This is a genomic window from Candidatus Palauibacter scopulicola (assembly GCF_947581915.1).
GTDB classification, from domain to species: Bacteria; Gemmatimonadota; Gemmatimonadetes; order Palauibacterales; family Palauibacteraceae; genus Palauibacter; species Palauibacter scopulicola.
This window is the reverse complement of sequence record NZ_CANPWG010000023.1, coordinates 1-53602: the sequence shown is the minus strand read 5'-3', so window position 1 is coordinate 53602 and position 53602 is coordinate 1. Positions and strand designations below refer to the sequence as shown.

43 protein-coding genes are annotated in these 53602 nt (G+C 69.0%); 22 read left to right on the top strand and 21 right to left on the bottom strand.

Annotated features, from left to right (window positions below):
• Positions 1 to 778: cation:dicarboxylase symporter family transporter (locus tag RN743_RS05125; protein WP_310777048.1), on the bottom strand; the 778-nt coding region annotated here is incomplete at its 3' end.
• A gap of 272 nt (positions 779 to 1050) precedes the next feature.
• Here RN743_RS05125 and RN743_RS05120 point away from each other — a divergent pair.
• Both RN743_RS05120 and RN743_RS05115 read left to right on the top strand, forming a co-directional pair.
• Positions 1051 to 1899, top strand: coding sequence for a DNA methyltransferase (locus tag RN743_RS05120; protein ID WP_310777045.1), 849 nt, complete (start codon positions 1051 to 1053; stop codon positions 1897 to 1899).
• A 118-nt stretch (positions 1900 to 2017) separates the two neighbouring features.
• Entirely contained in the window at positions 2018 to 2179 is a 162-nt protein-coding gene (locus tag RN743_RS05115) for a hypothetical protein (RefSeq protein ID WP_310777042.1), read from the top strand.
• Positions 2180 to 2197: 18 nt separating this feature from the next.
• On the opposite strand, the gene RN743_RS05110 is transcribed toward RN743_RS05115, so the two are convergent.
• From RN743_RS05110 to RN743_RS05085, 6 genes are all read right to left on the bottom strand, one after another.
• The gene (locus RN743_RS05110) at positions 2198 to 2560 is read right to left on the bottom strand and encodes a cupin domain-containing protein (RefSeq protein WP_310777039.1); all 363 of its coding nucleotides are present in this window, start codon (positions 2558 to 2560) and stop codon (positions 2198 to 2200) included.
• Between the two features lie 35 nt (positions 2561 to 2595).
• A complete protein-coding gene (locus RN743_RS05105; protein ID WP_310777035.1) occupies positions 2596 to 4638 on the bottom strand; it encodes a hypothetical protein in 2043 nt (680 codons plus the stop codon).
• A 33-nt stretch (positions 4639 to 4671) separates the two neighbouring features.
• Entirely contained in the window at positions 4672 to 5226 is a 555-nt protein-coding gene (locus RN743_RS05100; protein WP_310777032.1) for a DUF305 domain-containing protein, read from the bottom strand.
• Between the two features lie 324 nt (positions 5227 to 5550).
• Positions 5551 to 6756 (bottom strand): hypothetical protein, encoded by a 1206-nt coding sequence (locus RN743_RS05095; protein ID WP_310777030.1) that lies wholly within the window; start codon positions 6754 to 6756, stop codon positions 5551 to 5553.
• A 107-nt stretch (positions 6757 to 6863) separates the two neighbouring features.
• Positions 6864 to 8720, bottom strand: coding sequence for a Xaa-Pro dipeptidyl-peptidase (locus tag RN743_RS05090; protein WP_310777027.1), 1857 nt, complete (start codon positions 8718 to 8720; stop codon positions 6864 to 6866).
• Positions 8721 to 8789: 69 nt separating this feature from the next.
• Complete coding sequence (locus RN743_RS05085; protein WP_310777023.1) at positions 8790 to 10505, bottom strand: amidohydrolase family protein; 1716 nt, start codon at positions 10503 to 10505, stop codon at positions 8790 to 8792.
• Between the two features lie 39 nt (positions 10506 to 10544).
• Here RN743_RS05085 and rph point away from each other — a divergent pair, with 39 nt between their 5' ends.
• Positions 10545 to 11252: a ribonuclease PH gene (gene rph / locus RN743_RS05080; protein ID WP_310777020.1), complete on the top strand. Its 708-nt coding sequence runs from the start codon at positions 10545 to 10547 to the stop codon at positions 11250 to 11252.
• A gap of 40 nt (positions 11253 to 11292) precedes the next feature.
• Here the strand turns inward: rph and RN743_RS05075 are convergent, their stop codons facing one another.
• Genes RN743_RS05075 through RN743_RS05060 form a run of 4 tightly spaced genes read right to left on the bottom strand, consistent with a single transcriptional unit; the run spans position 11293 to position 17330 of the window.
• Positions 11293 to 11952 (bottom strand): peptidylprolyl isomerase, encoded by a 660-nt coding sequence (locus RN743_RS05075; protein WP_310777017.1) that lies wholly within the window; start codon positions 11950 to 11952, stop codon positions 11293 to 11295.
• 50 nt (positions 11953 to 12002) lie between these two features.
• Complete coding sequence (locus tag RN743_RS05070) at positions 12003 to 13925, bottom strand: S9 family peptidase (RefSeq protein ID WP_310777015.1); 1923 nt, start codon at positions 13923 to 13925, stop codon at positions 12003 to 12005.
• Between the two features lie 49 nt (positions 13926 to 13974).
• A complete protein-coding gene (locus RN743_RS05065; protein WP_310777012.1) occupies positions 13975 to 15828 on the bottom strand; it encodes a DUF885 domain-containing protein in 1854 nt (617 codons plus the stop codon).
• Positions 15825 to 17330: a serine hydrolase domain-containing protein gene (locus RN743_RS05060; protein WP_310777009.1), complete on the bottom strand. Its 1506-nt coding sequence runs from the start codon at positions 17328 to 17330 to the stop codon at positions 15825 to 15827. The genes RN743_RS05065 and RN743_RS05060 overlap by 4 nt, the downstream gene beginning before the upstream one ends.
• Positions 17331 to 17448: 118 nt before the next feature.
• Here RN743_RS05060 and RN743_RS05055 point away from each other — a divergent pair, with 118 nt between their 5' ends.
• The 4 genes from RN743_RS05055 (at position 17449) to RN743_RS05040 (ending at position 21900) form a co-directional block, all read left to right on the top strand.
• Positions 17449 to 18669 carry a hypothetical protein gene (locus tag RN743_RS05055; protein WP_310777006.1) on the top strand — a complete coding sequence of 407 codons (1221 nt, stop codon included), beginning with the start codon at positions 17449 to 17451 and terminating at the stop codon, positions 18667 to 18669.
• On the top strand, positions 18648 to 20240 hold the full coding sequence (locus RN743_RS05050; RefSeq protein ID WP_310777003.1) for a hypothetical protein: 1593 nt from the start codon (positions 18648 to 18650) through the stop codon (positions 20238 to 20240). The genes RN743_RS05055 and RN743_RS05050 overlap by 22 nt, the downstream gene beginning before the upstream one ends.
• Positions 20241 to 20281: 41 nt before the next feature.
• Positions 20282 to 20953: a hypothetical protein gene (locus RN743_RS05045; RefSeq protein ID WP_310777000.1), complete on the top strand. Its 672-nt coding sequence runs from the start codon at positions 20282 to 20284 to the stop codon at positions 20951 to 20953.
• A gap of 104 nt (positions 20954 to 21057) precedes the next feature.
• The gene (locus tag RN743_RS05040; protein WP_310776998.1) at positions 21058 to 21900 is read left to right on the top strand and encodes a zinc metalloprotease HtpX; all 843 of its coding nucleotides are present in this window, start codon (positions 21058 to 21060) and stop codon (positions 21898 to 21900) included.
• A gap of 157 nt (positions 21901 to 22057) precedes the next feature.
• Here the strand turns inward: RN743_RS05040 and RN743_RS05035 are convergent, their stop codons facing one another.
• The 6 genes from RN743_RS05035 to RN743_RS05010 all read right to left on the bottom strand — a co-directional run bounded on the left by RN743_RS05035 (position 22058) and on the right by RN743_RS05010 (position 29572).
• Positions 22058 to 23017 carry a DUF4268 domain-containing protein gene (locus RN743_RS05035; protein ID WP_310776996.1) on the bottom strand — a complete coding sequence of 320 codons (960 nt, stop codon included), beginning with the start codon at positions 23015 to 23017 and terminating at the stop codon, positions 22058 to 22060.
• Positions 23018 to 23056: 39 nt separating this feature from the next.
• Positions 23057 to 23986 carry a site-specific DNA-methyltransferase gene (locus RN743_RS05030; RefSeq protein ID WP_310776992.1) on the bottom strand — a complete coding sequence of 310 codons (930 nt, stop codon included), beginning with the start codon at positions 23984 to 23986 and terminating at the stop codon, positions 23057 to 23059.
• Between the two features lie 88 nt (positions 23987 to 24074).
• A complete protein-coding gene (locus RN743_RS05025) occupies positions 24075 to 25958 on the bottom strand; it encodes a carboxypeptidase regulatory-like domain-containing protein (protein WP_310776989.1) in 1884 nt (627 codons plus the stop codon).
• Positions 25959 to 26004: 46 nt separating this feature from the next.
• On the bottom strand, positions 26005 to 26589 hold the full coding sequence (locus RN743_RS05020) for an 8-oxo-dGTP diphosphatase (RefSeq protein WP_310776987.1): 585 nt from the start codon (positions 26587 to 26589) through the stop codon (positions 26005 to 26007).
• Entirely contained in the window at positions 26586 to 28403 is a 1818-nt protein-coding gene (locus RN743_RS05015) for an amidohydrolase (RefSeq protein WP_310776984.1), read from the bottom strand. Before RN743_RS05015 ends, RN743_RS05020 begins: the two co-directional genes overlap by 4 nt.
• An 8-nt stretch (positions 28404 to 28411) precedes the next feature.
• Positions 28412 to 29572, bottom strand: coding sequence for an MFS transporter (locus RN743_RS05010; protein ID WP_310776982.1), 1161 nt, complete (start codon positions 29570 to 29572; stop codon positions 28412 to 28414).
• 275 nt (positions 29573 to 29847) lie between these two features.
• Between RN743_RS05010 and RN743_RS15985 the strand changes: the two genes are divergently transcribed.
• From RN743_RS15985 to RN743_RS04995, 4 genes are all read left to right on the top strand, one after another.
• Positions 29848 to 30183 carry a killer suppression protein gene (locus tag RN743_RS15985; RefSeq protein WP_343218988.1) on the top strand — a complete coding sequence of 112 codons (336 nt, stop codon included), beginning with the start codon at positions 29848 to 29850 and terminating at the stop codon, positions 30181 to 30183.
• Positions 30176 to 31291: a helix-turn-helix domain-containing protein gene (locus tag RN743_RS05005; protein ID WP_310776979.1), complete on the top strand. Its 1116-nt coding sequence runs from the start codon at positions 30176 to 30178 to the stop codon at positions 31289 to 31291. Before RN743_RS15985 ends, RN743_RS05005 begins: the two co-directional genes overlap by 8 nt.
• Positions 31288 to 32733 (top strand): amidohydrolase family protein, encoded by a 1446-nt coding sequence (locus tag RN743_RS05000; protein WP_310776976.1) that lies wholly within the window; start codon positions 31288 to 31290, stop codon positions 32731 to 32733. The genes RN743_RS05005 and RN743_RS05000 overlap by 4 nt, the downstream gene beginning before the upstream one ends.
• Before the next feature lie 111 nt (positions 32734 to 32844).
• Positions 32845 to 34002 carry a sulfite oxidase gene (locus RN743_RS04995; protein ID WP_310776972.1) on the top strand — a complete coding sequence of 386 codons (1158 nt, stop codon included), beginning with the start codon at positions 32845 to 32847 and terminating at the stop codon, positions 34000 to 34002.
• A 102-nt stretch (positions 34003 to 34104) separates the two neighbouring features.
• On the opposite strand, the gene RN743_RS04990 is transcribed toward RN743_RS04995, so the two are convergent.
• Complete coding sequence (locus RN743_RS04990; protein ID WP_343218989.1) at positions 34105 to 34476, bottom strand: DUF2784 domain-containing protein; 372 nt, start codon at positions 34474 to 34476, stop codon at positions 34105 to 34107.
• Between the two features lie 42 nt (positions 34477 to 34518).
• A complete protein-coding gene (locus RN743_RS04985; protein ID WP_310776966.1) occupies positions 34519 to 35733 on the bottom strand; it encodes a sulfite oxidase in 1215 nt (404 codons plus the stop codon).
• Between the two features lie 60 nt (positions 35734 to 35793).
• On the opposite strand from RN743_RS04985, the gene RN743_RS04980 reads away from it, so the two are divergent.
• Both RN743_RS04980 and RN743_RS04975 read left to right on the top strand, forming a co-directional pair.
• Positions 35794 to 37431 carry an amidase family protein gene (locus RN743_RS04980; RefSeq protein WP_310776964.1) on the top strand — a complete coding sequence of 546 codons (1638 nt, stop codon included), beginning with the start codon at positions 35794 to 35796 and terminating at the stop codon, positions 37429 to 37431.
• Positions 37432 to 37468: 37 nt separating this feature from the next.
• Entirely contained in the window at positions 37469 to 40678 is a 3210-nt protein-coding gene (locus RN743_RS04975; protein ID WP_310776960.1) for a TonB-dependent receptor, read from the top strand.
• 43 nt (positions 40679 to 40721) lie between these two features.
• On the opposite strand, the gene RN743_RS04970 is transcribed toward RN743_RS04975, so the two are convergent.
• A complete protein-coding gene (locus tag RN743_RS04970) occupies positions 40722 to 41708 on the bottom strand; it encodes an N-acetylmuramoyl-L-alanine amidase-like domain-containing protein (protein ID WP_310776957.1) in 987 nt (328 codons plus the stop codon).
• A 133-nt stretch (positions 41709 to 41841) separates the two neighbouring features.
• On the opposite strand from RN743_RS04970, the gene RN743_RS04965 reads away from it, so the two are divergent.
• The 9 genes from RN743_RS04965 to RN743_RS04925 all read left to right on the top strand — a co-directional run bounded on the left by RN743_RS04965 (position 41842) and on the right by RN743_RS04925 (position 52141).
• Positions 41842 to 44679: an insulinase family protein gene (locus RN743_RS04965; RefSeq protein ID WP_310776954.1), complete on the top strand. Its 2838-nt coding sequence runs from the start codon at positions 41842 to 41844 to the stop codon at positions 44677 to 44679.
• 31 nt (positions 44680 to 44710) lie between these two features.
• Positions 44711 to 46624, top strand: a complete 1914-nt coding sequence (nagB, locus tag RN743_RS04960; RefSeq protein ID WP_310776951.1) for a glucosamine-6-phosphate deaminase — start codon at positions 44711 to 44713, stop codon at positions 46622 to 46624.
• A gap of 44 nt (positions 46625 to 46668) precedes the next feature.
• The gene (locus RN743_RS04955; RefSeq protein WP_310776949.1) at positions 46669 to 47373 is read left to right on the top strand and encodes a TIGR02206 family membrane protein; all 705 of its coding nucleotides are present in this window, start codon (positions 46669 to 46671) and stop codon (positions 47371 to 47373) included.
• Between the two features lie 78 nt (positions 47374 to 47451).
• The gene (locus tag RN743_RS04950; RefSeq protein ID WP_310776947.1) at positions 47452 to 47616 is read left to right on the top strand and encodes a hypothetical protein; all 165 of its coding nucleotides are present in this window, start codon (positions 47452 to 47454) and stop codon (positions 47614 to 47616) included.
• Positions 47613 to 48461, top strand: a complete 849-nt coding sequence (gene lysX / locus RN743_RS04945) for a lysine biosynthesis protein LysX (RefSeq protein WP_310776945.1) — start codon at positions 47613 to 47615, stop codon at positions 48459 to 48461. Before RN743_RS04950 ends, lysX begins: the two co-directional genes overlap by 4 nt.
• Positions 48458 to 49480, top strand: coding sequence for an N-acetyl-gamma-glutamyl-phosphate reductase (gene argC, locus RN743_RS04940; protein ID WP_310776943.1), 1023 nt, complete (start codon positions 48458 to 48460; stop codon positions 49478 to 49480). Before lysX ends, argC begins: the two co-directional genes overlap by 4 nt.
• Positions 49481 to 49502: 22 nt before the next feature.
• The gene (locus RN743_RS04935; RefSeq protein ID WP_310776941.1) at positions 49503 to 50162 is read left to right on the top strand and encodes a class II glutamine amidotransferase; all 660 of its coding nucleotides are present in this window, start codon (positions 49503 to 49505) and stop codon (positions 50160 to 50162) included.
• Between the two features lie 3 nt (positions 50163 to 50165).
• Positions 50166 to 50990, top strand: a complete 825-nt coding sequence (locus RN743_RS04930) for a [LysW]-aminoadipate kinase (protein ID WP_310776938.1) — start codon at positions 50166 to 50168, stop codon at positions 50988 to 50990.
• On the top strand, positions 50987 to 52141 hold the full coding sequence (locus RN743_RS04925) for an acetylornithine/succinylornithine family transaminase (RefSeq protein ID WP_310776935.1): 1155 nt from the start codon (positions 50987 to 50989) through the stop codon (positions 52139 to 52141). Before RN743_RS04930 ends, RN743_RS04925 begins: the two co-directional genes overlap by 4 nt.
• 18 nt (positions 52142 to 52159) lie before the next feature.
• On the opposite strand, the gene RN743_RS04920 is transcribed toward RN743_RS04925, so the two are convergent.
• Positions 52160 to 53602, bottom strand: a 1443-nt coding sequence (locus RN743_RS04920) for a GH116 family glycosyl hydrolase (protein ID WP_310776931.1), incomplete at its 5' end; no start/stop codon positions are given.

The following is a 53602-nucleotide window of genomic DNA, read 5'->3' as shown; positions in this document are numbered from 1 at the left end:
CGCGCAGGTTCGCGAAGTGTACCAGCGGCTTGATGCGGCCCAGCACGATGAGCAGAAGCGGCATCGTGATGAAGAGGTGGATCGTGAGCCCCGACCCGATCGTGGCGAAGTACTTCGCGAGCGCGGCGAAGCGTTCAAAGCCGGTCTCCCCCACCATCTTCGTGATCAGCGCGAAGACGCCGATGGGGAGGAACTTTATGATCCCCGACGTGAGCGCCATCATCGCCTGGAAGAAGGCGTTGAAGATGTCGGTGACGACCACGCGGGGCTTCTCCGGCAGTCCCGTGATCGCCGCGCCGAAGACGATGCAGAAGAAGATGATCGCCAGCATGTCGCCGGCCGAAGCGGCGGCGAAGAAGTTGTTCGGGACGATGTCGAGGATGAGATCGACGGCAGAGTCCGGCGTGCTGAGTTCGGGCACCTCCTGCTGCGCCGCCGCGCCCATGTCGGCGTTCACGCCCGGCCGGATGAGGTTCACCATCAGCAGGCCGGTCAGCGCCGCCAGCATGCTCGACAGCACGTAGTAGCCCATCGTCTTACCGAACAGGCGGCCGATCGCCCTTCCCCCGCCCACCGACGCAACCCCGGACACGATCGACGTGAGCACGAGCGGCACGATGATCATCCGGAGCAGCTTCATGAACAGCTCGCCGATCCACCCGATGTTCTCGGCCGCCGGCGCCCCGAAGGCCCAGCCGGTGAGCAGACCCAGGCCCATGGCGGCCAGCACCTGCCAGTGAAGGCGTCGGTACCAGGGGAGAGTGGGATCGTATTCCATTGGCGTCTCCGGTGCGGCGCCGTGTCGAGGCGCGTATCCAACGTTGTCAGCGACGCGACCAGAGGCGGTCAGGCCGCGATTCGAGCGAACGATCCAACGGGGGTTGATCGTGGTATCCAGACGGCGAGCCGGCAATGGGCGTCACTCCGCTCGCCGCGCTGAGCCGGCGCCCCGGCACGCTCGGTGACTCGCAGAATTCTGCGACACTGCACTAGCTTCGGGAGCCCTGACCCTCGCCGCCGCGTGCGGGCTTCACCGCCCCGGGAGATGTGATGCCCAGGATCATCCTTGCGGACAACCTCGACGCGCTCCGGGGCCTGCCGGATGGACGGGCGGACCTCATCTACATCGACCCGCCCTTCAACACCGGCCGCACGCAGCGGAGCACCCGGATCCGCACCCGACGCTCGTCACCGGGCGAAGAAGGCGACCGGACGGGATTTCAGGGCGAGCGCTACGAGACGACTGTCCTCGGCAGCCGGCGGTTCGCGGACCGGTTCGACGACTACCTCGCGTTTCTCGGCCCCCGACTCGTCGAGGCGTACCGCGTTCTCGCGCCGCACGGGTCGTTCTATCTGCACGTCGACTACCGGGAGGTACACCATTGCCGGCTCTTCCTGGACGACCTGTTCGGCCCGGAGAATCTCCTGAACGAGATCATCTGGGCGTACGACTACGGCGCGCGCCCGAAAACGCGCTGGCCGGCGAAGCACGACAACATCCTGTTCTACGTGAAGGACCCGTCGAACTACGTCTTCAACGTGGACGAGATCGAGCGCATCCCGTACATGGCCCCAGGGCTCGTCGGGCCTGAGAAGGCCGCGCGCGGCAAGCTGCCCACGGACACCTGGTGGCACACGATCGTCCCCACGAGCAGTGCCGAGCGGACGGGCTACCCCACCCAGAAGCCGCTCGGCATCCTCCGCCGCATCATCACGGCCTCCTCGAACCCCGGCGACCTCGTGCTCGACTTTTTCGCCGGAAGCGGCACGACCGGCATGGCCGCCCACGAACTGGCCCGCGACTTCATCCTCGTCGACGACAGCCCCGAAGCGCTCGAAGTGATGGCGAAACGATTCCGCGACGTACCGGACGTGCGCTGGGAGGGGGTTGGTCCGTAGCAGTCCGCGACGACAGACTGCGCCCGGGACATCTTACAAAATCCATGCCTTCAAGTACATATTGTCTCCGTGGACTGGGTAGCGCTTGGCGCGGCTTGCCGATGGAAGGAAGATCCTGATGGCATTGAACGTGAACGAGGTCATCGAGGGACTCGACACGCAGCGGCGGCGACGGGTGGAGGAGCGCGCCGCTGAACTCATCGCGGAGGAGATGACGTTGCGCGAGCTGCGCGAGGATGGACCGCCTGTCGAGTTGTCCGGCATCGCCGATCCGGAATAGACGACGCCTGCCCCCGGCCTAGGGGTCGCGGTGGGCGGTGTCGGGGGAGAAGGCGGGGAGGCAGACGGCGATGTACTCGGCTCCCTCGGGGCCCGGCGTGCTGTAGCGGACCCATTCGCCGGGGCGGGTGACGACGGCCTGGCCGGCATTCACGTCGATGACACCGCTCTCGTGCTCCACGCGCAGTGATCCGCTCAGCACGACGGTGATCTCCTCGAATTCGGGACGTTGACCCGGTTCGACCCAGCCGGGCGGCGCCACCATGCGCGCCACGCTGACGCCCTCGTGTCCCGTCCGGACGCGGCCGGCGTACTCCTCGATCCGCTTGGGTTGGTTCCCGGCCGCCTCGATGACGGCCGGGGCTTCGATCAGGGTGGGCATGTCCCGGACGGCGCCGGGCGTCCTCCCTGCGTTTCCTACATGCCTGCTTCGGCGAGGGACCGGACGGCATCGGCCAGCATGCGGACCTTCGCGGCGTCTCCCGCCCCCGCGGTGCCACGGGATACGGCGTCGGCCAGCGAGCGGAGCGCGTCGGCGCGGGCGGATCCCGTCATCTCCTCGGCCTCGGCCAGTCCGGCGCGGAGACGGTCGACCCTGGCGGCGGCGAGCCCGCCGTGCCGCTCCAACTGGTCCAGGTAGGCCCTCGCCAGCGCGAACGTCGCGGGCCACTCGAAGATGGGCTGACCCTGCGAGTTCAGGTGCGTCAACTGCACGGAGTTGGCGGCGTCGATCTCGTTCTGCGTGAGCGCCTCGCTCGGGACCAGCTCGAGGATGTCGAGACCGCGCTTGATTTCGGAGTTGACGATGACGCCGTTGTACCAGTAGACGGACCAGCTGCCGCCCATCTCCATCACGTTGCCATCGATCGGGCCGCGGTCGAAGTAGGCGATCTCGACCGGGTTCGTCGGATCGGTCCAGTCGATGAGCGAGATCCCGCCCTGGTACCAGCCTTGGATCATGATGTCGCGGCCGGGGATCGGGATCAGCGATCCGTTGTGGGCCACGCAGTTCTCCTCCGGCGTCTGCGGCGCAGGGAGCTTGAAGTAGCTCTGGAACTCCATCTCCGTGCCCTCGATGGTGAAGATCGCGTTCGCGCCCCACTCCATCGGGTCGGATGCGCGGCACTTCGGCTGGCCGCCGCCGCCCCACTCGTCCGTGAACAGGATGGCGGTGCCGTCGTTGTTGAAGGTGGCGGAGTGCCAGTAGGAGAAGTTGGAGTCGGACACGGCGGAGAGCCGCCTCGGGTTCTCCGGGTCGCTGATGTCGAGGAGCATGCCGTACCCCTCGCACGCCCCGCCGGCCAGACCGATGGCCGGATACACCGTGATGTCGTGGCACTGCGTCGGTCCGGGCTCCGGGCCATCGCCCTCCCCGCCCTGCTGTCCCATCATCTGCGCGATGATCGTGGGCAGCGCTTCGCGCAGCGACGCGCTGTCGGCTGCGGTGGGCGGACCCTCGCCGCCGCGCTGGGCCACGATCTGCCCAAGCATCCCCTGGGCGGCCGGTTCGGGCAGCACCATCTCCTGCCCCTGCACCTCGATGATGAAGGCGCCGCGCGCCCGGGCCTCCTCGAGCGCCGCGAGGTCGTCTGGGGCCGGGCCGTGCGTCGGCGGCGCGACCAGGTCCTCGAAGATGCGAGGTGAACTCACGATCTCGGCGCTCGCCGGATCCGCCAGCGGCACGCGGATGACCTCGATGCGGAAGAGGGCGGTGTTCGGATCCTCGGTCGGTGGCGCGCCCGAGCAGCCGGCGAGTTCCTCCGCCGGACGCACCGGGGCGGAGCCGGACACGTAGACGTAGACGTTGTCGTCGTCCCCGGGGTGTTCCAGCAGCGTGTGCGTGTGGGAGCCGCGGCAGGTCTGGACGTTCGCGACGTATTCCGGCGCCGTGATGTCGGAGATGTCGAAGATGCGGATGCCGCGGAACCGATCGTGGCTCACAGCCTCCTGGACACCCTCGTCACTGCAGTCGAGCCTTGCGCTGAAGTCCTCGCCGGACACGAAGAGCAGGTTCTCGTACACCGAGACATCGCTCTGCGAGGCGGGGCAGACGTACGTCATGACGGAGACCGGGTTGGCCGGATCGGAGATGTCCCAGATCTGTATGCCGTCGTAGTTGCCTTGGATCGCGTAGGAGCCGGTGAAGGCGAGGTCCGAGTTCGAAGGGCCCACGAACGGGTCCGGCGGGGGTGTCGTCGACACGAGGCTCAGGTTCCAGATCGCCTCGCCCGCATCGAACATGCCCGGCGCGAGCCCGACGCGCGGGTCCGGCGTCGGCGGATTGACCTGCAGGCCCGTGGGCGCGGCGGCCGGGGCGGCGGGTGCGGCGGCCATGCCGGTCGGCGCCGACCGGTAGGAGGAGCAGGCGGTTAACCCCGCGAGAGCGATCGCGCCGGCGAGCAGCGTCGCGAGGCGCGGGGCAGATCGAGTGTCGTCGCGTTCCTTCGTCACAGCGGACATGTCGGATCCTTCGATTGGGGTAAACTGCATGAATCAGCCGCCCGGCTCCGGCGCGGCGAGCGCCTCGAGCATCAGCTCCATGCGGGCGATTTCCGTGGCCTGATCGACGTGGATGTCGGAGGCCAGTTTGAAGATGAAGTCATCCTGCGCCGCGCCATCGGTGGCGAACAACTCCCGAACCATCGTGACGGCGCCCTTGTGGTGCTGGATCATGTACCGGAGGAAAAGGCGGTCGAAGTCGGGGCCGCGCGCGGCCTCGAGTTCCGCGAGTTGCTCGCGGGTCAGCATCCCGGCCATGAGCATGGCCCCGTCCCCGTGGCCCCGCATGTCGCCGGTGTCCGGCACGGGCAGCCCGCGCTCCGAGAGCCAGCGGCTCATTACGGCGATCTCATCGGTCTGCGCGTTGATGATCCTCCCGCACAGCGTCCGGATCGAGGGACTCGCGCCGGCACCCGGAGCGAAGCCCGCCATGACCAGTGCCTGCGCGTGATGCGGGATCATGTGCGTCATGAAGCGGATGTCCGCCTCGTGCGCGCCCTCAAGGGCAGCTTCCGCGCGCGCCCGGTAGATCGCCTCGAGTTCGGCCACGCGCGCGGCATCCGGACGGACCGCGTCCGGGCGGGGCGGCGACTCGGATGGACGGCCGCCGGACCCCGCGCTGGCACACGCCTGCACGACCGCGAGCAAACCGAAGAGTGCAACGCGCCTGGCGCGCGTGACGTGCCTTGTATGGTGGGTCCTCATGCTTCGCCGCGTGGTGACATCCGTTACCGAGGAGCTGTCCTGCATGAAATCTGCCGAACAGGCATACCGAATCAGGCGTACGAATACAATCCCGAACGGTTTCGCGGCGGATCGCGACGGGACCGGGGGTTCGCGCCCGGACGGTGGCGCGTAACGGGAGGCGGGCTGCTACGGGCTCGCGTCGTAGCGGTAGAGTCCGACCTCCTCCTCGTCGAGGGCGTCGCGCTGGAGGAGCACGAAGCGGTCGGCGTCGACGGCCAGCACGCTCGCTTCCGCGGGAAGATCCAGCCATCCCCGCGGCTGTCCGTCGGGGCCGAGGACGAGCCAGCGGCGGGTCTCCTCGCCGGGGCGGGTCACAAGCCCGATCCAGACCATCTCGTCGGGACCCAGCACGGCCGAGTGGAAGGCGGGGTGCGTCTCCCGGTACGGTGCGTTCTCGACGAAATCCATGAACCAGTCGGGGGCGTCCGGACCCCTGCGCGCGAGCCGCTCCGCTTTCCACGTCCCGATTTCTTCGGCCGTAACGGCCCACCCGCCAGCCGAGCCACGGATCCGACGCGTCAGACTCCCGTCCGCCGCGTGCACGGAGAGGCTCAGCTCGTCGGTGTCGCCGATCAGGGCCCGATCCCTGAATCCGCGGGCGACGATGTCCCGCCCGAAGGCGGGTTCGGTGCGGGTGAACCCGCCACCGGGAATGCCGCCGTAGCTCCACTCCGTGGCGGGCAACACGCCCAGCGTGTCCGGGTCGGTCTCGATATCGGTGAACGCAAGCAGGGGGGTCGTGTCCCGCTTCGTCCCCTCCGGGAGGAAGTACCGCTGTTCTCCCAGGATCGCGAGCACGTGCCCCGTGGCATCTCTCGCGAGCGGCTTCAGGCTCACGATGGCACTCTGGGCGGAGAGGGGCGACGACGTGAGGAACTCCCCGCTCTCCGAGAACTCGTTGAGGCGGGCCAGTCTGGCGTCGTAGGCGAGGAACCCCCCGCCCGTCCCGAGGAGGGTCGTGATCTCGCTGAACTCGCCCGGTCCCTCGCCCTGCCCCCCGACCCGGGCCGTGAGCGAACCGTCGGCGGAGAAGAGCAGCACCTCGCCCGAACCGGTGTTGGCGAGCGCGAGGCCGTCGTTTCCGAGCAGAAGGGCATCGCCGACCCAGAACAACTCGATCCCGAGATCGCGGGTGGAGAAGACGAGGTTCGACTCCAGGACGGGTACCGAGAGCTCCTCCACGCGGCCCAGGGCGATGTTCGTGATGCCCGCTGAATCGGAGACCAGGACCGCGTTCGGGGGTTGATCCTCCGGCTCGGGGTGAGCGCCGCCGCAGGCGATGGCCGCGCAACTGAGGACTCCGGCGGTAAGGAAGCTTCCGCGAGCGCGCATGGTTCCCGTCCCGGCTGAAACATCGGTGATGTGGACCGCTGTCCGCGGCATGGCGACCTCGTTCCGTAAGAGGCGCCATGTCGACCGAGGGTTGCATCCGCCGGGCGCTACTCGGAGGCGGGGACGCCCAGGGCGCGGCGCAGAGCCTCGACGCCTCCGACGACGGGCAGCGCGAGGCGGGTCTCTCCCAAGTCGACGGTGAGGGTCGTGCCGGGGTCGGGGTGCAGGGTGAAGAACTTGTCGCTGGAGAAGATCATCAGACCGATGCGGGCACCGGCCGGAATGATCTGGTCGTCCGGCTGGAGCGCGAACTCGAGGTCGACGAACTCCCCCGGCGTGAGCGGTGCGCCGGCCCGGGGCGACGCGATGTCCTCGGCGCCTGCGTTGGCGGGGTCGGCCCATCCCTTCGTGATGATGTTGTCGTTGATCTCTCCGCCCTCGGTCCACGGCAGCGACACCAGCCACACGGACAGGTTGGCCGCGGGCGCGTCGGCCGACACCCGCACGCGGACGGTCGCCACGCCCGACAGGTGGACGTCCTCGCGGAGTTCCGGCGTCGCGTACAGCAAGCGGTGGTTCGACCACTCCGCCGCGGCAAGTTGGTCACCGGTGAACGTGAAGTTGTCGACGATCGCACCGGTCCCGGCGCCCGCCTCGTCGAGGGAAAGCGTGCCGGTCCAGTGTCCGTCGCCACTTGGACGGAGCGTCACGGCGTCGGCCTCGGGGTGCGGATAGCTCGGGTAGGGCGTGGGCTCGGAGCGGTCGTCTCCTTCCCGCACGATCCACGCCGCCGGGTCTTCCTCCACGCCGTTCTCGACGCCGACCACGTAGCGGGTGAACCACCGGTTCATGAGTTCGAGCGGGGGAGCCCCGCCGTGCCCGCCCTGGTGGTAGTAGATCTGCAGCGGCACACCGCGCTCCCCGAGCGCCATCGCAATGCGGTGGCTGTGCTCGGGCATGACGTTCCAGTCGTTGAAGGCGTGGCTCATGAGCGTGGCCGCCCGCACGCCGTCAACGTGGTTCAGGTAGTCGCGGCCCGCCCAGAAGTCGTTGTAGTCGCCCGTGACGCGGTCCAGCCGCGCCGTCATCTCGTCGCGCACGTTCGCGAGGCAGTAGTCGCGGACCTCCGGGAAGCCGCTGAAGATGAAGTCGAACAGGACGTCGACGTCCTCCCCGGGATAGCCGCCCGGTGACCGCACCAGTCCGTTGGAGCGGTAGTAGTGGTAGTAGGAGGTGTTCGGCGCGATGGGGATGATCGCCTCGAGCCCCTCCACGCCCGTCGTGGCGGCGGCCAGGGGGAGCGTGCCGTTGTAGGAGGTGCCCGTCATCCCGACGCGGCCCGTCGCCCAGTAGGCTTCGACTTCCTCGGCTCCGTCCACGCTCGCGAAGCCCCGCGCCCGGCCGTTGAGCCAGTCGATCACGGCCTTCGGCGCCAGCGACTCGTTCGCGCCGCCGACAGTCGGGCAGCCCTGCGACTGGCCCGTCCCGGGCGACTGCGAGTGGACCACCGCGAACCCCCGCGGCACCCAGGTCGCGACGTGCGAGTTCGAGATCCTCGGCTGGCTCGGGATGTGCTGGATCGTGGCCGGGAACGGATCGCGCGCCGGGGCTTCGCCGCCGACCTCCTGGCGGAGGTCCCAGAAGTGGGCGAAGTCGATGCCGGCGACGCCCGAGTAGTAGGGGCTCGTCTCGTAGATGACCGGCACCCTGAGCCCCTCGCCGTCGGTCTGCCCCGGACGCGTCACATCCAGGTGCACCCGGTCCGGCCGGCCGTCGCCGTCGGAGTCGAACCCGGTCTCGACCCACAGTTCATGGCGGATCCAGGCGGACGAATCCGCGAAGGCCGGGACGATCTGCGCCTGCCCGTCCTCGATCACGAGCCCGGCCTGCGCGGCGACCGCCGCCGGAAGCAGGACGAACATGAGGAGGGCCGCGGCGGGCGTGGCGAAGCGCACTGAAATCATGGGTCGGTTTCCGATCTGTCGGTTGGTGGCGGTCGGTCAGCTGGTGCCAGCCGCCGGTGTCTGGCCGAGTCAGGGGCGCCGCAGGGGGCGGCCGGCGAGTTCGCCGGTCACCTCGTCGTCGCGGATCGCGAAGCGGCCGTTCACGAGCACGTGCACGACGCCCTCGGACAACTGGTGCGGGTCGTCGTACGTCGCCCGGTCCGTGAAGCGGTCGAGGTCGATCACCGCGATGTCCGCGACCAGACCTTCGCGGATGTAGCCGCGATCGTCCAGCCGCAGGAAGTCCGCGGCGAGGCCCGACATGCTCCGGATCGCAAACGGGAGCCCGATCGCGCCGTCCCGGTCCACGAAATCCCTGATTTTCTTCGGGAAACCCCCGTACACGCGTGGATGCACGATCTCGGCCCCCGGCGCGGGCGTCGCGCCGTCCGTGCACGTCATCATCCACGGCATCGTCGCGAGGTAGCGCGTGTTCTCGACGTCGTAGAGGTCGCGGTTCATCACCCACGGGTTCGACCCGGACATGATCTCGCGCACGGCCTCGGGGACGGGCAGCCCTCGTTCGGCCGCCACATCGGCCAGCGTCTTGCCGTTGAACTCGGGCCTCGCATCGGCGAACACGATCTGTTCCGGTCCGCCGCGGATCTCGAGCATCTCCATCGTCTGTACGTCGAGGACCCGTGCCGTGTCGGGATGCTGGAAGCGGCGCACCATCTGCTCCGGACCGCCCGCCTGCGCCCAGCGCGGGATCGTATAGGCGCGCAGGCTCGACATCGTGGACGTGTATACGTGCTGCGCGCCCGCCACCTCGAGTCCCTCCGCGCGCGCCGAATCGATGATCGCCGCGCCTTCCGAGGCCCGGCCGTACAACGCCGCCCCCTGCGCGTTGAAGTGGCTGAAGATGGTGCGGAGGCCGGACTCGGCGCCGATGTGGATCGCCTCGCGAATCGAATCGTGGTAGCCGATCCCCTGGTACGCCGCGCCGAGATCCCGGTCGTGCGTGTCGTAGATCGGGGCGTGCCCACCGCCGATCGGGTACTCGGCCGCGACCCGTCCGAGTTCGATCACCTCGTCGGCCTCCGCGTAGTAGCCGGGCGTATAGAAGAGTCCGGAGGAGAGTCCGAAGGCGCCGTCCTCCATGCCCTGGCGGACGAGCGCCTTCATCTCGTCGAGTTCTCCCGCGCTGGGGTCGCGGTCGTCCATGCCGATGACGGCCCCGCGGACGGATCCGTGTCCGATGTAGGAGATGATGTTCTTTCCGACGCCGGACGCTTCCAGGTCCGCGAAGAGCCCGGCGAGGTCCGTGCTGCTCGAGCCGTCGACCCCGATGACGCCGGTCGTGATCCCCTGGGTGAGGAATTCGGTAGCGGGGAGCCCGTACGCTTCGCCGATGGTGATGACCGTGATGTGGCTGTGCATGTCGATGAAGCCGGGCGTGAGCAGCAGGCCGTCGAGCGGGATCGTGTCCCGCAACGCGATCTCCGCGGCCGAGGCATCGCCGACGAAGGCGATCCGGTCGCCCTCCACCGCCACATCGGCCATGAACGACGGTTCGCCGGTCCCGTCGAGAATGGTCGCCCCGGTGAACAGCACGCTCGTCGGCGGGATCTCCGCTTCCGCTTCCGGCGCATCGTCGGGCGCGCAGGCCAAGGTCGCGCCCGCGAGTGCGAGACACGTGATCACGGGGCGGGCGGGCACCCGGCGACGCGCCGCCGAGCGGAGCGCGGGGATCCGCCATCGCAGCGGGATCGCGGCCGGCATACTCTCAACGCGTTCGCCGTTCATCGGTTCTCCCCTTTTCGACCCTTCGACCGAGGCTGCCCCATGCCGGCACGTCCACACGGGCGGGCGCTGGACGCCCTCCGACCCACGACCCTGGAGACGGGAACCGCCCCCTTCGCCGAGGGATCGTGCACCATCACGATGGGGATGACGCGCGTGCTTTGCACGGCCTCCGTCGACGAGAAGGTCCCGCCGTGGCGCGAGGGCCGGGGCGGCTGGGTCACGGGCGAGTACGCCATGCTGCCCCGCGCCACGTCGGAACGAACCCGCCGCGAGCGGCGCGGCGCGAGAGGCCGCACGCAGGAGATCCAGCGCCTCATCGGCCGCTCGCTGCGGGCGGCTGTCGACCTCGCGGCGCTCGGCGAGCGGACCGTGACCGTGGACTGCGACGTCCTCGTCGCCGACGGCGGCACCCGCACCGCCTCGATCACGGGCGCGTGCGTGGCCCTCGAGATGGCCTTCCAACGGCTGGTCTCCGACGGGGCGCTCGAAGCCAGCCCGCTCCGCCAATGGGTCGCCGCGATCAGCGCCGGTATGGTGGACGGCGAGGCGAGACTCGACCTGGAGTACGTGGAGGACGCCGCCGCCGACGTCGACTTCAACTTCGTCTACCTCGAGGACGGCCGCCTCGTCGAGGTCCAGGGAACCGCGGAAGGCGCCCCCTTCACCCGCGCCGAACTCAACGACCTCCTCCACTTGGGCACCGCGGGCACGGCCGAACTGTTCCAACTACAGACGGCAGCTCTTTAGCGCTTCGGGGTGACCCTGGCGCCGCGCCGGGGGGGCCGGGTCAGCGGCGGACGGCCCGAATGAGGTGGTCGAGGAGGGGGTATTCGCGGTCGAGGTGGAGGTTGCCGTGGGCGACGATTCGGGTCTGGTCGCCTCGGCGGAGGCCGCCGCCGGAGTTCTCTCCGTAGCCCGAGTAGAGCGCATCCACGACCTCCATCCCGCTGATGATCTCGCCGAACGGCGCGAATCCCGTCGAGTCGAGGCGCACGTTGTCCACGAGGTTGATATACACCTGGGTGGCGCGGGTTCCGGGGTCGGTGAAGGCGAAGGTGATGCGGCCGCGCGTGTTGGAGGCGACAACCGGGTCGTCGGGGATGTAGGCGTTCATCCACTCGGCGGTGATGGCCGGGTCGCCCGCCAGTCCCCACTGGACGATGAAGTCGGGGACGACGCGGTGGAAGCGGGCGTCGTCGTAGTAGCCGGATTCGACGAGGGTGAGGAACCGCTCGGCGCCCAGCGGCGCCCAGTCGCGGTGCACGGCGATGACGAACTCGCCCTGGCTTGTTTCGACCGCCACTTCAACCGGACCCGCCTCCGTCGCGACGCGGCGAGCGATGGCATTTGCCCCGACGTCGGAGGACGGCACGCGCTCGACGCGCTCGCATCCCAGGACGAGGATCGTCGCGGCAAGGAGCTGCGTGGCGCAGGCTCGGGTCCTCACTCCCGGCTACCGTCCGCTCCGACGCGGCGCGTCGTCGTTCGTCTCTGTCGTCATTCATCCCTCAGGAACTGCTCGAAGAAGTCGAGCATGTCCAGGAGCATCTGGCGGCGGTTCGCCTTCCCGTACACGTAGTAGTTCTCGTTCGGGTACGTCTTGTACTGGAACGGCTTGTAGTGGTTCTCCAGCGCCCGCGCGAAGATCTCGGACTGGTCGGAGCCGGGATAGCGACCCACCCCGTGGATGAGGAGGATGGGCGTCGAGACGTCGGCAACGTGTGAAATCGAGGAACTGCGGCTCCACACGTGCTCGCTCGTCTCGAACGGGCCGAGTTCGTGGTCGAGCAGCTTGACGTGCCGGAGTTCGTTCTCGCCGTGGTGGAAGTGGACCCAGTCCGTATAGCCGGACCCCGGGATCGCGGCGCGGAAGGCGTCCGGCGCGAAGGCCACCGCGTACATGCTCATCACGCCGCCGTAGCTCGTCCCCGTGATCCCGATCCGCTCGGGGTCGACCTCCGGGAGCGCCCGCAGGTAGTCCGCACCCGCGACGACGTCCTCGAGGTCGCAGTGACCCCAGCAGCCGTTGTTCGCGTCGGCGAAGTCCTTCCCGTAGCCCGAACTCCCGCGGATGTTGGGCAGCAGCACGACGTATCCCCGCTGGACGAAGAACTGCACGTGCTGCTGGAAGGTGTCGTGGAACTGCGACGTCGGACCCCCGTGGATCCACATCACGCCGGGAAGCCCGTCCCCGGCGACGGCCCCCGGCGGCCGGTAAAGATAGGCCGGGATCGAGTATCCGTCCGTGCTCTCGTAGCGGATCTTCTCCGGCGCGACGAGGCGGGCGCCGTAGTTGCCGGCGGGCATGGAGGAGGTGAGTTGCCGGCTGCTCCCGTCCTCGAGCGACACGACGTGGAGGTCGCGCGGGCTGAGGAGGTCTTCCTGGAGGTACGCGATCGCCCGGCCGTCGGGAGACCACGACGGGCTCGACGCGACGCCGGCCTTCGGCGACACGAGCACCCGCGGCTCGCCCCCGTCCGCCGACACCACGCGCAGGTCGTGGTGCCCGTTGTGGTTCTCCGTGTAGGCGATCCAGCGCCCGTCGGGGGACCACGCGGCGGCGCTCTGGTCGGCCTCGGCCGACGCGACGGGACGCGGGTCTCCACCCTCCCGCGGCGCGAGCCAGTAGTTGATCCAGCCGTTCCGGTGCGAGCGGAAGAGGATCGAACCGCCGTCGGGTGACACGCTCGGGTAGCCGAAGGTCGCCCCGGCTCCGTAGTCGAAGAAATCGCGGTCCTCGATCACCGTGCGCGGGCTGCCCCCCATGGCGTCGACCTCGATCACGTCGTGGTCCTCCCACGCATCGTCGAGGCGGACGTAGAGGATGTGGCGGGAGTCCGGCGTCCAGCTGGGGAAGACGTCGTAGCGCTTGTCCTCGGTGAGGCGGTCCACGCGCCGGGTGGCGACGTCCACCTTCCAGATGTCGTAGTTCCCGTAGCGGTCGCCGGCGAAGACGATGGAGCGCTCGTCCGGGGACCAGCTCATCGAGTTGATCCGCGCCCCGAGATCGGTGAGTTGGACGTCCGCACCGTCGCGCGCCGACCAGAGCCATATCTCCGGCGCGCCGCTCTTGTCCGACACGTAGGAGATCCACGTCCCGGCGGGTGACCAGGCCGGCATCTGCGAGCTGAGGAAGTGGCCAGAGCCCCCCATGTCCACGGGCACGCGGGTGGGGAAGCCACCTTCGGGCGGCAGGGTCATGAGCCCGCCCGTGAGCCCGGACTCGAACAGGATCGCCGAGCCGTCCGGCGACCAGGCGGGCGCGCCCCCGACGACGGACTCGATGGACAGGAGCTGGTCGATCGCGAGCGCGCCGGCCTTGCCGCCGTCCTGCGCGCGGAGCTCGCCCCCGCCGCCGACCGCGGCGCCCAGAGCGAGAAGGATGCCGAAGATCGCCGTCAACTGCGGGTCGCGAGCCATGTGTCGTCCTTTCAGCGCGTCAGTACGCGGTCTCCTGCGGGTGCGGCCGCTACAGGGCCGGACGGCGCGAGGCCGGGCCGGGCGATGCCGACTCCTCGGAGGTCGTGCGGCGCACCGGGTCGCCCTCGAAGCGCCACTCCGACTCGAAGTCCTTCGGGGGCGCCTCCCCCAGCAGGCGCGCGCGCACCATCTCGACCGGCATCCTGCCGCCCCTGAGGATCGCGTCGTGGAAGGCGCGGTTCGTCATCTCCCCCGACTGCACGAGCTGTTCGTGCAGAGCCCGGAACTGCAGCCCGCCGATCATGTAAGCGACCTGGTAAAGCGGCGAATAGGAGCCGTTGAAGCTGCGCCGGACCTCCGCCTCGGCGTTCGCCCGCTCGTGCCCCACCCGTTCCACGAGGAAGTCGATCGCCTCCTGCGGGGTCATGCGCTCGAGGTGGAAAGAGAGGGAGAAGATGATCCGGGCCGTGCGGTGCATGCGCCAGAACAGCATGCCGATCCGGTCCTCGGGGGTCGACGGGAAGCCGAGGTCCCAGAGCAGCATCTCCCAGTAGAGCGCCCACCCCTCGCCCCAGAACGGCGTCGAGAACGCACCGCGGTGCGAGTTGAAGCGGCTCGTCATGAACCCCTGCAGGTGGTGTCCGGGGATGAGTTCGTGGTGGACGGTCGCGCGGGAGAAGTGTTCGTTGTTCCCCCGCATGCTCATGAGCTTGTACTCGTGCTCCATCCCGTCGGTGGGGAAGGAGACCTGGATCACCTCCCCGCCGAGGAAGAAGGGCGACACCTTCTGCCGCTCCGGAGACATCATCTCGATGCGCCAGATTTCGTCGGCGAGCGGGGGGACCGTGAGGAGGTCGCGCTCGGTGACGAAGGCGAGCGCCTCGTCGGCGAGTTCCCGGATCATCTGCGGCTGGTCACCGGGGTCGCGGTGCAGCGTCTTCACGTACTCCAACGCCGCCCGCCAGTCGTCCCCGTAGCCGAGTTCGCGCGAGGCCTCGATCATCCGCGCCTCGCACCACGCGTATTCCCGCTCGGCGATCGCGATCAGTTCCTCGGGCGTGTACGGAATCATCTCGTGGCGCAGGTCCGCGGCGAGACCCTCCGCTCCGATCGGGTCGCCGACGATGGGTTCGTCCTCACCCGCCCGGTAGCCGATCACCGTCTCGCGCAGGAAGGTCGCGTAGCCGTCGAGGGCGGCCTTCGCGCGGGCGTACGGGTCTTCGTTCCACCAGGTGAAGACGGGGTCGTAGCCGGCGTAGTGCTCGTACCAGTCCTCGAGGAGCCGCGTGCGCTCCGCCAGCGCGGTAACCGCCCGGAGGGCGACGATCCGAGACACGTCTTCCCCGCTTTCGAGCCGGGCCTCGACCTCGGCGCGGGCGGCTTCGATCTCGGACGGCAGTTCCGCGAGACGGGCCGCGGCGGATTCCGACTCCACCGGCTCCCGGCGCCGGCGGCGTTCCTCCAGGTCCACGATGAGCGAGGTGAAGGGGATGAATCCCTCCATCTCGGCCGCGAGCCCCGCCTCGCGGGTCAGGAGGTCGAGCCGGTAACGCAGTTCGTTGAGGAGGAGGACGTAATCCACGCGCCCCTCGAGGGAGAGGGACTCGAAGTCGAGCGCCTCGACCCGGCCCCGCCAGTCCGAGAAGAAGTCGCGGAAGCGCGCGTTGCGCTCGGCGGAGTAGGGGACGTTCCAGCGCCGCCCGAGCGCGGACCGGTCGGTGCTGTAACGCTCGACGACGGCCGCGAGTTCGCTCGTCTGCGCCCCGACGAGCGGCGTGAGATCCTGTGCCGCGGCCGGGCGGGCGGGAGCCGTGACGAGCCCGGCGAGGACCAGGACCGGTCCGGCGACGAGGGCGACGAGAAGGCCGGGAGCGCGGCGGGCGACGGTTCGACACGCAATCATGGGGTCATCCTCCGCAGGACGAAGTGTCCGGAGACGACGTCCATCCGCAGTTCATCGAAGGAGGCTCCGCCGCCGGCGCCGCCGGAATCTCCTCCGCGGACGAAGCGGTAGCGGGTCCGTCCATCGGCGAACTCGTCGCCGCCCAGCCACGAGAGGGTGGCCGGGCCGCCTCCCGTGTTGATCGTCAGTTGTCCGTCCTCGGCAGCCACCGTTGCGGTAATGCGCTGGCCGCGGGCCGGGCCTTCGTAGCGGCCCGCGTAGGGCGAGGGATCGCCTTCGAAGGGAGTCGCGGCGGGCTCCGCCGGTTCGCCCAGCACCACGTTTTCGATCTGGCCCGCGATCCCGCCGGACGAGGCGCCTCCGGCCGTGTTGATGAGCACCGCGATGGTCAGGTCTTCCGACGGCACGTAGCGGAGGTCGGAGACATAGCCGAAGATCCCGCCGCCGTGCGAGATCCGCGGGGTCCCGTCCCGATCCGTGACCGCGAGGCCTTTTGCGTAGCGCAGATCCGTGCCGTCGAGCAGGGGCTCCGGCGTGATCATCAGCCGGTAGCTCTCGGGGGTCAGGATCCCGCCGCCGTCACCGTCTCCGTGGAGGGCCTGATTCCAGGCGACGAGGTCGCGCACCGTGGAACAGAGCGATCCCGCGGCGTAGGGCCACTGGTGGTCCAGGTACGGGGCCGGATGCAGCCCGTCGTCGCCCGGCTCATACCCCTTGGCGCGGTTCGGCGTGAGTTCGTCCTTGTGGCAGTAGCGGGAGTTCCCCATCCCCGCCGCCGCGAAGAGGCGCTCCTCGACGAAGTCCTCGTAGCTCATCCCGCTCGCGGCCTCGATGACGAGTCCCGCCAGGAAGTACGCCGAGTTGTTGTAGGTCATCGCCGTGCCGGGCTCGAACTCGAACGGCTCGGCGGCGAAGAGCGTGACGAGCGTGTCGCGCGGCAGATCCAGGGGAGCGAGTTCGACCCAGAGATGCTCCATCTCGGTGTAGCCCTTGATGCCCGAGGTGTGGTCGAGGAGTCGCCGGACGGAGATCGTCCGGTCCCCGACGGGGTAGTCGGGGAGCCACCGCGTGAGCGGGTCGTCGAGGGAGAGCTTCCCTTCCTCGTGCAGGAGGAGGACGGCCGCCGCCGTGAACTGCTTGGTCACGGACCCGACCTCATAGACGGCGTCGGGTGGCGTGAGCACACCCAGTTCGAGGTCGGCGTGGCCGAACTCCTCGATCAGGAGGGTGTCGGTCCCGCGCACGACCGCGATCGACATGCCGGCAGTCCGCCCGGCCTCGATCGGGGCCGTGGCGATGGCGTGGATCGCGTCGACCTGGTCCGGCGCAAGGGAGGTGGGGGACGGATCGGAGACGGCGGAGTCCGACGCCGGGTCCGGCGGGGCGCAGCCGGCGACCCCGAGGGCGAGGGCGGCGACCGGGACCGCGACGGCCCGGACGGCGACGCCGAGCCTGCTTCCGGGTGACCCCGGGCGGACGCGGCGGAATCTGGGTGATCTCACGTTGAATCTCCTGCATCTCGGTTGAACCAGACCTATCTTCGGGCGGTGGATCGGATGTGTCGATAGCCCGCGGCCCGGCAAGCGCCGGCCGCGGGAGGAAGGAATTCGGGGGGACGCGATGGAATCGACGGTAGCACCGGCTTCGGTCTTCACGGAGCGCGAGGCCGCGGCGGAGTCGGCGGACAGCATCCCGTGGTATCTGAGCGCGGTCCTGTTCGCGTCGGCGGCCGTGATCGCGGGGATCACATGGGACATCTCCTGGCACCGGACGATCGGTCGGGACACGCTCTTCACGCCCGCCCACCTGCTGGTGTACGCGGGCGGGCTGGCGGCGGGGCTGTCGTGTGGGTGGCTCGCGCTCAAGACGACGTTCTCCGGGACGGACGGGGAGGTCGGGCGTTCCGTGAGGTTGTGGGGGTTCCGCGCGCCGCTCGGGGCCTGGGTGGCGATCTGGGGCGCGATCGCCATGCTCGCGTCCGCGCCGCTCGACGACTGGTGGCACAACGCGTACGGGCTCGATGTCGAGATCCTGAGCCCGCCCCACGTGGTCCTGGCGCTTGGAATCTATGCGATCCAGGTGGGCGCCCTGCTGATGGCGCTGTCGTGGCACAACCGCGCCTCGGAGACGGGCCGGCGCAAGCTCGCGTGGGCGTACGTGTTCAGCGCCGCGATGCTGATCCTGTCGCTCTCCGTGCTGCTCATGGAGTACACGTTCCCGAACCAGATGCACGGGGCGACATTCCACCTCATCATGGCGGCGCTCTTCCCCGTCCTTCTCTTCGCCATCGGCCGGGCCGGGCAGATGCGCTGGCCGGCGACGTGCGCGACGCTGATCTACACGGGGATCTCGCTGGCGATGATGTGGGTGCTGCCGCTCTTCCCGGCGGAGCCGATGCTGGCGCCGATCCTCCGCCCGGTCACCCACATGGTGGCGCCCGAGTTCCCGCTCCTCCTGTTCGCGCCCGCGATCGTGATCGACCTCCTGCTGCGGCGGCATTCGGCCCCGGGCGAGGCGCCCGAACGGGCCTCGGCGGACTGGCGGATCGCGGCCGTGGGCGGCGTCGCCTTCGTGGCCATCTTCGGCGCGATCCAGTGGGTGTTCGCCGACTTCATGATCTCCGAGGGCGCACGGAACTACTTCTTCCAGGGCAACACGTGGGGCTACACAGCCGCGCCCGGCGAATGGGAGAACGTGTTCTGGCACGGCGGCCAGTTCCTCGCGGGCGAGTTCTCGGTCTCGAGCTTCCTGTCCGCGGCGTGGTGGGCGCTGCCGATCGCATTCGTCTCGGCGCGCTCGGGGCTGTGGCTGGGCAACTGGTGGCTGCGCGTCCGCCGGTGAAGCGCGGCACGGCTATCCGACCGACGCGCGGCGGGGCCGCCCGGCTGACGCGCGCGGCGGCGTTCGTCGTCGGACTGTACGTCGTGGCGACGGGACACGTCGGGAGCAACAACGTGTTCTTCTCGGGCGAGGCGGGCCCCTACCCCGTCTCCGTCATCATCCGTCCCCCCGAGGTCATCCCGGGGCTGGCGGAGATCGCGATCCGGGTGCCGGGCGGCGACGTCGACCGGGTGACGGCGCGCCCCGTGCGCTGGGACGCAGCCCCGGAAGGCGGAGCGCCGCCCCCCGACGAGGCCGTGCCCGTGGCGGGCGACGCGGAGCTGTTCGCCGCCGAACTGTGGCTCATGACGGTGGGCGCCTACCGGATCGAGGTCGCCGTGGAGGGGGGTCGAGGGAGCGGCGAGGTCTCGGTTCCGGTGACCTCGGTCATGCTCGGCGTGCGCGACCTGCCGCCGGGTCTCGGCCTGGTCCTGGCCGCGCTGGGGCTTCTGCTCGTCGCCGGCGTGGTCTCGATCACGGGGGCCGCGGTGCGCGAGAGCCAGGTCCCGGCGGGTGAGACGGCGGGCTCCCGGCGGCGGCGCCGCGCGCGGATCGCCATGGCCCTCACGGCCGTGGGGCTGGCGGGCCTCCTCTACCTGGGGAACGCGTGGTGGGAGGCCGTCGACCGGGAGGTCCGCAGCGGGATCTTCGAGCGCCTCGAGGTCGAGGGCGCGATCGTGCGCGACGGAGGGAGGCCCGCGCTCGAGATCGCGATCACGGATCCCGCATGGCGCGGCCGGAACTGGAGCCCGCTGGTGCCGGATCACGGCAAGCTCATGCACATGTTCGTGGTCGGAGCGCCGGGCATGGGCGCGTTCGCGCACGTGCACCCCGTCCCCGTGGACTCGTCCACCTTCCGCGTCCCGTGGCCGAACCTGCCACCGGGCGAGTACCGGATCTACGGCGACATCGTCCAGGAGTCCGGCTTCGCGCAGACGGTCGTCGACACGATCACCGTCGAAGCGGCGGCGCTCGCGGTTGCGGAGGGGGACGCCGCGGTCCCCGGGGAGGCCGTTGCCGCCCCCGCCGCGCCCGGAGCGCAGGACTTGCTGCCAGAGGCGTCGGGGGGCCTGCTGCCGGACGCGGACGACTCCGCGTGGACGGGCGTGCCGGTCGCCCTCTCCGGGCCGGGTTCGGAGGCCCTGCTGGACGACGGCTCGATCCTCGAATGGCAGGGGGACCGGGATCTTCGCGTCGACGAGGAGACGGTCCTCGCGTTCAGACTCTGGGATCCCGACGAGAAGCCGGCCGAGCTGGAGCCTTACATGGGGATGCTCAGCCACGCCGCGCTCACGCGGGGCGACGGCGCCGTGTTCGTCCACCTGCACCCGGCGGGCACGATCTCGATGGGGTCGCTCTCAGTGCTCACGCCCGGCGGATCGCCGATGGCGGGCGGCGGGACGGACGCTCCCACCGGCGTGGTCGAGTTTCCGTTCGCCTTCCCGCAGCCGGGCGAGTACACGATCTGGGTCCAGGTGAGACGCGAGGGCCGCGTCCTCACGGGGGCGTTCCAGGCGACGGTTCTGGAGTGACCGCTGAAGTGAGCGCCGGGTGAGCGTCGGGTGAGCGTCGGGTGAAAGAACGGATCGCGATGTGCTTCAGCGGCGGCAAGGACAGCGCCCTGGCCCTGCACGCGCTCCAGCAGTCCGGGACCTACCGCGTCGAGACGCTGATCACGACGGTGACCGACGCCTACGACCGGGTGAGCATGCACGGGGTGCGGCGCGCGCTCGTGCGGGACCAGGCGGCGGCCATCGGCATCCCGCTGGTCGAGGTCGTCGTCCCCCCGCAGTCCTCGAACGAGATCTACGAACGCGCCATGGGCGAGGCGTTCGATCGCCTTTACGAAGACGGGATCCGTCGCGTGGCCTTCGGGGACATCTTCCTGGAGGACCTCCGCGAATACCGCGAACGGCAGCTCGCTGCCTCCGGGCTGGAGTGTCTCTTCCCGATCTGGAAGCAACCGACGGCGGCGCTCGCGCGTTCCTTCATCCGGGATGGGTTCGAAGCAATCGCCGTGTGCATCAACCCGGCCGTGCTGGACGCCTCCTTCGCGGGCCGCGCCTTCGACGCGTCTTTCGTCGCCGATCTCCCGGAGGACGTGGATCCGTGCGGGGAGAACGGAGAGTTCCATACGTTCGTGTGGGACGGCCCGATCCTGCCGCGGCCGATCCCGGTCGCGCGCGGCGAGGTCGTGGAACGGGATGGTTTCGTCTTCTGCGACCTGCTCGCGGCGGCAGCGTGACCCATAGCGTGACCCACTTGGCGCCTGGGGTGTAGCAGTACTGCGAGCGACGGACGAGTCAGCTCGGAACGTGAGTCGGAACGTGAGATAGAGAGGGTTCGCGGATGTTCAGAGTTTTCGGCCTCATGGTGGGCCTGACGGTTCTCCTGGTGTTCGCCGGCCAGATCATGTTCGGGCAGCAGGGCGCGGTCCTGTTCCTCGTGCTCTCGGGGGCCATGAACTTCGGGATGTACTGGTTCAGCGACCGGGTGGTCCTGCGCATGTACCGGGCCCAGGTCGTGGACCGGTCGCAGGCGCCGGACCTCTACGACCGGGTGGAGCGGCTGAGGAAGCGGGCGGGCCTGCCGGCGCCGGTCGTGGCCATCTCGCCGCAGCCGCAGCCGAACGCGTTCGCCACGGGCCGCAACCCGGAGCACGCCGTGGTCTGCTTCACGCAGGGCATCCTGCGGGCGCTGCCGGCCCGTGAACTCGACGGAGTCATCGCGCACGAACTCGCCCACATCAAGCACCGGCACATGCTGGTCGGCACGGTCGCGGCGACGATGGCGGGCGCGATCGCGATGATCGCCTCGATCGCCCGCTGGGGGTTCATCTTCGGCGGGGGCCGTGACGACGGCGACAACCCTCTGGGCATGCTGGTCATGGCCATCGTCGCGCCGCTCGCCGCCGTCATCATCCAGATGGCGATCAGCCGCCGCAACGAGTTTCAGGCCGACCGCACCGGCGGCGAGATCACGGGCGACCCCATGGGTCTGGCCGGCGCGCTGAAGCGCCTGGAGTCCGGCGCCCGCCGCATCCCGATGGACGTGAATCCCGCCGGCGCCTCCCTCGCGATCGTCAACCCCTTCGCCGGACGCCGCCGCGGCCTCACGTCCCTCTTCACGACCCACCCCCCCACCGACGAGCGCGTCGCCGCCCTGAGAGCCCAGGCCTCCGGCCGGCGTTAGCGGTCGGCGCGGACTCGTGGCAGGCCCGCCGCGGTCCCGCAGACAGCCACCGCTGGGTACCGCCCACCCGCAGGCACCGGCCCACGGGGCGCGGCCGGCCACGCTCCGCGAGATCGACATCGCATCGCAATCCGAGTAAAGCGCAGAGAACCGGCCGTCAAAGGCTCCTGACAATCGGCCGAAAAACCCGGTGGAGTCCGTTCAAGTGCGTTCGCAGCCACTCGTGTTGCTCCGGCCACGCGGAACGGTCCGAAATATCTGCTGTCTTCTGGAGATAGACCTTCCAGCTCTTCGTATCCTCCGGGTTGTGCCAAACCAGGGATTCACCAAGCTGCGTCTCAATCTCCTCTCTAAGAGCGTGAACCCGGTCGTGATAACCCGCCGCATCACGCCCGTTCGCCACGAACTCGGCGCGCAGTTCTCCCGTATCCCATGACTCGTCTTCGGAATTCCAGGAAGAGGCGATGGCTGAGAGCTGAAACCCCACGCGGCCGATCGCGATACTCATCCAGTTCTGCGGATGAGCCTTCGTCGTCTTGAACTCAGCCCCTTCATCGGCGACGTGGTTGCGGAACGCCTCCCAGAACTGCTGCTGTAGCTGCTGGTGGGGCGTTGGGTCTGGAGGCGGCGGGGGCGGCTTGATCCATTCGTTGGGTTTCGACACGACGTTGAACTTCGGCGCGAGAGGAGACTCACCGATCTTCCACAATTCGATCTCCAACCCGAAGAAATTGATCGGAGCTCCCGTGACTTCGTTCAGCCAATCGAGGGCCGCCCGATGTTCATCGGTGAATCGGTGGGCGATCCATACTATGGTCACGGCTTGGAGACCGGCTGCGTAGGTCAGCAGTTGCCCCAGGTGAGTATGGTCCGTCCGTTCGAGTTGGTTCTCGACCAGAACCCACGAGTCATCGACCGTACTCTTGCAGAGCAGATCGGCTCGGAAGGGGCCGACGTCCTTCTCTTGCGCCTCAAGCTGAAGTTCCAGCCCTATCGCGTCGCCGAGCAGCTCAAGGTTCTCCTCCGCGGCCAGCCAAGGCGTGAAGTCAGTGGCCTCGCTCTTCCAGAAAGTTCGAGGATCCACGGCCTCAAGTCGTGCAAGCGGCATGGCTGGCATGTGGTGGCTCCCTTGTTTCCGATCGGAACGATGCAGTGTTCACGCAACGGCAATCGTTGCCGGCACTTGCAAGGCGTCGAGCTGTTCCAGCCTGCCCCGTCCGATCTCGACATACCTCGGTTCGATCTCGAACCCGATGCTCGAACGGGCGGTGAGCATGGCGGCGGCTGTCGTCGTGCCCGTTCCCCAGAACGGATCGAGGACGGTGTCCCCCACGAAGCTGAACATCTGGACGAGGCGGGAAGCCAGTTCCACGGGAAAAGGCGCCGGATGGCCTCGTTTGCGGGCTTCACCGCGGATGTCGTCCCAGATCGACCGGAACCAGCGCCGGTGGTCGTCCGGTTCGATGAGGCTGAGCGCACGCTGTGCCGCCGTCGGCTTCCGGTAGCTCCCGGGCTTCCGCAGCATCAGGATGGTCTCGACATCGTTCTTCACGATCGCGTTGGGTTCGTACGGTTTCCCCAGGAACCCGACCCCGCTCGCCTCCGTCGCCATGTTGGCGATCTTGTACCAGCGGATCGGCGTGAGGTAGTCGAACCCGATCCGCCGCGCGCGAACCGAGATGTCGGCCGGGAGCGGGAGAACGTGATGGCGGCCTCCGGCCCGGCGTGAAATGCAGACGCTCCCCACGACCACGCACAGCCGGCCGCCCGGCGTGAGGAGGTCGTAGCACCGCCGCCACACGCGGTCGAGTTCGTCCAGGAACGCTTCGTAGTCGTCGATGCCGCCGAGCTGGCCGTCGTCGGCGCGGCCACCGTCATAGTCGATGAGGTTGAAGTAGGGCGGTGAGGTGACGACGAGGTGAATCGGTTCCCGGATCTCGGGCATGTCTCGGGCGTCACCAAGATACAGCGTGTGTTCCGTCCGTTCCGGCGCCGCTCCGTCCCGCCAAGCCTCGATCTTGGCCTGCCGTTTCAGGCTGAGCGAGGACTCGGCTCCGGACATGATCTCGTTGACGCCTACCGTCATCCCGGCCCTTTCACCCTTCATCGTGATGCGTCTGCACGGTGGACCGTCTCAACGTAATGCTTCGTCCACCGCCGAGCAGCGCTCGGGGCTATCCGCTCCAGATGATGATGGCGCCGCAGCGGTCGGCTGGAGCGGTGAACTCCCCGGGCAGGGAGACGGACCTCAGGTAGACTTCGATGGCGGCGACCTCGTGCGGAGCCGCCAGGTCGTCCACGCCCCCGCGCTCGAAGTCCCAGGCGCGGCCATCCATGACCAGGGCGCCGTTCAGGTAGACGGACATGTGGGAGCACCTCCGCGCCCTTCGCGAGACGGGGCGGCACGTCTGTCGCGGGCAGAGTTCGCGCAGGCCGTCCACCTCGGTGAGGACGTCGGTGAGGCGGGTGGGCGCGAGGGCCCGAATCCGCTCCGGTGTGAAGAAGTGTCCGCGGCCGCGCGTGGCGCTCTCCCGCCTGCGTTCGTAGAAGCCAACCTCCGTGAGACGCGGATGCCGCCGCTCGGCCACGATCCGCCGTCCCGCCGCGGGCGAGGCGGAGTCGGGCGAGGCGGAATCGGGCGCGGAAGGCGGCGCGGGGTCGAGTTCGACGCGGACATCCACCGTCGAACCGGAGTGGACCGGGATCGTGTCCGCGGCGACACCGGCGTCGGGGTGGGATACGGCGAGCCGGTAGTCCCCGGGGACCAGGTCCGGGATCGCGAAGAAGCCGTGTTCGTCGCTCGTCGTCGGATGCCGGGCTTCGGCGGACGGGGGACGGTCGCCGGGCGCCGGCGCGGGCTCGGCCGCAGCCAGCCGGATCTCGGCCCCCGGCACGGGTTCGCCTCGTCGGAGATCCAGGACGCGGCCGGCGACATGGCCGTGACGAGAGATGGGGACCACCAGATCGCGCATCACGGCGACCGTATTGGCCGTCACCGGGGCTGTCTCGGCCGCAACGCGGGCGGTCTCGCCCGCCACCGGCGCCAGTTCGCCGCTGAGGCCGGCGAACCTGGCCCAGATGCTCACGTCCATACGCGGATCGAGGTCGCAGAACCGGAAGCGGCCGTTGTCGTCGGCGGTCGTCTCCTTCTCGCGCCTCCGGCCGCCCGGTTCCGTGATCCAGGCCGTCACGGTCGCGCGGGGGAGGAGAATGCCGGTCAGCGCATCGGTGACCGTCCCTTCGACCACGAGCGGAGCCCGTTCCGTCGTGGGGCCGGGCTCGCAGAGAACGATCCGCCGCTCTTCAAGCTCGGCCGCGGTCAGCCACTGTCGTGTCCAGACGATGACCGTGGGGCAGAACGGATTCTCGCCCGCCGCGCGTATCCGAGGCTCGAGACCCGGCACCTTGTGCGGCTCGCCGTGGACCTCGACGCCTCCCAATCGGTGATGAGCGAGCCCGGTCATGAGGCCGACGCGGTCCCGGCGGCCATCGATGATGATCTGTGGAGCGCACAACATGACGTTGACCCGGCTTATGTTGAGAATGCGCTCGCTCAGGTTTCGCCAGCCGACGATCAGGCCGTCGCCCCCGCGGCGGATGTCCTCGGGATCGTAGAATCTTCCGAGGCCGTGCGCGCGGCGCTCGTAGAAACCGACCTGCTCCAGGTATGACGGTCTCCACTCGACGTTGACCTCGAGCGGGGCGACTTCGATCGCGGCCGGTTCGATGCGGATCTCCAGCGAGAGCGTGCCGTCGGGCGCCTCGACCTCGGTCGTCCGCATACCGTAGCCGATGTGCCGGATCTCGAACGTGTGCAAGCCGGCGGGGACGACCAGATGGAACGCTCCGTCCACGTTGGTGAGCGTCGAGATGTCCAGGGCGGGGATGGAGACGAGCGCCGTCGCGATGGGGGCTCCGGTGCCGGCGTCGAGGAGGCGTCCCGCGATTTCTACCGGCTGCTGCGACACGGCACTCCGGGGGAGCGCCAATCCCGCCAGCGCGAGCGCGGCGAGCGCGCCAACGGCCGGGCGACGTGAAACGGTCGGGGTCGAATTCATCTCCCGTGAAGACTCGGTATCCCGGCCGCAGGTCACAGCGTGTGCTTCAGCGGGACTCCCAGGGCAGGCGGTCGGGGTCGGGGAAGAGGGCGACGCGGCAGTCGACCATGTCGTCGCCCTGGAAGCGCGCGTAGGCCTCGAACGGGCGGTCCTCGATGACGTGGGGCAGCCAGTGACGGTCGTCTTCCCACATCCGGTCGTACGGGACGTCGTCGACGGGCGTCCACAGGGGGGTCGCCTCGTCCGTCTCGACCGGCTCGCCTTCGAGTTCGTCCGCCCGGAACACGTGGATCAGGATCGACATGCCGCTCAGCACCTCGAACGCCACCTCGCCGAGCTTCCGGGGCGCCACCGGCCGCGCGCGCAGTTCCTCCTGAAACTCGCGCATCGCGGCCTCCAGCGTGGTCTCGCCGGGGTCGACCTTGCCGCCTGCGCCGTTCAGCTTGCCGGCGCCGAGTCCGCGCTTCTTGTGGATGAGGAGGATTTCACCTTCCCGCACGATGAAGAGAAGGGTCGCATTGAGGTCCGGCTGCCAACCCTCCGGGATGGGACGTTCCGTCGCGAGGGGTCGAGCCTGCATCGGCTGTCCTTCCACGGCGGGATCGCCGCCGAAATGGGTGGAGCGCGTCACGGCGTGCTGGCGCCGGCGCGGTCGAAGACGACTTCGCCGTTGAAGACCGTCATCTCGCACACCATGTCGCGCAGTTCGATCGTCGGGACGGTGAGCGGGTCGCGGTCCCAGACCGCGAGATCGGCGTACTTGCCGGGTTCGATCATCCCGACCTTCTCCTCGAGGAACATCTGGTGCGCAGCCCAGGTCGTGAACGAGCGCAGCGCCGTCTCGACGTCCACGGACTCGGCGCTGCCGTAGGGGTCGCTGCCGTAGACGCCGAGCAGCGGCTGGCGCGCGACGGAGGCCCACACGCCGTAGCGCGCCGGGTAGGGGGTGACGAAGAAGTCGGAGCCGCTCGCCCAGATTATGCCCCGGTCCCGGTAGGAGCGGAACGGGTTCAGCCGCAGGGTTCGCTCGGGTCCGAAGTTCCCGGCGTAGGTGTCGCCGATCCACCACGTGAAGGTGGGGGACGGCTCCGGGTAGCCCGCCTGCCATTCCCGCTGGAGTTCGGCCATCGCGTCCAGGGCCCGGTCCGTGGGGATATTCGAGTGGATGATCCCGTGCCGGAGCCCGCGGGTGGGGGTGGCCTCGAGCGCCTCGAGGAAGCTGTCGACGGTCCAGTCGATCGCACGGTCGCCGATGGAGTGGATCGAGACGTGGAGCCCGGCGTCGTGGTACGCCCGGAAGCGCCGGCGCAGTTCGTCCGGGTCCATCGTCGGATAGCCGCGGTTGCCCGCGTCGGTCTCCGTGCGCTCCCGGTTCCAGTCCTCGTACAGCCAGGCTGTGCGGGCGCCGCCGCTGCCGTCGATGTACAGCTTGACGCCGCCGGGGATGAGCCGGTCGTCCCCCGTCGACTCGTACGGTCGCGTGAACGTCGCGAGGCTGTCGGCGTAGGCGCGGACCTCGTCGAGCGTCACGCCGCGGTCGCCCCACAGGACGAGGATCCGGACCGTCAGGTCGCCGTCGGCGAGCACATCGCGGTAGGCCTCCCATGCGCGGCGGCCGATCCCGGGATCCTTGCCGCCCGTCATGCACTCGGCGTTGAAGGCGTCGGCGAGCGCGCGGATCCCCTCGCGCTGCTCGCCGGGTCCGAGCGGCGGGATGAGCCGGGTCACGAGCCCCATGGCGGACTCCTTCAGAACGCCGGTCGGCTGCCCGGCGGCGTCGCGGTCGATGGTGCCGCCGGGCGGATCGGGGGTGTCCGCGGTGATGCCGGCCATGTCGAGGGCGAGCGAGTTCGCCACGCCGTAGTGGCCCATCGTGTGTGCCAGCCACACCGGCTGCCCCGCGGCGACGGCATCGAGGTCGGAGGCCTGGATGTAGCGCAACTCCTCGAGCTTCCCCTCGTCCCAGCCGCCGCCGCGCACCCACTCGCCCTCGGCCAGCCGCCCGGCCTGCTCCGCGACCATGCCCTGCACGTCCGCGATGTTCTCCACGTTCGGATAGCTGAGGTCGACGCGATACAGGCGGTTTGCGCCGCCGCTCGCGAAGTGGACGTGCGCGTCCATGAGCCCCGGCGTCATCGCGCGGCCGGCGAGGTCGACGCGGCGGGTTTCCGGGCCCGCGAGCGCCTCGATCTCCGCCGACGAACCGACCGCCACGACGCGTTCGCCCCGTACCGCCACGGCCTCGGCGACCCGGCTCTCCGCGTCGAGCGTGATCACGCGTCCGTCCACGAGAATCAGGTCGGCCGGGTCGGCCGGCGGCGACTCTCCGCAGGCGGCGAGCACGGCGCCCGCCAAGACGATGCCCGACGCGAACGGATACGACCGCGGCGTACGCCGCGTGCCGGCGCCTCGCCCGCGTCCGGCAGCGGAGAAGAGTCGATCCATGGGGTGTCTCATTGGGCTCGGCAGTAGGGACGAAGCGAGGGCCGCATCGCGAAGAGCGCGCCGAGCAGCAGGAGCGGCATCGACCATGCGGTCGCGGCGACGGGCCCGAACGCGTCCGCGAACCCGCCCACGACGGGAATCGCCAGCGTCCCCACCGCCCACGCGAGCCCCATGACGATGCCGGAACTCACGGCGGTCCCCGAGGGCAGGATCTCCTGCGCCACGACGACGATCGGCGGCAGCAGCGCCATGTTCAGGAAGCCCGCGCACACGGCCATCACGATCGCGGCGGGGCTGGCCGGCGCGAGCGTGAACGCGAGGATGTGGGTGGGCACGGCGAGCACGCTGATCGCGGCCAGGAGGTGCTGCCGGTTGAACCGGTCGGTGAGGAAGCCGGAGGCAAGCGTCCCCAGGCCCTGGGCGCCCAGGTAGATGCTGAGCACCACCGCGCCCGCCGTCTCGCTCTCGCCCGCCCGGTGGGCGATGATCGGGATGAACGTGAGGACCGCCTTCTGAGCGAAGGACCCCACGACCGAGATTCCGAACACGAGACCGAGCGGCCCCCTGAGTTTGCGGAGCACCTCCAGCGGGGGAGGGGGCGGGGTCCCCGTCCCCACCCGGGTCCGACCCTTCGCGCCGAACCAGAGGGCGGTCCCGAGCAGGACTCCCGGGATCATCGCGACCCACAGACCGGCCAGGCCCAGCCAGCCCACGATGGCGACGGCGCTGATCGGCCCCAGAGCGAAGCCCGCCGCCCCCCCGAAGGAGAAGACGGACATGCGCACCCCGCTTCCACGACCGTCCCCGGCGCGCGCGACGAGCGAAGCCCCCGGCGGGTGAAAGGCGGCCGACCCCAGTCCTCCCACCGTGAGGAGGAGGAGGAGGACGAAATAGGTGGGCGCCATCCCCAGCAGCGAGATGAACACGCCCCCCACGATCGGCCCCGCGGCGAGGAAGGCGCGCCTCCCGAATCGGTCGGCGAGGTAGCCGAAGGCCGGCTGCGGGAGCGCGGTCGAGATGGAAAGCACGGTCGACAGCGTCGCGGCCAGCGTGATCGAGAGGCCGAGGTTGTCCATGATCCGCGGCAGCAGCGGCGGCAGGAACGCGGTGTACGCGTCGATCGTCGTGTGCGAGACGACGATGAGCGCCACGACCGCCGCCGGGCGCATTGACGTGCGTCCCGTGCGGCCGGACGGGGGATTGGCGAGCGCTGCGCTCGGTTCGTGCAGTGTCGAACTCCGATCCGGTTCGGATGGCAGCCGCGTGATGACGGCTCACAGTAACAGGATCGAGTCCGTCGTGGGTGAGGAGACCGGAGGAATCGCGCCGACCATCGGGTTTTCCGGCGAAATGCTGTTGCCCTATCGTCGACGTTAGGCTATCGTTTTGATAACGTAAATCGTTAACATAAATTGTTGATTTGTGATGCCGAGGTGGCTTTCGATTGGACATCGTTTTCAAAACCAAGCGGCTTGAAAAGCAGTGCAATTCGATTCAAACGGGGACCCGGGCTTGGGGAGCCGACGGAGCCAGACGGGTCAGGCGGCGCCTCGATGACCTCCGAGCGGCAGAGAATCTCGAAGTAATGAGGCGATTGCCCGGTCGCTGTCATGAACTGAGGGGGGAGTGGGCCGGAGTGCTCTCCCTCGATTTGCGTCACCCCTACCGTCTCCTGTTCGAGCCGGCAGACGAGCCCGTACCGGTGAAGGCGGATGGAGGGCTCGATTGGGCCAGCGTCACCACCGTAAGGATTCTTGGAATCGAGGACACCCATGAGTGATTCTGTCAGGAACCGATACTCCCCCGATGAGGTGTCGCCGCCCGGCGACACCCTGAGGGAAATCCTGCATGAACGAGGCTTGACGCAGGCGGAGTTGGCAACCCGAACGGGACGGCCGAAAAAGACGATCAGCGAGATTGTCAACGGAAAGGCCGCGATCACGGTCGACACGGCCCTGCGGTTCGAACTGGTAATGGGGGTACCGGCCGCGTTCTGGAATACTCGGGAACAACACTATCGCGAGCATCTCGCACGCCGGGCACAGGAGGACGGGTTGGCTCGGCATGTCTCCTGGCTCTCGAAGTTCCCCGTTGCGGAGATGGTGAGTCGAGGCCTGCTTCGGCGAAAGGCGAGCAAGCCCGAGCGTGTGCGGGAATTGCTGGCTTTCCTGGGCGTCTCCAGCCCCGAGCGGTGGTCAGAACTCGTTGCGCTTCAGAATGTTGTGTTCCGGAAATCAACGGCTTTTGCTGTCGACGAAGGCTCGCTGGCCGTTTGGCTGCGACAAGGCCTGATCGAAGCCGAGAGAGTGCCCAGCCAGCCGTATGACCGGGAGGCTTTCAAGGCCGCGCTTCGCGAGGCGCGAACCCTTACTCGGGAAGCCCCTGCAGTCTTCGAGGACAAGCTCGTGGCCGCCTGTGCGCGGGCCGGCGTAATCGTTTCGTTCGTTCCGGAGTTCAAGGGTTGCCGTGCCAGTGGCGCCACGCGCTGGATTGCGCCGGACAAGGCGCTGATCCAGCTGAGTCTTCGGTATCGTACCGATGATCATTTATGGTTCACGTTCTTCCATGAGGCCGCGCATATCCTGCTTCATGGAAAGAAACTGATTTTCATCGAGGGTCATCGGCACGAGGGAGAGCAGGAAGCGGAGGCGAATCGATGGGCGGCAAATGCGCTGATTCCGAAGCCGGAGTTCGAGCGACTCCGGAGGATGCGCCCCTACAGCAAGGCCCGGATTCGGGTGTTTGCCCGCGAGTGCGGGGTATCGCCGGGCATTGTAGTGGGGCGGTTGCAGCATGAAGGCCTGTTGCCGCATTCGCATTGCAACGATCTGAAACGTCGCTTCAGGTGGGCCCACGAACCGGACACGGGGAGGAGCCGTCAGCAATGATTGCGAAACGACCTCGGCGGCGTTCGATCCTTTGCGTCTTCGGGCTGCTGGCGGCGGCGGGGTGCGAGGGACTCGTGCTGGACTTCGTCGATCTCGTGGACGAGAACGCGACCTACGTGATCGAAGGCGGACGCTGGTTCGACGTGCATGCCGGGACGCTCGTCGAGAACGACGGGATCACGATCCGCGATGGAAGGATCCTCTCTATCGGCGAGTCGGCGGATACCGCCAGCGTCACGATTACGGTCAACCTCGACGGGGAAGCGACGATCCTGCCGGGGTTCTTCGACCTCCACGCCCACTACGCGGTGGACCTGTTCGGCGACGGCCGCGTCGATGAGACGGCCGCCTATCCCGAACTCTTCCTCGCCAACGGCGTGACGACGACCTTCCCGGCCGGCGAGCTGAATCCGGTCCGCATGCGCGAACTGCGGCTCGCCATCGGGCGCGGCGAACGCCGGGGTCCCCGGCTCCTCAACTCCGGCCCCTACTTCGGCTCGTGGCGCCGGGGCTGGGACGACGACGCCATGACGCCCGACTCGATCCGGCGGGAAGTGGACCACTGGGCGTCGCTCGGCGCGGCCGGCTTCAAGGCCAAGGGAATCCGGCCCGACCACCTCTCCGTGCTCATCGAACAGGCGCACGAGCACGGACTCACGGTGACCGCCCATCTCGATTCCGGGTTCGGGAACACGGTGAACCCCCGCGACGCGATCCGCATGGGCATCGACCGCGTCGAGCACTTCCTGGGCGGCGACATGATGCCGGCCGACCGCACGGCCTACGCTTCGCTGCAGGAGTTCGACGACTTCGAGGGAGACGCGCTCCGCGACATCATCGACCTCTACGTCGACCGCGGCGTGTACTTCGACCCCACGCTCTCCATCTACGGGTACTGGGGTCCGCACGACCCGGAGATGACGGAGTACTGGACGGATGAACACCGCTTCCTCACGCCGTACCTGCGGGAGATCGTCGAGGCGCGGCCGCCCCGTCCCGTGAACGAGTCGTTCGCGAAGATGTTCCCGATCAAGCTCCGGACCTTGAAGGCGTTTTATGACGGCGGCGGACGCGACCTGATCACGCTCGGCACGGACCACCCGAGCTGGGGAGACTACTGGTCGCCCTTCGCCGTCCACCGCGAACTCCTCGCGTTCGCGCGCGCCGGGGTCCCGCCGGCGGACGTGTTCCGCATCGCGACGATCAACGGCGCGCGGGCGATGGGCGTGGACGACAAACTCGGCAGCATCGAGGAGGGGAAGTTCGCGGATCTCGTGATCGTGCGGGGGAATCCGCTCGAGGATGTCCGGGTCGCCCGCGACATCTGGTTCGTCTTCGCGCGGGGACGCCTCCACTCGCCCGACGAACTGCTCGCGATGGCCGAAGGCGGGATCGGCCCGGCCGACGCCTCCGAGGAATCCGCCTGGAGACCCGGCCGCTGAACGGCGGCCCACGGCCGATGCCTTGCTCCCAAGCCAGATCGGACCCGAGCTTGCGTGGACGAGAGAGAAGACGACGAGACACGCGATCCACCCGAAGCGAGGTCTGACACGATGAGCGAGCGAAACGTGATTCCACGACGACAGGTGCTGATCCGGGGCGGGGCGGCGGCCGCCGGGCTTGCGGTCCTGCCGGCGGACATCTTCCGCGGCTGGCTCGCCGGATTCGATCAGGAGGCCGTGATCCCGTGGGTTCAGCGTCCGCACGAGGGGATGAGGGAGCGGGTCAACGTCCTGAACTGGGAGGAGGTGGATTCCTGGATCACGCCGACCGACCAGATGTTCCGCGTCGGGCACTACGGGTCGCCGGTCATCGCGGAGAGCGACTGGAGCCTCGAGATCGGCGGGCTCGTCGACCGGCCGCGGACGTTCAGCCTCGCCGAACTGAGAGCGCGGCCCCGCCAGGAGGTCGTGTTCACGCTGGAGTGCTCCGGGAACCGGGGCCGCCCCTCCTTCATGGGAGCGGTCCACAACGCGCGCTGGGCCGGGGCCCGACTCGCCGACGTGCTCGCGGAGGCCGGCGTTCAGGAGGCGGGGATCGAGGTCGTCTTCTTCGGCGCGGACGAGGGCGAGGAGGAGATCCGGGGCAACACCGTGACGCAGAATTTCGCGCGCAGCATGTCGCTCGAAGACGCCATGGACCCCGGCGTCATCCTCGCGTGGGAGATGAACGGGGAGCCGCTGCCGAACGAGTACGGCTTCCCGCTGCGCGTCATCGCCCCCGGCTGGTACGGGATCGCGAACGTGAAGTGGCTGACGCGCATCGAACTCCGCGACCGGCGCTTCATGGGCAAGTTCATGGCCCGCGATTACGTGACGCTGCGGGCGGAGGAGCGCGACGGCGCGACCGTGTGGACGGAGACCTCGGTGGGGCGCGTGAACATCAACTCCGTCCCGGCGAAGGTCACGCGGGACGGCGGCGCGTACGCGATCCACGGGGCCGCCTGGGGGGCGGACATCGCCGCCGTCGAGGTCCGCGTGGACGAGGGGCCGTGGGAGCCGGCGACGCTGGGCGAAGGCCAGGGCGACCCGCACACGTGGACATTCTGGCGCAAGGACTGGGATGCCACGCCGGGCCGGCACGCGATCGTCTCGAGGGCGATCGACGCGGACGGCAACGTCCAGCCGGCGGCGGATGACCCGATGCTCGTGAACAAGCGCACGTACTGGGAGAGCAACGGCCAGCTCACCCGCGACATCGTGATCGACTGACCGTCCCGTCCCCCCCGGCTCGCCGGCGGGGTGGCGGCGCGGGGTGGCGGCGCGGGGTGGCGGCACTGGGCGGTGGCGATGGCCGCGGGCGGGGGCGGCGGCTCAGCGACCGCTTCGGGCGGGTAGTCTGAACAGGAGCCACGCGTACGCCACCGCGTTCAGCGCGAGGACGGACAGGCCGAGCCAGATCTGGATCTCGCGGGTCAGCGCGCCGGGGTAGATCACCGGCAAGAGGTAGTGCTCGATGAACCCCCCGGAGTAGCCCGCCTGCCCGCTCGCGACCCGCAGGTCGTTCTCCAGCGGCGTGAGTGGGCAGATCCAGCCGGCGAACTCGATCAGCGCCCCCCACGCGAAGCACGGGATGTGCGCCCACGCCAGACGCGGCCAGCGGACCGCGGCAAAGCCGCCGGCGACGACGAAGGCGATGAAGAGGAAGTGGACGACGAGGACGAGATCTGCGAGCACCCGGTACAGCAAGGCGACCCGGCGGGCGTCAGGAACTCGGCCGGCGCCGGGTCATCCCACCTGCACGGGGTGCGGGAGCGGGACATTCAGCAGGTAACCCTTGTCGTTCATTAGGGGCTCGTCCGGCTGCGTATTGCCCGCTGCGTCCGTGGCGCGCGTGGCCAGCGTGTGCGCTCCCGGGGTCGCGTCCCACTCGAACTCGAACCGTTGCCAAGCCAGGGGCAGAACCGGATCCACGATCTCGGCCTCCAGCCAGGTCGCTCCGCCGTCCGGGCTCCATTCGACGGCCGACACGGGTCCCGCCGGCGCGTGCGCGAACCCGTGCAGGACGTGGGATCCCGGCTCCAGACTGGCGGGCCGCGGAAGCGCCAGGGCGCTCTTCACGACGAGTTCCGTGATCACCGGACCCTGGGCGGGCGCGTAGTCCGCTTCCGGCCACTGGTCGCCGATGAGGACGTAGGACGACGTGTTGTTCCGGTTCCACACCCGCTCGGTGGAGATCTGGATGGACCCCAGCCATTTGACGCTGCTGGATCCGGACCAGCCGGGGACGACGGAACGCGCCGGGAATCCGTGATCGGCGGGGAGCGGCTCGCCGTTCATGCGCAGCGCGATGATCGTGTCGGGGTCCCGCGCCTTGGCGAGCGGCATGGCGCGTTCGAACGCCGAGCCATCCAGCCCCACGAGGTTCACGTCGACCGTTTCCGGCCGGACGCCGGCCAGATCGAGCACCGTGCCGAGCGACGGACCCGACCACTCCGCGCATCCCACCGCGCCGGTCGTCCACTGGCCGCCGCTCGCGCGGACGCCCGTGAGTTCCGGGTACAGCCCGCGCCAGTTTCCGGCGCACTCCAGGTACGCGGTGATCGAGTGCTGCGGCAGCGACTCGAGGGTGGACAGGTCGAGCCGCAGCTCCGTTTCGGCGCCGTCCCCCTCCACCCGGAGCGAGTAGCCCTCCGGGTCGATCGTCGGCGTGGGCGAATGGTTTCGGACGAAGAACAGCTCGTTCGGCGTGATGAACCCTTCGATGAGCTCGAGCCGCGTCTCCAGGTTCGTGACGCGCTGGATGAAGGGCGACGGATCCTTCACCCACCTCGGTGGCTGCTCTCGCTCCTCTCCGGAGGCGATGGCCGCGGCCGCGTCCGCCGCTGACCCGGCGTCTCCCGCGCGGTCGCAGGCGGCGAGCCAGGCCGCGGCGGGTCCCGCGCTGGCGGCACGAACGAAATCCCGACGAGTGAAAAGAGCGGTCTGGATTCTGCGCTTCATCGGCGACACCTCGCGGTAATGGCGCTTGGCATATCGGCCCGGTTTGGCAAGTTTGGATGCATGCGACCGAGGAGCAACGCCCCCGGGACGTCCTGGCGTCCGCGGATCGTCGACGGCTTCCACCGGAAGCGCCACGCGATTCCGGCGTTACTGTCCGCTACGCTCGCGCTGGCCGGGGTCGCCTGCAATCCCGAACCGGACGCCGGGGCCGCCGCGGCCTTCCCGGTCGTGGAGGCGACGATCGGCGATGTGCAGGCGGCGATCCGCGATGGGAGAACGACCTGCCGCGAGGTCGTGGAGCGGCATCTCGCCCGAATCGCGGCGTACGAAGACGCGATCAACGCCATCACGGTGCTCAACCCGCTGGCGCTCGAGCGCGCGGACCGGCTCGACGCGGCGCTGGCCGCCGGCGAGACGACGGGACCGCTCTTCTGCGTCCCGATGCTCGTCAAGGACAACTTCGACACGCACGACATGGTCACGACCGGAGGATCCATCGCGCTCGCGGACAACATCCCGCCCGACGACGCCTTCATGGTGCGGAAGATCCGCGAGGCCGGCGCGGTCGCGATCGCCAAGACGAACATGGCGGAATGGGCGTTCAGCCCGCGCCAGTCCGTCAGCTCCTCCTTCGACACGACGCGCAACGCCTACGCCCTCGACCGCGTCCCGGCCGGATCCAGCGGCGGAACGGCCTCGGGCGTCGCCGCCTCGTTCGGCGTCATCGGGCTGGGCAGCGACACCGGCAACTCGATCCGCGGACCCAGCTCCCACCTCGCCCTGGTCGGGATCCGTTCGACCATCGGCCTCACAAGCCGCGATGGGGTCATCCCTCTCTCCTTCGACCGCGACATCGCGGGTCCGATGGGCCGGACCGTGGAGGACGTCGCGCGCGTGTTCAACGTCGTGGCCGGCTACGACCCGGCGGACCCGTACACGGAAGCGGGGCGTGGCCGCGAGGAAGAGGACTACACCGCCTTCCTGGACGCCGACGGGGCGCGCGGGGCGAGGATCGGCGTTCTGCGCGCGCTGGCGGATCCCGAGGAGACCGACGGGGAGATTCTCGCGCTCTTCGACGCGGCCGTCGACGATCTGCGGGCGCTCGGGGCGGAGGTGATCGACCCCTTCGACTTCGACGTCGCGGCGGAACTGGGACGCGAGGGGATGTTCTGCCGCCGCTTCCGCCATGACATGTGGGTCTACCTGCAGTCGCTGGGCCCGGCGGCGCCGCTGACCGATGTCCTCGAGGTACTGGAGGACGGGCGCTACTCGGATTATGCGCAGGCGTCGCTGCGGCGGAACGAGGGGGCGCCGCTCGACGTACATCCGTCCGACTGGGACGAACCCTGTCCGGACTACGCGGAGAACGACGGACGGCAGGCCTACCTGGCGAGCCTCGTGGAAGCGATGGATGCCGAAGGCCTGGACGCGATCCTCTACCCGTCGTGGCTCTGCATCCCCGCCCATATCGACAGGGGCGACGAGGAGTACTGCGGCGACAACAGCCAGCGCGTGGCCCCCGCCACCGGCATGCCCGCGATCACGGTGCCGATGGGATACGCGCGCGGCACCCTTCCGGCGGGACTGCAGATCCTCGCGCGGCCGTACGACGAAGGGGTTCTCTTTCGACTCGCGTACGCGTACGAACAGGCGACACGACACCGCCGTCCCCCGGACGGCTTTCCGGAGATCCGATGATCGAACCGACATCGAACCAATAGCGAAGGGCAAACCCATGTTCAGAAGACTCGGAACGCGCGCTGTCGCGGCGGTCGCGCTCGCGTGGCCATCGGCCGCGGTCGCGCAGGAAGGAGCCATCGGCGGGACGGTCACGGGCGAGGACGGTCTCGCCCTGCCCACGGTGAGCGTGACGGCGACCGGACCGGCGCTCGGCGGCGAGACGCGCACGGCGCTCACCTCCGGGCAGGGGGTCTATGACGTGACGGGACTCCCGCCCGGGAGCTATTCGCTGCGGTTCGTCTATCCCGGTTTCGCGATCGAGACGCGGACGGGCGTCGAGGTGACGGCGGGTGAGCGGACCGTGGTCGACGTGGAACTCGTCTCCCTGCGGACCGTGACGCTCGCGGAACTGACGGCGGTGGTGACGGGCTCGAACTTCGAGGCGCCACCCATCAACCTCCCCTATGCGGTCGACGTCACGAGCCGCGAAACGCTGCAGGAAGAGGGTTCGCCGCTGGTGGTGGATTTCTTCAAGCGGCTGGGGGCGAACCACGGTTCCCTCGGGGAACGCAACAGCTGGTACAACCGCAGCGGGGCGCTGATTCCCGAGAGCGTGGCCAGCGTCAACCTGCGGGGCCTCGGAGCTTCACGGACGCTCGTCCTGCTCAACGGCCGCCGCCAGGTCTACACGCCTTCCCGACTCCCCGGCGGGCGGTTCGTGGACGTGAACGCCTTTCCGTCCATCGCGCTCGACCGCATCGAGGTGCTGAAGGAGGGCGCCTCGGCGATCTACGGCTCCGACGCGGTGGCCGGCGTGGCGAACTTCGTCACGCGGCGGGACTTCGAGGGCTTCGAGGTCACCGCGGCGCACGACTACTTCAGCGGGGCCGGCGACTCGAACGCGGCCGCGATCTGGGGCGGCAACCTGGGGGGATCCACGAACCTGGTCCTCTCCGCCGAGTGGGCGACGCGGCGGGAACTCATGCCGCAGGAGCGCGACTGGGGGCTGCGGCCCTATCCGGGGCCCGGCGGGGGCGGCTGGTCCTACTACGGGAACCCCGGCGCGTTCCTCATGCCCACGCTGACCGGAAACGAAGCCCCCGGCGAGTTCGTGAGCGCACTCATCGATTCGCAGTTCGGCGCCAGCCCCAGTCTCTTCGTCGACCCGGACTGCGAGAACTTCGGCGGCGTGGACGAAGGCGTCACCTGCCGCTTCCGCTATCAGCCGTACGACAACCTGGTCGATGCCCAGACCCACGTGCGCGCCTTCGGCGAACTCAACACCGAACTGGGGACGGGCACGACGCTCCACCTCGAGGGCCTGTGGTCGGAGGCCGCGATCCCCAACTGGCTCACGACGCCCTCGTTCCCGCCGATCTCGCTGTACGACGGGAACCAGATCGTGCCGTCGGCGAATCCCGGGCGTCAGGCGTTCTGCGCCGCCAACGCGGCCCACGCCGGATTCGCTTCCGCCGCCGACTGCCTGGAGAACGACTGGTACTTCTACGGGCGACTGGTGGGGAACAGCGGCCCCGGCCGCACGCTGCACCGATCGTCCCGCACCCAGAGGATCGCGGCCTCGCTGGACCGGTACTTCGAGGCGACCGACGGCCACCTCGACATCTCGGTCAGCTACTCGCGGGCGACGGGCAACGTGAACCAGCCCGCCGAGTACGCCTACCGGAAACACCTCGCCTTCCGCGGCTTCGGAGGCCCGAACTGCGGCGTCGACGTGGTCGTGGACCCGACCTCGCCCTCCGGCATGTCGCTCGGCCCGACGGGCGGGGCCGTGTCCGGTCAGGGTGACTGCATGTTCTACAACCCGTTCAGCAACGCGCTCCAGCGCGCCGAGCAGCCGGGGACGCGGTACACAAACGCCGACAACCCGGCCTACGTGACCGGCGGGGCCAACTCCGCGGAACTCATCGACTGGATCAACGAGGAAGTCGATCTCTTCAACACGGCCGACCTGTTCGTGGCCGAGGCCACGCTCACGGGCCAGTTCACGGAAGCGCTCGGTTACGCCCTCGGCTACCAGTTCCGCCGCTTCGACGTGACGGGGACCCCCAACGACCCGGGCAATCAGGCGATCAACCCCTGCCAGGTGCCGGGGGACCGGACCTGCCTCGAAAAGGCGGGGCCGTTCACCTTCACCACCGGGTATTTCCCGTATGAAGACGATCAGACCGTGCACCGCATCTACGGCGAGATTCCGCTCAGCTTCGGGGACCGGCTCGATGTGCAGGTGGCCGCCAACTACGAGTTCCACGATGTCGCGAGCAGCTTCGACCCGAAGCTGTCCCTTCGGTTGAAGCTGAGCGAATCGCCCGACCACCAACTGTCTCTGCGCGGGTCGCTGCAATCGACCTTCCGCGTCCCGTCCGTGGACGACGTGAACACGGATCAGATCACGGCGCTCGAGTACGTGCAGGAAGTCGACGTCTACAAGGCGGTGGACACGTTCGGAAACCCGGACCTCGAGCCGGAACGGGCCGTGACCGGCAACGCCGGGCTCATCTTCTTCCACTTCCCGAGCCGCCTGCAGGCGACGTTCGACTACTGGACGTACGACTTCAGGGACGTGATCAACGTGATTCCGCATTCGAGCATCACGCGCCTCTATCACGAGGGCGGGGCGAGCCGCGCCGCCGTGCAGGAGTTCGTGAAGTGCCCGGACGACTGGAACACGGGCACGTGCGATGCGGCCCTCATCGAACGCATCCGGATCGACCTCATCAACTGGCCGGGCATGCAGACCTCGGGCTTCGACTGGAGCCTGTCCACGCGCCGCACGCTCGGAAACGGCGAGCTGTCGGTCGGCATCGACGGCACCTACACGCGCACCTACGACATCAAGGCGCTCCAGATCAACAATGTGGAGCTGGTGGGGGCGACGGAGGGAGCAGGGAAGCTCAACCGCTTCAATCCGCTCGCCTGGCCGCTGCCCCGGTGGAAGTGGTCGGCATCGGTCGGATACCACGGCGAGCGCTACTCGGCCATCGGCAACGTCAACTACATCTCCTCCTACGAAGACGACCTCAACGCGGGCGACCCGACCTACCCGCACCGCGTTATCGACGCCTTCGGCACCTTCGATGTGACGCTGATGATGAGGCTGACGAACAACATCGACGCCTTCGTGACGGGCTTCAACCTGTTCGATACGGCGCCGCCGCTGGTCAATCAGGAAGGGGCCTACGACGGCCTCACGCACGACCCGAAGGGGCGGCGCATCAAGGCCGGGATGACCTACACGATCAACTAGCGGATATGCGGGGCGGCCCCGGCCATCATGGCGGGGCCGCGGACTATCGGCGCGGCTCGACGGGGCGCGCGACCATGATGCCGTCCTGGGAGTCGATGGAGAGGATCCGCTCCGGAAGGGGGCGTTCCGAGATCTCCACGGACCTGCCCACAAGGGGGGCGTGAAGGAGGTGAAGCGCCCCGTCGCGCCATACGGCGAATCCGGTGTGGGCGACGTCCAGCCCTTCAACGGTCGACGTGGCCGCGATCACGTCGCCGTTGCGGATCCGATCCGCCACGTCGGCGATTCGGTCTTGCGGCACGTACTGCCGGTTCGGCTCCTCGCCGAGCCGCGCTTCCATGACGGCGATCTCTTCGCGGACGTCCGGGTCGGCCAGTTGCCAGTACGAGTCCGGATGCTCCGACATGAAGCGCACCGGCTCCGGATCGACGGCGGGGTCGAGTGCGCCGGTCGTGATCCGCACGAGCCCCTTGGCCTCGTTGTCCGTCAGCCACTCCGAGAAGTAGTGGAGGCGGCTCGCGTACCCGTCGAGGCGGCCTCCCCGATACCGGAGTGCCGTGAGGTGTGACTCGTAGGCGGCCCGCGCCGCGGGCGGATCGGCGAGGGCTTCCTCGCCCTGATCGCGAACGAAACGCGTCAGGGCGAGGACGGTCTCGACCAGGGTCACGCAGTCCAGTTCGCGGAAGTTGATCACGAGGCGCTCGGGTCCCATGACTTCGAGCGTGCCGGGTTCGTACGTCGTGCCGACGAAGGTCTCCGCGAGCCGCACGACGGCCTCGCCCGGCTCCATGTCGGCGAGTCCGCGCTCCGCCGCGAACCGGACCTTCTCCTCGAAGATCGCCCAATCCTCCTCAGTCCAGTCCGCTCCGCCCGCACGGGCGCCCGACGCCGTCCCGACACCGGCCATCTCGTCAATCACGGTCGAAGTGGAGGGCTGGACCTGCGACCAGGCGAGCGCCGCAATGACGGCGACCGTCGCAAGGATGCAGGCGACGACTTTCGCCAGCGTGAAGACACCGCGCCATTTCATGTCGAACTCAGGTTGAGCACCACGCGTTCCTCCCCTTCCCTTACCTGGGCGTCTACTATATGCGTCCCCGGGGAAGCTCGGCTATCTTGGCGGCTTCCACACTGAAGTCCACTCCCTCTGCCGAGAGCTATCGATGAAGATGTCCCGCTTGTCCGGCGTCGCTTCCGTCTCGACCGCCGTCGTCCTTTTCGCGTCCCTCTCCGCTTCCGGAGCCGCCGCGCAGACCCCGGCCCCGACGGATCCGATCCCGCCCGACCCGGCCGTCATAACCGGAACGCTGGACAACGGCCTGCGCTATTTCGTGCGCGAAAACGATCAGCCGGAGAACCGCGCGGAATTGCGTCTCGTCGTGAACGCCGGCTCCATCCTCGAGGACGAGGACCAGCTCGGGCTCGCGCATTTCGTCGAGCACATGGCGTTCAACGGCACGGAGAACTTCGAGAAGCAGGCGCTCGTCGACTATCTCGAGTCGATCGGGATGCAGTTCGGACCCGACGTCAACGCGTACACCAGCTTCGATGAGACGGTCTACATGCTCCAGGTGCCGATGGACGACCCGGAGGTGCTGGCCACCGCGTTCCAGATCCTCGAGGACTGGGCCCAGGGCGTGCGCTTCGATCCGGAGGAGGTCGACAAGGAGCGCGGCGTCGTCATCGAGGAATGGCGCGGACGCCGAGGCGCCCAGGCGCGGATGCAGGACCGGCAGTTCCCGGTCATGTTCGAGGGGTCGCTCTACGCGGAGCGACTCCCGATCGGGAAGACGGAGATCCTCGAGACCGCACCCGCCGAGCGGCTGCGCGACTTCTACGAGGACTGGTATCGGCCGGATCTGATGGCGATCATCGCCGTCGGCGATTTCGACGGCGGGGAGATCGAGTCGACAATCCGCGAGCAATTCGCCGGGCTGACCGGACCGGCGGAGCCCCGTCCGCGGGTCTTCGCCGACATCCCCGTCGACCATCCGCCCCGCGTGGCGATTGCGACCGACACGGAAGCCATGCAGAGCCAGGTCGGCGTGTTGTACAAGCAGCCGCCGGCCCCGCGAGGTACCGTCGCCGACTTTCGCCGCGGCCTCGTCGAGGGTCTCTACTCGGGCATGCTGAACGCCCGCCTCGATGAACTCCGGCTGCAGGCCGATCCGCCGTTCCTGGTGGGGTTCTCGGGACAGGGCCGGTTCGCCCGTGGAGTGGATGCCTACCAGCTCGCGGCGGTGGTCGGGGATGGCGGGATCGAGCGCGGGCTCGAGGCGCTGCTGATGGAGGCGGAGCGCGTCGTGCGCCACGGCTTCACCGGGACGGAACTGGAGCGGCAGAAGACGGACGTGAGACGGGCCTACGAGCGGCGACTCGCGGAGCGCGAGAACCAGGAGTCGATCGTGCTCGCGAACCGCTACCTGCAGGCGTTTCTTCAGGACAGTCCGTACCCGTCCATCGAGGCGCAGATGGCGCTCGTGGACGCCCTGCTGCCCGGGATCACGCTCGCCGAGACCAACGCCGTCGCCCAGGCGTGGCTGGCGGAGGAAGGGCGCATCATCCTGGTCAACGCGCCCGAGAAGGAAGGTCTCGAGACCCCTGCGGAGGAGGATCTGGTCGGCGTCTTCGCGTCGGTGTCGGGTGCGGAGATCGAAGCGTACGAGGACGCGGCGGCCGATGCTCCCCTCCTCCCCGTCGTCCCCGAGGGCGCGCCGGTCGTCTCGGAGGAGACGCTCGAGGATGTGGGCGTCTCCATCTGGACTCTGGAGAACGGCGTGCGCGTCGTCCTCAAGCCCACCGACTTCAAGGACGACGAGATTCTCTTCTCCGCGACGAGCCCCGGTGGCACGTCGCTGCTTTCCGACGACCTGATGCGGAAGACGTCGTTCGCCCTCAACGTCATCGCCCAGTCGGGAGTGGGGGAGTTCGATCAGACCGAGCTCGGGAAGAAGCTCACCGGCAAGGCCGTTCGGGTCTCTCCGTCGCTGGGGTCGCTCTCGGAAGGGATCGGAGGGTCGTCGTCCCCGCAGGATGTCGAGACGGCGTTTCAGCTCATCTACCTGTACTTCTCCGCGCCCCGCAGGGATGAGACCATGTTCGAGGCGCTCAAGGCCCAGCAGACGGGGGTGCTCGCGAACATCCTGGCCAATCCCAACCTCGTGTTCTCCGACACCATCTCGGCCACCATGTCCCAGGGACATCCGCGGGTCCCGCGGATGAGCCAACTCATGGAGATCCTCCAGGAGGCCGACCTCGACGCGGGCTACGAAGTCTTCCGTGAGCGGTTCGCGGACGCCAGCGACTTCACGTTCTACTTTGCGGGCGCCTTCGATCTCGCGACGATCCGCCCCCTCGTGGAACGGTATCTCGGTGCGCTCCCCAATCTCGAGCGGGTGGAGAACTGGGTGGATCACGGCATCGATCCTCCCGCGGGCGTGATCGAAACCGTCGTGTACAAGGGGCTGGAGCCGCAGAGCCGCACACAGATCATCTTCGCCGGAGACGCCGAATACTCGCGCGAAGAGGCGGGCGCGATCTACGCCATGGCGGAAGTTCTCCAGATCCGGCTGCGCGAGCTGCTGCGCGAAGACCTGGGCGGGACGTACAGCGTGGGGGTGAACGGCCGGCTCACCTACCGGCCCGACGAGGAATACAGCGTGACCATCGGGTTCGGTTCGGCACCCGAGCGCGCCGAGGAACTCTCCTCCGTGGTCTTCGAGGAGATCGAGCGGCTGAGGACGGAGGGGCCGGACGCGGAGACGGTGGGGAAGGTCCGCGAGACGCAGCGGCGGGGGCTGGAGACGAGCCTGCGCGAGAACCGGTACTGGCTGAACCAGTTGGCGAGTTTCGAGCGCGGAGGCTGGGACCTGAGCGACATCCCGAGCTTCGAGGGGATCGAAAGCTGGACCGCGGAGCAGGTGCGGGAAGCCGCCGTCCGCTACCTCCGCACCGACCGGTATGCCCGGTTCGTGCTGCTCCCGGAGCAGAAGGTCCCCTAGTGTGGAGAAGCCGCGGCCGGCGGATGACCGGATGAGCACCGCCGCGCACGCGCGCAGGGAGCGCGTGCCCGTCCGGATCATGCCGGACCACGACAGCATCGCCGCCGAGGTCGCCGGGCGGATCGCGGCTCTCCTGCGGAAGAGGGCCGAGAACGGGCGCCCCGCCGTTCTCGGCCTCGCGACCGGCGCCACGCCCGTCGGCGTCTACCGCGAACTCATCCGCCTGCACCGGGACGAAGGGCTCGACTTCTCCAACGCGATCGCCTTCAACCTCGACGAGTACTTCCCGATGCGGCCCGGCAGCTTCCACAGCTATCACCGCTACATGCGGGAGTACCTGTTCGACCATGTGAACATCGCCCCGGCGCACTGCCACATTCCGCGCGGCGACGTGCCGGAAGCGGAGGTCGAGGCACACTGCGCCGAGTACGAGCGCCGAATCCGGGAGGCGGGCGGCATCGACTTCCAGATTCTCGGGATCGGGCGCAGCGGCCACATCGGCTTCAACGAGCCGGGGTCCGAGCGCGACTCCCGCACCCGGCGGCTCTACCTGGACACCGTCACCCGGAGCGACGCCGCGTCCGATTTCTTCGGCGAGGAGAACGTGCCCCCGCAGGCGATCACGATGGGCGTGGCCACGATCCTCGAGGCGCGGGAAGTCGTCCTCCTCGCGACGGGAGAGCACAAGGCCGAGATCGTGCGTCGAGCCGTCGAGGGGGAGGTTCACGCGGACGTCGCCGCGACCTTCCTCCAGCAACACGCCGCCGCGACGGTCTATCTCGATCCGGCCGCCTCCTCCGATCTCACCCGCGTCCGCACGCCGTGGCTCGTGGGCGATGTCGAGTGGACGCCGGAGCGCGAGACCGCGGCCGTCGTCTGGCTGAGCGAACGCACCGACAAGTCGATCCTGCACCTCGGGACCGACGACTATCGCGCGCACCACCTCGCGCCGCTCACCTCCCGGCACGGCTCGGCCGGGCCGATCAACGGGCAGGTCTTCAACGCACTCATCTCCAGGATCCGGGGGAAGAGCCGGCTGCCGCGCGGCCAGGACATCGTCGTCTTCTCGCCTCACCCGGACGACGACGTGATCTCGATGGGGGGACTGCTGCGCAAGCTGGTCGAGAACGGCAACCGCATCACCGTGGCATATCAGACTTCAGGGAACATCGCCGTCTTCGACCACGAGGTGCGCCGGTACCTGGATTTCCTGCGGAGGGCGGCGGGCATCATCGACCTTGGCGACGCCTCCAGCCTCGAGGGGGTGCTGCGGTCGCTCGAAGACCGGCTCGCCGGCAAGGAGCCGGGCGACATCGATCCCGGCGTGGTTCAGCAGCTCAAGCGGATCATCCGCGAGACCGAGGCCACGGCCGCCATCGAATCGCTGGGGCTCTCCGCCGACCGCGCCCGCTTCCTGAATCAGCCGTTCTATCAGACGGGAGCGGTGAGAAAGAACCCGATCACGTCGGAGGACGTGGAGATCGTCGCGCAACTGCTGGAGGAGGTGCGACCGATGATCGTGTTCGCCGCCGGGGACCTCTCCGACCCGCACGGCACGCACCGCATGTGCCTCGAAACGGTCGAGGCGGCGCTCGCCGCCTACAGCGGCGATCCGCCGTGGCTCTGGCTTTACCGCGGGGCGTGGCAGGAGTGGGATCTGGACGAAGCGACCGTCTTCGTGCCGCTTTCCGAAGCCGAACTCCGCGGCAAGGTCCAGGCGATCTTCCGGCACGAGTCGCAGAAGGATTCGGCACCCTTCCCCGGACCGGATCCGCGCGAATTCTGGCAGCGCGTCGTCGAGCGAAACCGGGATACCGCCAACCGGCTGGCGGCGCTGGGCCTGCCGGCGTACTACGCCATGGAGGCGTACGTGACGCTGCAGGATGGGCAGCGGGTCGAGGGTCCGGAGATCCCCACCTCCTCCCTCGCGGACGCGGATGCGTGAACCCGTGACGCACCCGGTCGGACGGCGCGGCGCGACAGCCTGACATGAGCGGGTTTTTCGGGACGGTACGGGTGCCGTTCGACCTCTTCGGCCCGGTCCATCTTGCGACGATCGGCGCCTTGGCGGCGGTCGGCATCTGCCTGATACGCGCCGGTCTGGCGACCGATGAGCGGGGTCGCCGCCGCCTCCGCATGGCGCTGTGCCTCGCGATTCTCTTCCTCCTCCTTGGGAGGCACGTCTGGAAGGCCGCGATGGGGCTCTGGGCGGTGCAGAACGACATACCGCTGCACCTTTGCGCCATCATGGCGTGGGTCACCGTCTTCGGGCTGTGGGCCCGGCATCCGCGGGCCCTCCGCCTCATGTACTTCCTCGGAGTGGCAGGCGCGGTGCAGGCCCTCCTGACCCCGGATGCCGAGTTCGGCGCCGTGCACTTCACCTTCTTCGAGTCGGCGGGGTCGCACGGGGCCGTCGTCATTGCCGGCGTGTGGGCAGTGATGGTCGAAGGCTATCGGCCGACGGCGCGCGACCCGTGGATCGCCTTTGGACTGCTCAACCTGTACGCGGCCGTCGTCTTTCCGGTAAACCGGCTCCTCGGGGCGAACTATCTCTACCTGATCGACAAGCCGCCGGTGCCCACGATCCTCGATTATTTCCCCGGCTGGCCATGGTACATTCCGCTCCTCGAACCTCTGGCCATCGGACTCTTCCTGCTGCTGTGGCTTCCCTTCCGGAACCCGGCGGCCGATTGACGGTACTCAGGTCTCTCCGAACGAAGAACCCTGCGCGAAGGAACCCTGCGCGGAGAACCCAAATTGAGGATGGACGCCATGCCGGAATGTCCCGTATGCGACGCGGAACCGATGATCTCCGACGACCCCGTCGAGGGCGAGTTGCTCGAATGCGAGGAGTGCGGGGTAGAACTCGAGATCCTCGCGCTCGACCCCATCACGCTCGGTGAGGCGCCGGACGCCGAGGAGGACTGGGGCGAATGAGGGTCGGCTTTCTGCATTCCCTCATCCGAAAGGACGAGAAGCTGCTGATCGCGGAGTTGCGCGGGCGCAGCGATGTGGAACTGGTGTTTCTGGACGACCGCAAGCTCGCGTTCGACTTCTGGACGGTGCCGGACGTCGACATCGTGCTCGAGCGCTGCATCAACCATTCGAGGGCCATGCACGCGCTGCGGCTGTTCGAGGGGGGCGGGCTCGATTGCGTCAACCGCTACGAGGTGTCGCGCCGCTGCGGAGACAAGATCCTCACGGCGGCGTCGCTTCGGGAATGCGGGGTGCCGCAGCCCGAAGCCAGGGTCGCGTTCACCGAGGCCTCCGCGCTCGAGGCGATCGAGGAACTCGGCTATCCCGTCGTCCTGAAACCCGCGGTCGGCTCATGGGGCCGCCTGCTGTCGAGGATCAACGACCGGCACGCGGCAGAGACGGTCCTCGAACACAAGGCGATCCTGGGCAGCTATCACCACTCGATCTTCTTCGTGCAGAAGTACGTGGAGAAGGGCGGGCGCGACATCCGCGCGTTCGTCGTGGGTGAGGACTGCGTGGCCGCCATCTACCGTTCGTCCGGGCACTGGATCACGAATACGGCCCGCGGCGGAACCGCCTCGAACTGTCCGGTGACGAGCGAGATCGGGGAGCTGTCCCTGCGCGCGGCGGAGGCCGTGGGCGGGGGCGTGGTGGCGGTGGATCTGTTCGAGAGCGACGGCGGACTGCTCGTGAACGAAGTGAACTACACGATGGAGTTCAGAAACAGCATCGAGGCGACGGGCGTGAACATTCCGGAGCGGATCGTGTCGTACGTCGTCTCGCCGGAGCGGGCGGGGGACCGATGATCCGCGCGTCGATCGCGGGCGGCTCGGGCTACGCCGGCGGGGAACTGCTGCGGCTCCTGCTCGGCCACCCCGACGTCGAGGTGGGGCAGATCACGTCGGAGCGCTTCGCGGGACGGTTCGCGCACCGGGTCCACCCCAACCTGCGCGGCGTCACGCGGTTGCGCTTCTGCGCGCTCGACGAGCTGTCGGAGTGCGACGTGCTCTTCCTCTGTCTCCCGCACGGGGAGTCATCCCGCCGCATCGACGAGTTTCGGTCGCTGGCGGGGCGGATCGTCGATCTGGGGGCGGACTTCCGGCTCCCGGATGGCGCGGACTACGAGCGCTTCTACGGCCGGCCGCATCCCCGGCCGGAACTCCTGGGATCGTTCGTGTACGGGATCGCGGAAGTGAACCGCGAGGCCCTGGCGGCCGCGGACCTCGTCGCGTGCGCGGGCTGCAACGCGACGGCCTCCATCCTGGGTCTCCTTCCGCTGTACCGGGAGGGGGTCGCGGACTCGGCGGTGATCGAGGTGAAGGTGGGATCGAGCGAGGCCGGCAACCGCGCCAGCGAGGGCAGCCACCACCCGGAACGCAGCGGCGCGATGCGGTCGTACCGGCCGACCGGCCACCGCCACGCGGCCGAGATCCGCACGGTCCTCGGTGGCGAGGTGCATTTCTCCGCGACGGCGGTCGAGATGGTGCGCGGCGTCCTCGCCACCTGTCACGTATTCCTGAACCGGGAGCTCGACGAGAAGGCGCTGTGGAAGATCTACCGGAGCGCGTACGCCGACGAACCGTTCGTGCGCATCGTCAAGGAGCGGAGCGGCATCCACCGCTATCCCGACCCCAACCTCCTGGCGGGCGCGAACTTCTGTGACGTGGGTTTCGAGCGCGATTCTCTCTCGAACCGGGTCGTGGTCCTGAGCGCGATCGACAACCTCATGAAGGGAGCGGCGGGACAGGCGGTACAGGCGTTCAACGTGATGCACGGGTTGCCGGAGTCGCGGGGGCTCGAGTTCCCCGGGCTGCACCCGGCCTGACCGCGACCCGCGGAGCCGAATCGTGTGCCGCATCCTCTGCGTCCGCAGCGATGAGCCCTTCGACATGGCGCCGCACCTCGCCGCCTTCGCGCGGATCGCCCGGGAGAGCCGCGAGTACCAGGGCGACGGATGGGGATGCGCGTGGATCGATGCCGACGGGTGGCGCGTCTACCGCGACATCTCGCCGGTGTGGGAGGACGCCGCGGCGCCGTCCGGGCGGACGACGCTGCTGCTCGCCCACGCGAGGAGCGCCTATCGCGGGGAAGGGATTCGGGTGGAGAACAACATGCCGTTCTTCGACGGGGAACACGCCTTCATCTTCAACGGAGAACTGCACGGCGTCCGCATCAAGGAGCGGGGGCGGATCGGCGCGGAGAAAGTGCTCAACTTCGTCAAGCGCTTCGGCGACGGAGACATGGGCCTCGCGCTGGAGCGGGGACTCGACGCCATCGAAAAGCGCACCCGTTACGTGCGGGCGATGAACCTGATCGTCGCCGACTCGGCGCGGCGGGTGCACTACGCGACCCGGTTCAGCGAGGACCCGGACTACTTCCGGTTGCACGCCGCCCGCCGGGGCGACGTGCGGATCCTGTGCTCGGCGCCCTATCCGGATTCGCAGCCGGCGTCGGACGGCCGGTGGGCGTGGACGCCGGTCGCGAATGGCGCCATCGGGACGCTCTGATCCATGCCGGAACCGATGCGGGGCGAGTCCGATGGGCTGCTCATCGTCAAGATCGGCGGTGGAGAGTCCATCAACCTGGACGCGATCGCCCGCGACCTCGCGGGCCTTTCCGGTCCGTTCGTCATCGTGCACGGCGCAAACGCGCTGCGCGATTCCCTTGCCCGACGGCTCGGGGTCGAGAAACGCGTCCTCACGTCGGTGTCAGGACACGAGAGCGTGCAGTCCGACCGCGACCTGATCGACGTGATGCTCATGGCCTACGCCGGCGTGCGCAACAAGCGCATCGTCGAACTGCTGCAGGGTCACGGCGTGAACGCGGTCGGGCTCACCGGGCTCGACGGCGCGCTCGTGCGCGGACGCCGCAACCGGGGGATCCGGGTGCGAGAGGGCGGCAAGACGCTGATCAAGCGGGACCTGTCCGGGAAGCCGGCGGAGGTGAACCGCAAACTGCTGGGGTTGCTCCTCGACGGCGGCTTCACGCCCGTGGTGACGGTGCCGCTGATCGACGAGCACAACGTGGCGATCAACTCGGAGAACGATGACGTCGTGACCCTGCTCAGCGCCGAACTGGGAGCGGAGTGCGTGATCCAGTTGATCGAGGCGCCCGGTTTCCTGGACGACCCTGACGATCCGGCGTCGGTCGTCGCACGTGTCGCGCGCGCGGAACTGGCGCGTCGCGAAAGCGAGGCGCGCGGGCGCATGAAGCGGAAGCTGCTCGCCCTGCGGAGACTCGTGGAGTCCGGCACGACCCGGGTCGTGATTGCGGACGGGCGCATCGAACGGCCGGTCACGGACGCGCTGGCCGGACGGGGCACGGTGATCGGATGAAGTCGAGCGAACTGGAGCGGAAGTACGCCCTCGAGGTCTTCCCCAAGCGGGACATCACCATCGTGCGGGGTGAGGGCGCGTGCGTGTGGGACGACGAGGACCGGCGCTACATCGATTGTGTGGGCGGCATCGGCGTGGCGAGCATCGGCCACGCGAACCCCGAGGTGGCCGAGGCGGTGGCGGAGCAGGCGCGCGTGCTCGTCTCCTGTCCCGGGATCTTCTATAACGACGTCCGCGCGCGGTTGCTGGCCGAACTCGTTTCCATCGCGCCGGCGGGGCTCACGGGCGCCTTCCTCTGCAACTCCGGGGCGGAGGCGGTGGAGGCCGCGATCAAGTTCGCGCGGCTCGCGACGGGAAGGGCGGGCGTCGTGTCCGCGATGCGCGGCTTCCACGGGCGGACGCTCGGAGCGCTGAGCGCGACGCACAAGAAGGAGTACCGGGAGCCGTTCGGGCCGCTCGTGCCGGGGTTCTCGTTCGTGCCCTTCAACCACGTCGAGAAGCTGCGCGCGGCCGTGGGCGAGGACACGGCGGCGGTGATCGTCGAGCCGGTGCAGGGCGAGGGAGGCGTGCGGCCGGCCAGCCCGGACTACTTGCAGGCGGCGCGCCGCATCTGCGACGAGGCCGGTGCGGTGCTGGTGTTCGACGAGATCCAGACGGGCTTCTGCCGCACCGGCCGCATGTTCGCCGGCGATCGCTACGGCGTCGCGCCGGATGTCCTCTGCCTTGCCAAAGCGATCGCGGGCGGCGTTCCGCTGGGGGCGGTCCTGGCGCAGGAACGGTTGCAGCCGCCGCCCGGGCGGCACGGCACGACCTTCGGCGGCAACCCGCTCGCCTGCGCCGCCGCCCTGGCCGCGATCCGCTTCATGCGGGACGAGCGGCTCGACGAGCGCGCCGAGGCGCTGGGCGCCCGCTTCAGCGAGCGCTTCTCCCGCCAACGGCCGGCCCGCGTGCGCGCCGTGCGGCAGGTCGGCCTCATGATCGGCATCGAACTCCGCGAGCGCTGCCGCCCCTACCTCGAGCCTCTCGCGGAGCGCGGCGTCCTCGCGCTCCCGGCCGGCACCACGGTCATCCGGCTGCTGCCGCCTCTCGTGATCACCGAAGCGCAGGTCGACGAAGTGGCGGACACGCTGACAGAGGTACTGTCCGTCTGACGCTCCGAGCCGACTCCGCTATCCGGCCGGTGTCAGGCGGACGGTCGCCTGGACGCGCCCCTCTCCCTCGGCGAACTCGACCTCGATGACGCCAACGCCGCGATCCGAGACCCGTGCCTCGCCCTGCATGACCGCGGACTCCACCGGGGTGCCGAAGGACGCGACTTCGTAGGTGCGGCCCGCCGTCCCTTCAACGGAGAGCCGCCACCCGACGGAGTCGGCGCCGAATTCCAGAATCCGCAGTCCGTCGCTCGTCCGGCCGGGCTCGAGGTCGATGCGGGGCGGGGCGACCGCGAGTCCGCCTTCCCACGCGACGACGACTTCCGCCCGGGTCCCCGCCGACGCCGCGTCCCCGACGGTCACGTCCACGCTTCCGTCGGGCGACACCTCCGTGGCGGCCCCGTTCACTCGGTACGTCACGTTGCGGGCCCCCGCCGGCACGTCGGGCACGAACTCGAAGGTCAGGGGCGGTCCGGCGGTCGTAAGCCTCGTGCGCCGCCCGCCGCCCTCCGCTGTCCACCGTTGCAGGATTTCGACATCGGTCGTCGTCTCCCCGGCCCGGAGCCGCCTCACCGCCACCTCCGGCCAGTCCGGTGGGAGTTGCGGGGCGAGTCGAGCTCTGCCACGCGGAGCATCGGGTTCCCAGCCGATGACGCCGCGCAGGAGCGGCGTCACCAACGCCGACGTCGCGAAGAACTGGTGGGGGACCGTCTGGTCGAGGGGCTGGTAGAACGTGCCGGAGAGCAACTCGGGGTGCCGCCCGAGACTCCAATCGAAGGTCATCTGCTTCACGGCGTCGATGAGATGGAATCCGGCCCAGGGACGCCGGTACCGGTACTGGGCCCACGACACGTACGCCGTCACGAAGGGCCACACCGTGCCCATGTTGTACTGGAGCGGGTGATACAGTTCGCTCTCCGTCGAGAGCATGTGGGCGCCCCAGTCCGACGAGATCCGATCGCCCGCGAGGCGGGTCAGAGTCGATCGCGCGCGCGCCCCGTCGAACAGGCCGAACGCGGCCGCTGTGGCCGGCCACACGGTCAGGTGGTCGTTGATGCCGCCATCGGCGAGGATCCCGAAGGCATGGTGTCCCGCCGCCTCAAGCCAGTACGCGTCGTTCAGCGTTTTCCGCGCGCGGGGCGCCATCTCCCGCGCCCGGTTCGCCATCCCGGCATCGCCCATGCGCCCGGCGAGCACTTCGGTGCCCTCGAGCGCCGCGACCCAGACCCCTGCCAGGTAGATGTCCTGGTGGAGCGCGGCCCCGAGGCCCCCGACCTCGACCGCTGCGAGCCCGCCCACCGTGTTTTCGAGGAGGCCGTCCCCGTCCGTCTCGGCGCTGAGGCACCATTCCCACGCGCGCCGGTAGGCCGGCCACAGCTCGCGCAGCAGTTCGTCGTCCCCGCTCGCCCGCCAGTACTCGTACAGTGCGACCATCCAGTAGGGCGTGGTGTCCGCGTGGTA

Excerpts from the sequence above, each read along its gene's own strand:
- RN743_RS05120 (WP_310777045.1), top strand. The coding sequence starts at position 1,051 with ATGCCCAGGATCATCCTTGCGGACAACCTCGACGCGCTCCGGGGCCTG.
- RN743_RS05115 (WP_310777042.1), top strand. The coding sequence starts at position 2,018 with ATGGCATTGAACGTGAACGAGGTCATCGAGGGACTCGACACGCAGCGG.
- RN743_RS05110 (WP_310777039.1), bottom strand. The coding sequence starts at position 2,560 with ATGCCCACCCTGATCGAAGCCCCGGCCGTCATCGAGGCGGCCGGGAAC.
- RN743_RS05105 (WP_310777035.1), bottom strand. The coding sequence starts at position 4,638 with ATGTCCGCTGTGACGAAGGAACGCGACGACACTCGATCTGCCCCGCGC.
- RN743_RS05095 (WP_310777030.1), bottom strand. The coding sequence starts at position 6,756 with ATGCGCGCTCGCGGAAGCTTCCTTACCGCCGGAGTCCTCAGTTGCGCG.
- RN743_RS05090 (WP_310777027.1), bottom strand. The coding sequence starts at position 8,720 with ATGATTTCAGTGCGCTTCGCCACGCCCGCCGCGGCCCTCCTCATGTTC.
- RN743_RS05085 (WP_310777023.1), bottom strand. The coding sequence starts at position 10,505 with ATGAACGGCGAACGCGTTGAGAGTATGCCGGCCGCGATCCCGCTGCGA.
- rph (WP_310777020.1), top strand. The coding sequence starts at position 10,545 with ATGCCGGCACGTCCACACGGGCGGGCGCTGGACGCCCTCCGACCCACG.
- RN743_RS05070 (WP_310777015.1), bottom strand. The coding sequence starts at position 13,925 with ATGGCTCGCGACCCGCAGTTGACGGCGATCTTCGGCATCCTTCTCGCT.
- RN743_RS05065 (WP_310777012.1), bottom strand. The coding sequence starts at position 15,828 with ATGATTGCGTGTCGAACCGTCGCCCGCCGCGCTCCCGGCCTTCTCGTC.
- RN743_RS05055 (WP_310777006.1), top strand. The coding sequence starts at position 17,449 with ATGGAATCGACGGTAGCACCGGCTTCGGTCTTCACGGAGCGCGAGGCC.
- RN743_RS05040 (WP_310776998.1), top strand. The coding sequence starts at position 21,058 with ATGTTCAGAGTTTTCGGCCTCATGGTGGGCCTGACGGTTCTCCTGGTG.
- RN743_RS05035 (WP_310776996.1), bottom strand. The coding sequence starts at position 23,017 with ATGCCAGCCATGCCGCTTGCACGACTTGAGGCCGTGGATCCTCGAACT.
- RN743_RS05030 (WP_310776992.1), bottom strand. The coding sequence starts at position 23,986 with ATGACGGTAGGCGTCAACGAGATCATGTCCGGAGCCGAGTCCTCGCTC.
- RN743_RS05025 (WP_310776989.1), bottom strand. The coding sequence starts at position 25,958 with ATGAATTCGACCCCGACCGTTTCACGTCGCCCGGCCGTTGGCGCGCTC.
- RN743_RS05015 (WP_310776984.1), bottom strand. The coding sequence starts at position 28,403 with ATGGATCGACTCTTCTCCGCTGCCGGACGCGGGCGAGGCGCCGGCACG.
- RN743_RS05010 (WP_310776982.1), bottom strand. The coding sequence starts at position 29,572 with ATGCGCCCGGCGGCGGTCGTGGCGCTCATCGTCGTCTCGCACACGACG.
- RN743_RS05005 (WP_310776979.1), top strand. The coding sequence starts at position 30,176 with ATGAGTGATTCTGTCAGGAACCGATACTCCCCCGATGAGGTGTCGCCG.
- RN743_RS05000 (WP_310776976.1), top strand. The coding sequence starts at position 31,288 with ATGATTGCGAAACGACCTCGGCGGCGTTCGATCCTTTGCGTCTTCGGG.
- RN743_RS04995 (WP_310776972.1), top strand. The coding sequence starts at position 32,845 with ATGAGCGAGCGAAACGTGATTCCACGACGACAGGTGCTGATCCGGGGC.
- RN743_RS04985 (WP_310776966.1), bottom strand. The coding sequence starts at position 35,733 with ATGAAGCGCAGAATCCAGACCGCTCTTTTCACTCGTCGGGATTTCGTT.
- RN743_RS04980 (WP_310776964.1), top strand. The coding sequence starts at position 35,794 with ATGCGACCGAGGAGCAACGCCCCCGGGACGTCCTGGCGTCCGCGGATC.
- RN743_RS04975 (WP_310776960.1), top strand. The coding sequence starts at position 37,469 with ATGTTCAGAAGACTCGGAACGCGCGCTGTCGCGGCGGTCGCGCTCGCG.
- RN743_RS04970 (WP_310776957.1), bottom strand. The coding sequence starts at position 41,708 with ATGAAATGGCGCGGTGTCTTCACGCTGGCGAAAGTCGTCGCCTGCATC.
- RN743_RS04965 (WP_310776954.1), top strand. The coding sequence starts at position 41,842 with ATGAAGATGTCCCGCTTGTCCGGCGTCGCTTCCGTCTCGACCGCCGTC.
- nagB (WP_310776951.1), top strand. The coding sequence starts at position 44,711 with ATGAGCACCGCCGCGCACGCGCGCAGGGAGCGCGTGCCCGTCCGGATC.
- RN743_RS04955 (WP_310776949.1), top strand. The coding sequence starts at position 46,669 with ATGAGCGGGTTTTTCGGGACGGTACGGGTGCCGTTCGACCTCTTCGGC.
- RN743_RS04950 (WP_310776947.1), top strand. The coding sequence starts at position 47,452 with ATGCCGGAATGTCCCGTATGCGACGCGGAACCGATGATCTCCGACGAC.
- lysX (WP_310776945.1), top strand. The coding sequence starts at position 47,613 with ATGAGGGTCGGCTTTCTGCATTCCCTCATCCGAAAGGACGAGAAGCTG.
- argC (WP_310776943.1), top strand. The coding sequence starts at position 48,458 with ATGATCCGCGCGTCGATCGCGGGCGGCTCGGGCTACGCCGGCGGGGAA.
- RN743_RS04930 (WP_310776938.1), top strand. The coding sequence starts at position 50,166 with ATGCCGGAACCGATGCGGGGCGAGTCCGATGGGCTGCTCATCGTCAAG.
- RN743_RS04925 (WP_310776935.1), top strand. The coding sequence starts at position 50,987 with ATGAAGTCGAGCGAACTGGAGCGGAAGTACGCCCTCGAGGTCTTCCCC.